Origin of the sequence: Yinghuangia sp. YIM S10712 (assembly GCF_051388935.1) — a bacterium.
GTDB lineage: Bacteria > Actinomycetota > Actinomycetes > Streptomycetales > Streptomycetaceae > Yinghuangia.
Genome location: NZ_JBPKBI010000002.1, coordinates 75,185 through 120,192, shown reverse-complemented (window position 1 = coordinate 120,192; position 45,008 = coordinate 75,185). Strand labels below are relative to the sequence as shown.

Below are 45,008 nucleotides of genomic sequence, written 5' to 3'. Positions count from 1 at the left end.
CCCCCCCCCCCCCCCCCCCCCCCCCCCCCCCCCCCCCCCCACCTCTCCGTTTTGCCGCATGAACCTGCGGGCGCGCGGTCTCGGCGCGGCTGACGTGCTCCGGGCCGCTGCCGGCCCGTGCGGCACGGTCGGGTGCTGTACGAGCGGTGCGGTGTGCTTCATGCTGTGTGGTCCGACCGACCCGTTCCGCGCGATCTGTTTCCCCGTGAACTGCTCTGCCCGACCTGCTCGGCGTGATCCGTGCCTGGTGGTGTGTGCACGACAGGAGGCCCCCGTCATGGAGTTCCTGCGCCCCGCGACGTGGGACGAGGCGCTTGCCGCGAAGGCCGCGTACCCGGACGCGGTGGCGATCGCCGGCGGCACCGACGTCATGGTCGAACTGAACTTCGACCGGCGCCGCCCCGACGCTCTCGTCGACCTCGACCGCATCGCCGAACTGCACGCCTGGGAAGTCGGCGCCGACGTCGTACGCCTGGGCGCGTCCGTGCCGTACGCCCGCATCATCGAGAACCTCGCCGACCGCCTGCCCGGGCTGGCGCTGGCCGCGCGCACGATCGGGTCGCCGCAGATCCGCAATCGCGGCAGTGTCGGCGGCAATCTCGGCGCCGCCTCACCCGCGGGGGACGCACACCCCGCGCTGCTGGCCTCCGGCGGTCGCGTCGAGGTCGAGTCGGCGGCACGCGGGGTGCGCATGATCCCGATCGACGACTTCTACCTCGGCGTCAAACGCAACGCGCTGGCGTCCGACGAGCTGATCCGGGCGGTGCACATCCCGTCGGCGACCGGACCACAGCAGTTTTCGAAAATCGGCACACGCAACGCGATGGTGATCGCGGTGTGCTCGTTCGGGATCGCCCTGCACCCGCACACCGGGACCGTGCGCACCGGCCTCGGCTCGGCCGCGCCGACCCCGCTGCGCGCACTCGACGCCGAGGAGTTCATCGAAGCCGAATTGGCCGACGCGTGGGCGTCGCGCGGGGAGCTGCGTCCGACGGCCGTCGCGCGGTTCGGCGAACTGGTCGCCGCGGCGGCGTCGCCGATCGACGACGTTCGCGGGTCGGCGGCGTACCGGCGCCACGCCCTGGCGGTGATGGCGCGACGCACACTCAGCTGGACGTGGGACGCCTACCGCAACGACGACCGGAGGACCGCCGCATGAGGGTCACGTTCACGGTGAACGGCCGCCGAACCGAGGCCGACGACGTCTGGGAGGGCGAGAGCCTGCTGTACGTGCTGCGCGAACGCGTCGGCCTGCCGGGCTCGAAGAACGCCTGCGAGCAGGGCGAATGCGGCAGTTGCACGATCTACCTCGACGGCGAGGCGGTGTGCGCGTGCCTGGTCGCCGCCGGACAGGCGGAGGGCCGCGAGATCCGTACCGTCGAAGGACTCGCGGACGGGGCACGACTCGATCCGGTGCAGCAGGCTTTCCTCGACGCGGGTGCGGTGCAGTGCGGTTTCTGCACGCCGGGCCTGATCGTGCAGGCGCACGCGCTCCTCGCGCGGCAGTCTCGGCCGAGTGACGCGGAGATCCGCGAGGCGCTGTCCGGCAACCTGTGCCGGTGCACCGGCTACGAGAAGATCATGGACGCGGTGCGTCTGGCGGCCGAGCGCCGGGCCGGCGGTGCGTCCGACGAGGGGCGGGTGGGCTGACAGTGGCGGAGGACACGACGCGCGGGACCCCGGTGGGCCTCCCGCACACCACGGCGCCGGAACGCGACGGTGTCGGCGCGTCGGCGCCGCGCCCGGACGGCGTGCTCAAGGTCCGGGGCGACTTCGCGTTCAGCTCGGACCTGTGGCACGAGGACATGCTGTGGGGGACGACCCTGCGCAGCCCGCACCCCCGCGCCCGCATCCTCGCGGTCGACATCACCGAGGCGGTCGCGCTGCCGGGTGTGCACGCGGTGCTGACCCACGAGGACATCCCGGGCGAGAAGTTCTACGGCCTGGAGATCGCGGACCAGCCGGTGCTGGCGATCGACCAGGTCCGCTACCACGGCGAGCCGATCGCGATCGTCGCGGCCGATCACCCCGAGACGGCGCGGCGCGCGGCGGCGAGGATCGCGGTGACGTACGACGTGCTCCCCCCGATCACGAGCCCTGAGGAAGCCGCCGACACCGCGTCGCACGGCCATGTGCACGCGCCCGCCGAGTACAAGGCGCGCGCCGACGGCAACGTCGTGCACCGCCAGCGCATCGTCTCGGGCGCCGGGGTGACCGACGAGGTCCGCGCGGCGGCCGATGTGGTCGTGCGGGGCGACTACGAGGTGGGCATGCAGGACCAGGCGTTCCTCGGCCCCGAGTCCGGCCTCGCGGTGCCGGCCGAGGACGGCGGTGTCGACCTCTACATCGCCACTCAGTGGATGCACGCCGACCAGCGGCAGATGTGCCCAGTGCTGGGCCTGCCGCCGGACAAGGTGCGGCTCACACTCGCGGGCGTCGGCGGCGCGTTCGGCGGGCGCGAGGACATCTCGATGCAGGTGCACGCGTGCCTGCTGGCGCTGCACACCGGCCGCCCGGTCAAGATCGTCTACTCGCGCGAGGAGTCGTTTTTCGGCCACGTGCACCGTCACCCGGCGTGGCTGACGTACGAGCACGGCGCGACACGCGACGGCAAGCTGGTCTACGTCGAGGCGCGGATGAGCCTGGACGGCGGCGCGTACGCGTCGACCTCGGCCGCGGTGGTGGGCAACGCGGCGTCGCTGGCGATCGGCCCGTACGCGGTGCCGAACGTCGCGGTGGACGCCGCCGCGTACTACACCAACAACCCGCCCTGCGGCGCGATGCGCGGCTTCGGTGCGGTGCAGGCGTGTTTCGCGTACGAGTCTCAGATGGACCGGCTCGCCGAGGAACTGGCCATGGACCCGGTGGAGTTGCGCTGCCGCAACGCAGTCGAGGAGGGTTCGGCGATGCCGACCGGGCAGACCGTCGACGCGCCCGCCCCGGTGGCCGAATTGCTGCGGCGCGTGCGAGACATGCCGCTGCCGCCGACCGGCACGGATTCCCCGGACCTGCGCGAGCTGCCGGGCGGCGTGTCGAACACCACCCACGGCGAGGGCGTGGTGCGCGGGATCGGCTACGCGGTCGGCATCAAGAACGCCGGGTTCTCGGAGGGCTTCGACGACTACTCGACCGCGCGCGTGCGCCTGGAGGTCATCGCCGGCGAGCCGGTCGCCGTGGTCCACACTGCCGCCGCCGAGGTGGGGCAGGGCGGCGTCACGGTCCAAGGACAGATCGCACGCACCGAGCTCGGCGTCGGGCGCGTGACGGTCCAGCCGGCGGACACCCGCGTGGGCTCGGCCGGGTCGACGTCCGCGTCGCGGCAGACGTACGTCACCGGCGGCGCGGTGAAGACGGCGTGCGAGGCGGTGCGGGCGGCGGTCTTCGAGATCGGCATGCGCAGGTACGGCTGGTCCGGCGAGATGGTCGCGGGCCTCGCGCTCGCGGCCGGCAAGGTCGTCGCGCCCGACGGGGCGGTCGTCGCCGACCTGGCCGAACTCCTCGGCGGCGAGGCGGTCGAGGAGACCCGCGTCTACCGGCACCGGCCCACACAGGCGTTCGACAAGGTGACCGGGCAGGGCTTCGGCCACGTGCAGTACACGTTCTGCGCGCACCGCGCGGTCGTCGATGTCGACACCGAGTTGGGCCTGGTCAAGGTGGTCGAGTTGGCGGCGGCCCAGGACGTGGGCCTGATGGTGAACCCGGCCGCGGTGCTCGGCCAGGTCCACGGCGGCTCGGCCCAGGGGCTCGGCCTCGCGGTCATGGAGGAGATCGTCGTCGCGGACGCGAAGGTGCGGAACCCGTCGTTCACCGACTACCTGATCCCGACCATCCTCGACACGCCGCCGATGCGGGTCGACGTGCTCGAACACCCCGACCCGCACGCCCCTTACGGTCTGCGTGGCGCGGGCGAGGCCTCCGCCTTGTCCTCGACCCCGGCCGTCGTCTCCGCGATCCGCGCGGCGACCGGCCTCCCGCTCAACCGCGTCCCGGTGCGCCCGGAACACCTCACCGGGACCTGACCGCGGCCGTCAGGCGTCCAGCGGCACGTCGAGCAGTTGGCGCAGCTCCGCACAGAACGCCCGCGTGTGCTCCGCGTCCAGGCCGCCGAGCGGTTCCACCAACCGGTCGAGGAGACCGTGGACGACCGCCACCGCCTCACCCGTGGCCTCGGCCCCGCGCTCGGTCAGCGACAACCGGATCGCCCGGCTGTCGTCGGGGTCGCGCAGACGGCGGATGAGGCCTTCGGCCTCCAGCGTGCGGGCGAGCTTGGACACGTACAGCGCCTCCAGGCCGGAGTGGTCCGCAAGCTCGCGCTGACTCGGCCTGACCCCCGCCTTCGCCATGCCCCGCAGCGACGCCAGCAGCGAGTACTGCGCGTGGGTCAGCCCCAGCGGCGCGAGCGCCCGGTCGACGGCGACGCGCCACTTCATCGACAGCCGCCACACCAGGAACCCGGGCGTGGGACCTTCGGGCTTCTCCTCGCTCATGCCGAATAATGTACATGGACAGTAAATCCGCGGCGTCGCACGGACTACGGCGCCGTCCCCCAGGTGAAGACCGCCGCGCGACGCTCGGTGAAGGCGGTGAGGCCCTCGCGGACGTCGGTCGAGCTGCGGGACTCCTGCTCCCAGGCGCGCACCCGCTCGGGGTCGAGGGTGTCGGACGCGAGCAGGTCCTTCGCGGCGCGGACGGTGAGCTGGGAGCGCGAGGCGATCATGCGGGCGAAGGCGTACACGCGGTCTGCGGCGGCGTCGGGCGTGAAGACGTCGGCGACGAGGCCGACGCGCAGGGCCTGGGCGCTGTCGATCAGCTCGGCGGAGAACAGGAGGTACTTGGCGGTCGGGGTGCCGACGAGGCGGGCGAGGCGGGCGGTGGAGCCGGCGTCGTACACGATGCCGAGCTTGGCCGGCGTCACGCCGAACCGGGCGGTCTCGTCGGCGAAGCGCAGGTCGCAGGCCACCGCCAGTTGGCAACCCCCGCCGACGCACGCGCCCTGGACGAACGCGATGGTCGGCTTGGGGAACGCCGCGAGCGCCTGCTCGGCCGCCGCGTTGAGGGCGTGGTAGGCGTCGGCGGATTCGGCGGTCGCGTAGTGGCCGCGCAGTTCGCGGATGTCGGCGCCGGCGGAGAAGACGCCGTTCGAGCCGGTCAGGACGAGCACGCGCACTTCGGGATCGGCTTCGAGCCCCGCGAGGATCCCCGGTATCGCCGCCCACATCGCCGCGGTCATCGCACCCTTGGCCTCGGGCCGGTCGATGCGCAGCGTCGCGATCGCCTCGTCGACCTCCAGCATCAGCCCGTCCGCCCCGGTGTCCACCTGTCGCGCGCCCATGTCCCGGTCGCCTTCCCTTCCTGTGCCGGCCGTGCGTCGTGCGGTCCGGCCCGTGGCTCCTGCGGCGACCACGGTACGGGGCGGGTCGCCGCGTACCGCGTCAGGGTCGGGGGCCGTCGTGCTCGTGGGATCCGGCCCGCGGGGGGTCGACCGGCTCCAGCGGCGGTGCGTTGACCGGGCAGGAGGTCCGGCAGCGGGGCTGGGCGTGCGGGGGCTCGTCGGGCTGCTCCTCCAGGGCGTCGGAGCGCACGGTCCACCACGCGAGCGCCGCGCCCGCGACGAGCAGGCCGGCGCAGATCCACATCGCGGTGGCGAACCCCGAGTCGACGGTGGACGGAACCCGGTAGCCGTCGCCGGTCAGGCCGACGATCGCCGGCAGCCCGGCCACCGCCAGCAGGCCCGCGGCCCGGGCCGCGGCGTTGTTGACCCCGCTCGCGATGCCCGCCCGCGCCACGTCGACCGAGGCCAGCACGGTCGCGGTCAGCGGTGCGACGGTCACCGACAGGCCGAGTCCGAGCAGTGCCACGCCCGGGAGGACTTCGGCGATGTACGGCGCGTCCGGTCCGATGCGCAGCATCAACAGCAGCCCGCCCGCGCACAGCAGCGGTCCCACCGTCATGGGCAGCCGGGGGCCGATGCGTTTGGCGAGCGCTCCGGCACGCGCCGACAGCAGCAGCATCAGGACGGTGATCGGGAGCGTCGCCAGTCCGGAGTTCTGCGGCGAGTAGCCCGAGACCGTCTGGAGCTGGATGACCAGGAAGAACAGCACGGCGCTGAGCGCGGCGTACACGCACAGCGTCACGAGGTTGACCGCGGTGAACTGCCGCGACGCGAAGATGCCGAGCGGCAGCATCGGCTCGCGCACCCGCCTCTCGACCACCACGAAGGCCACCCCCGCCACGATCCCCGCAAGGCCCGCGGCCACCGCGATGGGCACCGAGTCCGACGCCGCGATGAGCGCCCACGTGACGCCGGCGAGGGCGAGCGCCGCGAGGGCGGCCCCGGTGATGTCGAAGCGCCCGGTGGCCCGGGGATCGAACGTCTCGGGGACGTGTCGTACGGCGACCGCGATCGTCACCGCGGCGAGGGGCAGGTTGATCAGGAAGATCCACCGCCAGCTCACCGCGTCGACCAGCCACCCGCCCAGGAACGGTCCGATCGCCGTCGCCACGCCGCCCAGGCCCGACCACGCGCCCACCGCCCGCGCGCGGTCGTCCTTGGCGAACGTCGCCTGGATGATGGCCAGCGAGCCGGGCGTCAGCAGCGCTCCCCCGATGCCCTGGAGGGCGCGCGCGACGATCAGCAGTTCGACATTGGGCGCGATCCCGCACAGCAGTGACGCCAGCGCGAACCACACGACGCCGATGATGAAGATCTTCCGGCGGCCGTAGCGGTCCCCCAGCGCGCCGCCCAGCAGGATGAGACCGGCGAGGGTGAGGGTGTACGCGTTGACGATCCACTGCAGCGCGGCCACCGACGCGTCGAGGTCGCGCCCGATCGTCGGCAGCGCCACGTTGACCACGGTGCCGTCGAGCAGGACGATGCCGGACCCCAGCACCGTCGCCAGCAGCACCCAGCGCGCGGCTGCCGAGCCGTAGCCGACGGCCTGTGTCCGCCCGGTCTCCGCCATAGGTCGATCATCGGCCTTGCGTACCGCAGGCGCGCGGCCGAACCCGGGGCGACGCCACCGACGCCGCGGTCAGTAGCGCGCGGGTACGCGGGGCCGGGGCACTATCCGGATGAGTTTCGCGTGGGGCGAGCGGTCGGGGAACGGCACGATGACCATCGCCACGGCCAGCAGCAGCGTCGCGACGAACGCGTCGAGCCAGTAGTGGTTCGCGGTGACGACCACGACCAGCAGCGTTATGGCCGGGTGCAGCCAGATCAGCTTGCTGCCGACCCGGCGGACCTGGTCGCGGCTGCACCAGACGGCCATCACGCCGAGGGCCACGACAAGGGCCCAGCCGAAGTGCAGCGACGGCATCGCCGCGTACTGGTTGGCGATCTTCTCGCCGACGCCGGAGTACGGGGACGTGCCGTCCTCAAGACCGGTGTCGGTGAAGCCGGGCATCATCCGCGGCGGCGCCAGGGGCACCAGGATGTGGATGACCAGCGCGACGCCGGTCATGATCGCCAGGAGATTCCGTATCCACTTGTAGTGGTCGCGGTGGCGGACCCACAGCCACAGCAGGAACGCCACGGTGATCGGGAAGTGGACGTACGCGTAGTACTGGTTCGCGGCGGACACCAGCCAGTCGGACTGGATGTACCACTTCTGGATGACCAACTCATCCGGCAGGCCGAGTGTCTTCTGAAGCGTGAGGACTTCCTTGGCGTTGTCGAACGCCTTGCCCGTCTCGCCGGACGCGAGGCCTCGGCCGAACTTGTAGATCAGGAACAGCGCCGCGACGAGCAGCAGTTCGCGGACGGCGTCACGCAGCGTGCGCAGGCGCTTGGCCTTCTTCGCCGCCGCGAGCGCGACGGGGTCGAGGGTCTCGGGCGGCTTCGGGGCGAAGTCCTCCGACGCCGTACCCGTGAGGGAGTCGGCGCCCGGGGGGACGGGCGCGGCGGTGAGAACCGGTGCCCCGGTGCTCCTCGCCTTGAATTTGCTGATCACCGCTCCCCCAACTCCATCCTGTCCAAATGCTGCTTCGGACCGCAGGCCAGCCTAAGCCGTCCGTCAACCCGCGACACAACCAGCGGCCTTCGCGCCGCAACCTCACAGACACCAAGCGGCGCCGTTCGGTTGCGGGCGCGGTACGGCGCCCCGCCGGGGCTGGTAGAAGGCTACGAACCCGGCGGCGCGCCGCGCATCGGTCTTGGGGCGGAGAGCACCCTTAGGTGGTCAACCCCCATACGGCGACGTGTGTTCCCTCCGTACGCTGCCGTACATGACCGACGAAGCGTCCCTGTCCCCGCCGTCCCTGCCGTCGCAGCGCGGTTCCGGCACCGGCGAGCAGCGGCTCGTCCTGGTGGTGGAGGACGAGCCGACCATCGCCGAAGCGGTCGCCGCGCGGCTGCGCAACGAGGGGTTCGGCACCGTCATCGCGACGGACGGCCCCGCCGCCGTCGCGGTCGCCGAGGAGACCCGGCCCGACGTCGTCGTGCTCGACGTCATGCTGCCGGGCCTGGACGGGCTGGAGGTGTGCCGCCGGATCCACGCGGCGCATCCTGCGGTCCCGGTGCTGATGCTGACCGCACGCGACGACGAGACCGACCTGCTGGTGGGCCTGGCCGTCGGCGCGGACGACTACATGACCAAGCCGTTTTCGATGCGCGAGCTGGTCGCGCGGGTCCACGTGCTGCTGCGGCGCATGGAGCGGGCCGAGGCCGCGGCGCGGCAGGCGGAGCCTGAGGCGGTGCGGCTCGGCCCACTCCGCATCGACCGCACGCAGCGGCGGGTGCATCTCGACAGCGCCGAGGTGCACCTGACACCGACCGAGTTCGACCTGCTGGTGTGTCTCGCGTCACGTCCGCGCGCGGTGTTGTCGCGGGAGCAATTGCTCGCCGAGGTGTGGGATTGGGTGGACGCGTCGGGCACGCGCACCGTCGACTCCCACATCAAGGCGCTGCGGCGGAAGCTGGGCGCGGAGTGGATCCGTACCGTCCACGGTGTCGGGTACGCCCTGGAGACGCCCGGGGCGCCCGACCGCGCCGGACGGCCCGGGGGGTGACCGGTGCCCCGCCCCGACTGGCTGAACCTCCGGCCTCTCGACCCGCTGCGGTCGATCAAGATCAAGCTCGGTGTGCTGGTCGTCGCCTCGGTGTTCGTCTCGACGCTGTTCTTCATCCTGGGGCTGCGCGCGGAGGTGCAGTTCCGGTACACGTTCGTGGCGACGTCGCTGGCCTCGCTCGCGGTGACGCTGCTGCTCGCGCACGGCATGACCTCACCGCTGCGGGAGATGACCGCCGCCGCGCGCGCGATGGCCCGCGGCGACTACTCGCGGCGGGTGCGCGACACCTCCCGTGACGAGGTCGGCCAGTTGGCGAGTGCTTTCAACCGCATGGCCTCGGACCTGGAGCAGGTCGACCGGCACCGGCGCGAGCTGGTCGCGAACGTCTCGCACGAGCTGCGCACGCCCATCGCGGGCCTGAGGGCGCTGCTGGAGAACATGGTCGACGGCGTCCAGGAGCCCGACAAGGAGCACTTGGCGCAGGCGCTCACCCAGACCGAGCGCCTCGGCCGCCTGGTCGCGGACCTGCTGGACCTGTCGCGCATCGACGCGGGCGTGGTGCCGCTGCGGGTGCGCGAGTTCGCCGTACGGCCGTTTCTGGAGGCGGTGCTGCGCGAGGCCGAGGCGCTGGGCCACGACGTGGTGTTCGTCGTGGACGTCGAACCGGCGTCGCTGACCGCCGTCGCGGACCCGGAGCGGCTTCACCAGGTGGTCACCAATCTGCTGGCGAACGCCTGCCGGCATTCGCCTCCCGGCGGCCGGGTCAGCCTGCACGCGCACCAGGACGAGGGGGCCGGCAGCCTGCGGCTGGAGGTGCAGGACCAGGGCCCGGGGATCCCGCGCGAGGAGCGCACGCGCGTGTTCGAGCGGTTCATCCGCGGCGGCGAGGGTGCCGCGGTGCCGTACCAGGGCGGCGGCGGTCGGCGCGAGGGCGGCGGTACGGGTCTCGGCCTGGCGATCGCGCGGTGGGCGGTGTCGCTGCACGGCGGCGACATCGTGGTGGCCGAGTCGTTGTACGGCTGCCGGATCCGGGTGGTGCTCCCGGCCGCCTCGCGCGAGCCGTCGTGAGCGGCTGCCCGGGCATTCCCCGCGGGCGCGCCGCAGTCTTCCGGCCTAGGTCGCGCCCGCGGATCCGGATGTGTGATCGATGACAATCCGTGAGGACGACAAACCTCACGAGACGACCTCTCGCACAGTTGTACGGCCGCACCCACAGGCAGGGGTGGGCAGGCCGACAAGAGCGGGCGCTTAGTGGATAGCGACCGACCCTCCGGTTCTCACATTCCGTCACAAAAAATGTGGGTGAAAAGGGCAATTCTTCTTTCATGGGTCATCTATCTGTGATCTACGCGACGCGAAAGACGATGAGCCTGCGCGGCATGGCCGAAAGGGCGTAGCCTTGTTTCCCGCTGTCCACCACCCAAGGAAGCGGAAGAGGGCGGTTGCCGCCGTGTCGTCACAGTCCCCTAGCAACCCGATGGCCAGCTTCGGCCCCAACGAGTGGCTTGTCGACGAGATCTACCAGCAGTACCTACAGGACCCGAATTCTGTGGATCGTGCCTGGTGGGATTTCTTCGCCGACTACAAGCCCAGCGGAGACGCGGTAACCGCACCCGCCGCCGACTCGTCCAACCGGAGCGGTCCCATCACAACGAGCACTCCGAGTGCGCCCGGCGCCGCCGGCCCCGCGCCCGCACCGAGCCCAGCAGCGGCGCCCTCGGCGCCCGCAGCCCCCGCCGCCCCGGCGCCCGCCGCCGGGACCACGGCGACGACACCGGCACCGGCGTCCAGCCACCCGATGGTCAGCAGCGGCGTGTCGAACAGCGCCGCCGCGACCACGGCCCCCGCCAAGCCGACCCCCGCCGACCCGCCGTCGACGATCACCAAGCCGACCGCCCCGGCGGCACCGGCACCCGCGAGCGCGGGCCCGGAGACCGTCGCCCTCAAGGGCCCCGCGGCCCGCGTGGTGTCCAACATGGACGCCAGCCTCACGATCCCCACCGCGACCAGTGTGCGCGCCGTGCCGGCGAAGCTGCTGATCGACAACCGCATCGTGGTCAACAACCACCTCAAGCGGGCCCGCGGCGGAAAGGTTTCCTTCACCCACTTCATCGGCTACGCGCTGGTCCAGGCGCTCAAGTCGATGCCGCAGATGAACCACGGCTACCAGGAGAAGGACGGCAAGCCGTTCCTGGTCAAGCCCGAGCACATCAACCTCGGCCTCGCGATCGACCTGACCAAGGCCAACGGCGACCGCCAGCTCGTCGTCGCGGCGATCAAGAAGGCCGAAGAGATGGACTTCTTCGCCTTCTGGCAGGCGTACGAGGACATCGTCCGCCGCGCCCGCGCCAACAAGCTGACCGTCGACGACTTCTCCGGCGTCACCGTCTCGCTGACCAACCCGGGCGGCATCGGCACCGTGCACTCCGTGCCGCGCCTGATGCCCGGCCAGGGCACCATCGTCGGCGTCGGCGCGATGGAGTACCCCGCGGAGTTCCAGGGCGCGTCCTCGGACACCATGGCCCGCCTCGCGGTGAGCAAGATCCTGACGCTGACCAGCACCTACGACCACCGGATCATCCAGGGTGCGCAGTCGGGCGAGTTCCTGCGTCGCATGCACCAGCTCCTCCTGGGCGAGGGCGGGTTCTACGACGACATCTTCGCCTCCCTGCGCATCCCGTACGAGCCGGTGCGCTGGGTGCAGGACATCTCGGCGAGCCACGAGGACGACGTCAACAAGACGGCGCGCGTACAGGAGCTCATCCACTCGTACCGCGTGCGCGGCCACCTCATGGCCGACACCGACCCCCTGGAGTACAAGCAGCGCCGCCACCCGGACCTCGACGTCGTCGAGCACGGGCTGACGCTGTGGGACCTGGAGCGCGAGTTCGCGGTCGGCGGGTTCGCCGGGCAGTCGATGATGACGCTGCGCGAGGTGCTCGGCGTCCTGCGCGACTCCTACTGCCGCACGGTCGGCGTCGAGTACATGCACATCCAGGACCCGCAGCAGCGCCGCTGGATCCAGGAGCGCATCGAGGTCCCGCACACCAAGCCGGACCGCGAGGACCAGCTCCGGGTGCTGCGCAAGCTCAACGCCGCCGAGGCGTTCGAGACGTTCCTCGCCACCAAGTACGTCGGCCAGAAGCGTTTCTCGCTGGAGGGCGGCGAGTCGACGATCCCGCTGCTCGACGCGGTCCTGTCGGCCGCCGCCGAGGCCGGGCTCGACGAGGTCGCGATCGGCATGGCGCACCGCGGCCGGCTCAACGTCCTGACGAACATCGTCGGCAAGAGCTACGCGCAGGTCTTCCGCGAGTTCGAGGGCAACATCGACCCCAAGTCGATGCACGGCTCGGGTGACGTGAAGTACCACCTCGGCGCCGAGGGCACGTTCACCTCCGAGGACGGCGCCCAGGTCAAGGTGAGCCTCGTTGCGAACCCGTCGCACCTGGAGGCTGTCAACCCGGTCCTGGAAGGCGTCGTCCGCGCGAAGCAGGACATCATCGACATGGCGGGCGCCGGGTTCACCGTGCTGCCGCTGCTGCTGCACGGCGACGCGGCCTTCGCGGGCCAGGGCGTGGTGGCCGAGACGCTCAACATGTCGCAGCTCCGCGGCTACCGCACCGGCGGCACCGTGCACGTGGTCATCAACAACCAGGTCGGCTTCACCGCCGCGCCCACGGCGTCGCGCTCGTCGATGTACGCGACCGACGTCGCCCGCATGGTCGAGGCGCCGATCTTCCACGTCAACGGCGACGACCCCGAGGCGTGCGTCCGTGTCGCGCAACTGGCGTTCGAGTACCGGCAGGCGTTCCACAAGGACGTCGTGATCGACCTGATCTGCTACCGGCGCCGGGGCCACAACGAGGCCGACAACCCGTCGTTCACGCAGCCGCTGATGTACGACCTGATCGACAAGAAGCGCTCGGTCCGCAAGCTCTACACCGAGGCGCTCATCGGCCGGGGCGACATCACCGTCGAAGAGGCCGAGCAGGCGCTCAAGGACTACCAGGACCAGCTGGAGAAGGTGTTCGCCGAGGTCCGCGAGGCGACCACCGCGGAGGTCCCGGCCCACACCGAGCCTGCGCAGCTCCCGGACTTCCCGGCGCCGGCGCAAACGCCGATCGCGTCCGAGACGGTCAAGCGCATCGTCGAGTCGCAGATCTCGCTGCCCGAGGGCTTCACGGTCCACCCGCGCCTCCAGCCGCAGTTGCAGCGCCGCGCGGCGATGGTCGAGGACGGCACGATCGACTGGGCGATGGGCGAGACGCTCGCGTTCGGCTCGCTGCTCATGGAGGGCCACCCGGTCCGCCTGGTCGGCCAGGACTCGCGGCGCGGGACCTTCGGCCAGCGCCACGCGGTGCTGGTCGACCGCGACTCGGGCGGCGAGTGGACGCCGCTGGCGAACCTCACCCCCGAGCAGGCGAAGTACACCGTGTACGACTCGCTGCTGAGCGAGTTCGCCGCGATGGGCTTCGAGTACGGCTACTCCCTGGCCCGGCCGAACGCGCTGGTGCTGTGGGAGGCGCAGTTCGGCGACTTCGCCAACGGCGCGCAGACCATCATGGACGAGTTCATCTCGTCGGCCGAGCAGAAGTGGGGGCAGCACTCCGGCGTCGTCCTGCTGCTGCCGCACGGCTACGAGGGCCAGGGCCCGGACCACAGTTCGGCGCGCATCGAGCGCTACCTGCAACTGTGCGCCCAGAACAACATGACGGTCGCGTCGCCGACGCTGCCCAGCAACTACTTCCACCTGCTGCGCTGGCAGGTCCACAACCCGCACCACAAGCCGCTGGTGGTGTTCACCCCGAAGTCGATGCTGCGCCTCAAGGCCGCCGCGTCGAAGATCGAGGAGTTCACCTCGGGCGAGTTCCGCCCGGTCATCGGGGACACCACGGTGGATCCGACGCGGGTGCGCCGCGTGGTCATGACGTCCGGCAAGTTCTACTACGACCTTGAGGCGCAGCGCCGCAAGTCGGGCACGGACGACGTGGCGATCGTGCGGGTCGAGCGGCTCTACCCGCTGCCCGTCGAGGAAATGCGGGCCGAGCTGACGCGGTACGGCATGGATCGGTACGGCAACGGCCTGGAGCTCGTGTGGGCCCAGGAGGAGCCGGCGAACCAGGGCCCGTGGCCGTTCATCGCGCTGAACCTCGTCGAGGCGGGTCTCCCGACGCCGCGCCGCATCGCCCGCCCGGCGGCGTCGTCGCCGGCGGTCGGCTCGGCCAAGCGGCACGAGGCGGAGCAGGGCGAGCTTGTCGCCGAGGCGCTCGGCTGAGCCTGAGGGCCGGACAGAGGCTGTGTGGGGTCCGCCCCGGCGCGTGCGTTGCGCCGGGGCGGGCTCGTTTCGTGTGGCGGTCGTGGGGATCGGCGGTGGCGGATCCCGACGGCAAGACGTAGGAGTGACCGTGTACTTCACCGACCGGGGCATCGAGGAGCTGGAGAGCCGCCGCGGCGACGAGGAGGTCAGCCTCGCGTGGCTGGCCGAGCAACTGCGGACGTTCGTCGACCTGAACCCCGAGTTCGAGACGCCGGTCGAGCGGCTGGCGACGTGGCTGGCCCGGCTCGACGACGAGGACGAGTGACCGCGTGCGCGGCGGCGAACGCGGCCGTGTTCAGCTTTGCCGCGCGCGGTTTGCGTGGCCGCGCGCGGTCGGCCACAGCAGCCAGACTGCGGCGTACATGACGACCGCGGCCGCCGCCCAGCGGCCGAAACCGGTCGCGATGTAGAAGCCGACGACGTCGAAGGGCTGTCCGACGTACTGGCGCGTGGTGCGGACCGCGCCGAAGACGCCGGCGAGGGTGAGCGCCGCGAGGATCGCCACGCGCCACGGGACCGGGAGCCGGGGCGCGGTGGGCGGGTGGGCCGGGAGCGCGGCACAGCGGCGTGCCCCCCACCAGGCGATGGCGATCAGGCCGACGAAGGTGCTCGTGTACTGGAGCACGCTGAACCACGGGCGGCCGTCGGGCAGGAAACTGGGCTCGCGCAGCCACGGTGCGACGTGGGCGACGCCCGGGTCGTGGTGGTGGGTCCAGGCGTCCCAGCCGACGTGGGTGAGTGCGCCGAGCCATGCGGAGACGGTGAACCAGCCTGCGGCGCCGAGGAGTTCGGGGCGTACGGGGCGTCCCTCTCGGCGTGCGGCGCGCAGTTCGGCGGGGAGGCGTGGCAGCAGCGGCTGCTCGATGCGCGCGCGAAGGGCGTCGGGGAGCAGCGCCAGCAGGGGGCGGAGCAGAAGCAGATGCCATACGGCGACGGCTATCGCGGTCAGGGCGAGGTCGTACAGGAGTACGCCGGGCACGACCCCGTGTGTCTGGGGGCGGTCGACGGCGAAGGGCAGGAAGCCGAAGTCGACGAAAAGCACGACGTCGGGTGCCATCGCGCCGAACACGAGCGCTGATGCGACCAGCGGGCCGCGCCGCTCTCCGACGCCGGTGCGGGTACCGCCCTGCATGGGCAGCACGGCGGCGATGTGGCTGACGGTGAACGGCATGGGGGTCCCGGGGTGTTCGGGGCAGACGGACCGGAGTGCGGCGAACTCGCGGGGGCGCACGGCGTCCGCCATCTCCACGGTTGTAGGACTCGTGGGCGCGGTCCGTGGTTCCCGGCCTCTTGACGCGGCGGCGACGCGATATATCGTGGAACGGAGCGGCACACGATATATCGCGTGTCGCGCAGTCGCCCGTCCGTACCCCCGCCTCCGTCGCCGCCACCGCCGGGCACGGGTTGGCCGGAGAGTGCGGCCGAAAGGACCGGAAGGGCCCGAAGTGGGAGGGGTATTCATGTCCCGATGGACCGTCGCCGCACCACAGGTGCTGGACTTCGAGCCGGTGCGGGTCGTGCGTGTGCGCACGGTCGCCGGAATCGTCGACGTCGTCGGCACGGACGGGCCGGCCCGGATGGAGGTCACCTCGATCGAAGGTCCGCCGCTGGACGTCCGGCACAAGCAGTCCGCCGCGGAACTCTCGGTCGGCTACGACGACTTGACGACGAGGCACCCGAAGGCCCGGTTCGGCCGCCGGACCCGCGAACGCAGTTGCGCGGTGTCGCTGGCGGTGCCGTGGGACTGCACGATCGACCTCGGCGTGGTGTCCGCGCACACGACGGTGTCGGGGGTGCACGGCGGGGTCACGGTCCGCAGCGTCGCGGGCGGGGTGACCCTCGTCGGACTGACCGGCGCGGTCGACGTGGGCACGGTCGCGGGGAACGTCGAGGCGGAAGCACTCGCCGGGGACGTCCAGGTGGGCACGGTCACCGGCGACCTCACGCTTGTCGAGGGCACCGGCGGGCGCGTGCGCGCCCACTCGGTGTCGGGCGCGATGGTCATGGATCTGGACGCGTTCGGCCGCAATGACGTACAACTGTCGACGGTCTCGGGCGCGTTGACGGTGCGTCTGCCGCACGACGGCGATGTGGACGTCGACGTGCGCTCGTCAGGGGGAACGGTGGGCTCCGCGTTCGCGGGACTGAACGTGCGCTCAGGTTTCGGAACTTCACGGTTGGTCGGCACGTTGGGTGAGGGAACCGGCCGACTGAGGATCAATTCGGCTTCCGGGGACGTCGCCCTGCTGCGACGCCCCGCGCCGGAAGGAAAGGTGCGCGCATGACCCCGGTCTTCGGCCACGGCCGCCTTCGGCTGTACCTGCTCAAGCTGTTGGACGAGAGCCCGCGGCACGGCTACGAGATCATCCGCCTGCTGCAGGACCGTTTCCTCGGGCTGTACGCGCCGTCGGCCGGCACCGTCTACCCGCGCCTGGCCAAGCTCGAACAAGAGGGCCTGGTCACGCACTCCGTCGAAGGCGGCCGCAAGGTCTACCGCATCACCGACGCGGGCCGCGCCGAGCTCGCCGACCGCCGGGCCGAGCTCGACGCGCTGGAGTCGGAGATCCGCGCGTCCGTCTACGAGCGAGCCCGCGAGATACGCGACGAGGTCCGCACGTCCGCCCGCAACCTGCGCGACGAACTCCGGCAGGCGGCACGGGACATCCAGGACGACGCCCGGCGCACCGACGAGTCGTCCGGGCACCAGGCGTGGCAGCGTGCCGGCAAGCAGGACCCGGTCTCCGCGTGGGCGAGGAACCTCGGCCCGACGCTGTCGCAGAAAATGGTCGATCTCGCGGAGGGGCTGGCCCAGGGACTCGCGGGGATCACCGAGCAGCACACCCGGCACCTTGAGGACGAGCTGCGCAGGCACTTCGGCCCGGACCCGGCGGCCGACAAGAAGGCGGCCGGCAGGCAGGCCACGGATCCGTGGTGCGACGAGGCGGACGGAGTCGGGGGCGCGGCCGGGCCGGTCGACGGCGGGAAGGCCTCGTCCGGCACCTCCGGCGCACGGGGGCGCGATTCCGGGGCCGGCGGCGGCGAACCGGGGAAGACCGGGGCGGGCGCCTCGTCCGAGGGCTCGTCCGGCGACGCCTCGGGCGCCTCGTCGAAGTCCGAGTCCCGGCGCGCCGGGGCCGAGCAGAGCGACTTCGAACAGCTCTTCGACTGCTTCCGGTCCGAAATCCACAGGGCGGCGGGACACGCGGGCCTCACCGCGCAGCAGGTCGACCGCGCCCGCGACGTGCTCGTACGCGCCTGCGCCGATCTGAAGGCCATCTTCAACGAGCGGTAGGAGCCGCGCCCGGCCGGGCATCCAAATCACGGACCCGGGCGCGGAGTTCCGCAAGTCCTGCGGTGGTCAGGCGGCCGAGGACGCGGAGCCGGGCGATGCCGCCGTCCGGGTACGCCTCGACACGCACGTGCCGCGCGGGGCGGTCGGGCGCGACGCGCCACCGGTGCCGGGTGTCGGGCTGGACGCGGGTCGGCGGCAGGAGGTCCCACCAGCCGTCGTCCTCGGCCGGATCGCCGTCGGTCTTGGCGCGAAGCCGGATCCAGCCGGGGGCGTTGCCCTTGTAGTGGTCGGTGTCGATCTCGACCGCCGCGACCAGGGACGGTCCCGCGAGCCGGACACGGACCCAGTCGTGGCCGTCGTCGCGGCGCCGACGCGTCTCCCAGCCCTCGCCCATGACCCGGGAGCGGCCGGGAGCGTTCACGTGGTGCGGCGGGGAGAAGAAGCGGTCGCTGGCGGCCTCCGCGACGCCGCCGTGTTCGGCGGCGGCCACATCGACCATGAGGCCGTCGAGGTAGTCGGGGTCCGGCACGGCCTCGCCGTGCACCCGCAGCCGCGCCACACCGCCGTCGGGGAAGATGTTGAGGCGCACATGGGTGAACCGACGCTCGACCGCGACCGGGAACCGGTGTGCGGTGTCCCCGTGCAGCGCGCCGCGCGGCACGATCGTGGTCCACGCGACGCCGGCCGACAACACTTCGTCGAGCGACGGGTGTTCGGGCACGTACGCGGCCTCGACCGACGCGGACTGCGGGTGGTTGCCGCGGAAATGCGCGGTGTCGACGACCACGCCCCGGATGACCCCCGCGGCCCCCAGGCGGATGATCGCCCAATCGTGGTCGCCGGGGTCCGGGTGCGGCCGATCCGCGCTCGCACCCCGGCGGCGGCGGGTCTCCCAGCCGTCCATGACCTGGCCTTTCGGCCCGAAGGTATGCGGGTGGAAGACCGGTTCGGTGTCGAGGAGGAGGTTCTCCTTGTCGGCGAACCACTCGTCGTTGGCGGCGACGACACCGGCGCCCAGCGCCCGGCCGGCCAGATCGACCATCCCGGTGAAGTCGTCGGCGGCGGGCGAAGTCACGGGCGGGCTCCGGTGGATCTCGGGTCGGGGCTGCCTGGTGGCTTCCCGCTGCGGTGGCCGCGTACGCCGCCGCGGCGATCGGGCGTCACACCGTCTCCCGGGGCAGGAGCTCGCCGCGCGGTGTCCCCGCGATGTCGACCGGTTCGCCGCGCAGCCACGTGGTGCGGACGACTCCGCGCAGGCGCCGGCCCGCGTACGGCGTGATCGGGTTGCGGTGGTGCAGTGCGCCGGGGTCGACGACGAACTCCGCGTCGGGGTCGAAGGCCACCAGGTCCGCGTCCCGGCCGGCGGCCACCGCGCCCTTGCGGTGCAGTCCGGCGAGGCGGGCGGGACCGGCGGCGGTCCACGCGGCGACGTCGCCGAGGCTGTGGCCGCGGCGGCGGGCCTCGGTCCACAGCGCGGACAGGCCGAGTTGCAGCGCGGCGATGCCGCCCCATGCCCGCGCGAAGTCGCCGTCGTCGAGGCACTTGAGGTCGGCGGTGCACGGCGAGTGGTCCGAGACGACGGCGGTGAACGCGCCGTCGGCGAGGCCTTTCCACAGCAGGTCGCGGTTGGCTTCGGAACGGATCGGCGGGCAGCACTTGAACGCGGTGTCACCGGGCCGTACGTCCTCGGCGGCGAGTGTGAGGTAGTGCGGGCACGTCTCGGCGGTCACCCGTATCCCGTCGGCGCGGGCGGCGGCCAACAGCGGCAGGACGTCCGCTGACGACACGTGAAGAACGTGGACGCGGGCTCCCGTTCGCCGCGCGGCCGCCAACAGCCCGGTCACGGCGACTGTTTCGGCGGCGTCGGGGCGGGATGCGAGGAAGTCGGCGTAGCTTGCTCCGTCGAAACTCGGTGCCGTGTCGAGGACTTCGGGAGACTCGGCGTGGATGACGGCCGGTGCGTCCAGGCGCGCGAGTTCGGCCAGGACCGCATCGAGCTGATCTTGGGGCAGGTGCGGGAACTCCTCGACGCCGGACGGTGACAGGAAGCTCTTGAAACCGAACACCCCCGCTCGGTACAGGGGTTCGAGGTCACCGTGATTCCCCGGCACGGCTCCGCCCCAGAAGCCGACGTCGACGTGCACGCGCCCGCGCGCGGCGTCCTGCTTGGCCCGCAGCGCGTCGACCGTCACCGTCGGCGGAACGCAGTTGAGCGGCATGTCGATCAGCGTCGTCACCCCGCCGGCGGCGGCTGCCCGGGTCGCGCTGGCGAAGCCCTCCCACGCGGTCCGGCCCGGCTCGTTGACGTGTACGTGGGTGTCGACCAGGCCGGGCATCAGCGCGAGGTCGCCCAGATCGTCGATCCGTCCCACACCGGGCGCACCGGCCCGGACGTGCCCGTACGGGGCCACGCGCGTGATCCTGCCGTCGGCGATCACCACATCGGCGGGCACCTCGCCGGTCGGGGTGACCACCCGGCGCGAACGCAGGACACGCCCGGATTCGGCGCTCACCGGGCGACCTCCATCGCGTCGACGGCGGCGAGGTCGTGCGCCAGCCGTACGCCCGCCTCGCGCAGGTACGAGCCCGCGTCCACCCGGGGATCGGCGTCGCCGGCGAGGTCTTCGAGGGAGTAGGCACGCACGAACCCGGCGGCGTGAAGCTGTTCATCGGTCAGTTCCACGCGTCCGCACACCGCCACCGCCGGCACTCCCGCGCGGCGGGCCGCCGCGGCGACGCCGACGGGGGCCTTGCCGTTGAGGGTCTGCCGGTCGAGCCGGCCCTCGCCGGTGACGACGAGCTCGGCTCCGGGCAGGTGCGCGTCGAATCCCAGCAGGTCGAGCAGCAGGTCGATGCCGGGCCGCACCGAGGCGCCCAGGAAGGCCAGCGCACCGAACCCGACCCCGCCCGCGGCGCCCGCGCCCGGCAGGTCCGCGATCCGCTGCGGTGTTCCCGCGCGCGGCCCGAGCAGACTCCTACCCGGCGGCACGGCCGGCGCGTCGCGGGCGACCACGTCGGCCCAGCGGGCCAGCCCGGACTCCAGCACGCGGACGTCCTCGGGACTCGCGCCCTTCTGCGGGCCGTAGACGGCACTGGCTCCCTCCGGCCCCAGGAGCGGGTTGTCCACGTCCGAGGCGATGATCACCTCGACACCCGCGTAGCGCCGCAGCACGTTGCCCGCGTCCACCCGGTGCAGGAGGCGCAACGCGGCTCCGCCGGGCGGAAGTTCGATGCCGTCCACGTCGAGCAGCCGGCCTCCGAGGGCCTGGACCATGCCCGCGCCGCCGTCGGTGCACGCGCTGCCGCCGAGACCGAGCACGACCCGGCGGGCCCCGGCGCGGACCGCCTCGGCGACGAGCTGGCCGACGCCGTAACTGCTCGCGGTGAGCGGCGCAGCGACGTTGCCGGGAAGCCGGACGAGACCGGACGCCTCGGCGAGTTCGACCACGGCGGTGGTGCCGCGCACCGCGAAGGACGCGTCCACGGCGAGCCCGGTCGGACCGGCCACACGAGTGCGCACGCGCCGGAATCCGGCGGCCACGGCGGCGTCGACCGTGCCGTCGCCTCCGTCGGCCACCGGGACGCGGCGCACATCCGCGCCCGGCAGCACCGTGAGGATGCCGTCCGCGATGCACCCGGCGGCCTCGGTCGCGGTGAGTGTGCCCTTGAACTTGTCGGGGGCGACGACGATGGTCGGGAGGGTCACGAGGAGCTCCTTTTCGTATGCCAAAACGGTATTCGTTCCGGTCGCCGGGCGGAATCACGTGACCGACCGGCCTGGTTGGCGCCGATGTATTCGAGGGCGTGCCCGGCGCACCGGCCGCGCACGGTGCGGCACGCCGTCCGGCGGGTTCGATGCGGGTGGTCGGAAGGGGGGTCGGTCCTCATCGCAGGGCGTTGGTGGCCGATCTCCTTCCTGTACGGGCGGTCCGCTGTCCGGTGCCACGGCCGCGAGGGTTCGCCGGTCTTCGCCGCACGCCGATGGTGCGGTCACTGCACCGGCCCCGAGACCTCGGCGAAACCAGGGTCGTGTGAAAGTGCTCGTCCTCGCGCGACCCTCCTCGCGGACGCGCGGCAGATTCGGCCACCCGGCGGAGCCGGTTCGGCCCATGGTTGACCGGCTTTCGAACGCCGACCTAACGTTCGACAGAACAAGGCGCCGATCTTCCCGGCGGCGACTCCCTTCTGTGCCAGCCCTGGCTCCCCCGCCCGTTTCAGGAGGTCCCGCGTGGCCGATCCAGCGGACCCCGTCCCTCCCGTGCCGACCGGCGCCCCGCCCGCCGACGCGGCCCCCGGCCTCGCCCGCCTCAACACGGCCGCCCCGCACGACGCCCGCAGGCTCCTCCGCGAGGTCTGCGCCGCCCGCGCGTGGATCGACGCCGTCGCGGCCCGACTGCCCTGCCGCGACGCGGACGAGCTGTACGCCGCCTCCGACCGCGCGACGACCGCTCTGGTCCCGGCGGACCTCGCCGAGGCGTTGTCCGGTCATGCGGCAATCGGCAGCCCCTCCGAGCGTGACGAGGCGTCGCAGCGCGAACAGGCGGGCGTACGCGGCGCCGACGACTCCCTGCTCGCCGAACTCGCGGACGCCAACCGGGAGTACCGCGACCGCTTCGGCCACGTCTTCCTGATCTGCGCCACCGGACGCAGCGCTGAGGATATGCTCGCGGCCCTCCGCAAACGGCTCGGCAACGACGCGGCCACCGAACGCGGAACAACCCGCGAAGAGCTCCGCAGAATCAACCGCATCCGTCTCGAAAGGCTGGTGCAGGCGTGACCGCCGTCTCCACCCACGTGCTCGACACCGGTGCCGGCGAGCCGGCCGCGGATGTCCCCGTCGAGCTCTCCCGCCGAGAACCGGACGGGCGTTGGCACATCCTCGGCACGGTACGCACCGACGCCGACGGCCGTTGCCGCGACCTGCCCGCGGTGGGCGACGCAACGGCGGTGGTCCGGCTGCGGTTCGACGTCGCCGCGTACCGTGCCGCCCGCGGCGAGACCGCGTTCTTCCCCGAGGTGCAGGTGGTCTTCACCACCGACCCGGCGCGCCCGCACCACCATGTCCCGCTGCTTCTGAGCCCGTTCGGTTACTCCGTCTACCGAGGGAGCTAGGCCATGGTGACGGTGCTCGGCCAGAACCAGTACGGCAAGGCGGAGGTCCGGATCGTCCGGGTGAGCCGCGACACGGTCCCCCACCGCGTCAAGGACCTCACGGTCGGCATCGCGCTGTCCGGCGACCTCGCCGCCACCCACCTGACCGGCGACAACTCCGCCGTGCTGCCGACCGACACCGCCAAGAACACGGTGTACGCGCTCGCACGGCAGCACGGCATCGCCTGCATCGAGGAGTACGGCGGCCTGCTCGCCCGGCACTTCGTCGACACCCAGCCGGCCATCCACCGCGCCCGCGTGCGCATCGAGGAGTACGGCTGGTCCCCCATCGCCTCCCCGGCCTTCCCGCACTCCTTCGTCCGCGACGGCGGCGAGGTGCGGACCACCGAAGTCGTCCGCGACGGCTCCGGGTTGCGGATCGTCTCGGGAGTCACCGGGCTGATCGTGATGAACACCACCGCCTCGGAGTTCCGCGGCTACGTCAAGGACCGGTACACGACTCTGCGGGAGACGAGCGACCGCGTCCTCGCCACCGAGGTCAACGCCCGCTGGCACCTCGTGGCAGGCGGCGACGGGATGTCAGCGGACGACTTCGACACGTCGTACACCCGGACCAGGCGACACCTGCTGGACGCCTTCGCGCAGACCTACTCCCTCTCCCTGCAACAGACGTTGTACGCGATGGGCCACCACGTGCTCGAAAACCACCCCGAGACAGACGAGATCCGCCTGTCGATGCCCAACAAGCACCACTTCCTGGTCGACCTCGAACCTTTCGGGCAGAAGAACGACAACGAGGTCTACTTCGCGGCAGACCGGCCCTACGGGCTCATCGAAGGCACCGTGCACCGCGAGGGAGTCACCCCGGTCATCCCGGTCGACTGAAAGGCGGCACCAGCATGGCCACCGACCGCACCCCGGCCCCCGCCGGCCGCATCGTGATCGAGAACGCCCACATCGCCACCGTCGACCCCCACGACACCGAGCACCCGTCCGGCCACGTCGTCGTCGCGGGCCACCGCATCGAAGCGGTCGGCCCCGGCCCCGCCCCCGAAGTGCCGGACGCCGTACGCCGCATCGACGCCTCGGGACACCTGCTCACCCCGGGCCTGGTCAACACGCACCACCACTTCTACCAGTGGCTCACCCGAGGACTCGCGCAGAACGCGATCCTCTTCGACTGGCTCGTCGAGCTGTACCCGACGTGGGCGAAGATCGACGACGAACTGTGCCACGCCGCAGCACAGGGCGCCGCCGCCGCGCTGCTGAAGTCCGGGTGCACGACGGCCGCCGACCACGCGTACGTCTTCCCGCGCGGAGCGGGCGACATCCTCGGCGCCGAGATCGCGGCCGTCGCCGAACTCGGCATGCGCTTCCACCCGACGCGCGGCTCGATGGACCGCAGCCGCAAGGACGGCGGCCTGCCGCCGGACAACGCCGTCGAGACCACCGAGGCCGCGCTCGCCGCGACCGAGGAGGCGATCGACCGCTGGCACGACCCGTCGTTCGACTCGATGCTGCGCATCGCCGCGGCGCCGTGCTCGCCTTTCTCTGTCTCCACCGAACTCATGCGCGAATGCGCGGCGTTGGCGCGCCGCAAAGGCGTACGCCTGCACACCCACGGGTCGGAAACCCTCGAAGAGGAGAAGTACTGCCACGAGTTGTTCAAGATGGGCCCCACCGACTACTTCGAGTCGGTGGGCTGGCTCGGCGACGACGTGTGGATGGCGCACTCCGTGCACATGAGCGACGCCGACATCGACAAGTTCGCGGTCACCGGAACAGGCGTGGCCACCTGCCCGTCCTCGAACGCCCGCCTCGCGGCCGGAGTCGCGCGCGTACCCGACCTGCTGCGCGCCGGCGTTCCCGTGGGCCTCGGCGTGGACGGCGCCGCCTCCAACGAGTCCGGCGAACTCGCCACCGAGCTGCGCAACTTGCTCCTCTTCAACCGCGTGAAGTGGGGCGCGGACGCCCTCACCCCCCGCCAGGCCCTGCGCGTCGCCACCATCGGCGGCGCCCAAGTCCTCGGCCGCGAAGGGGAGATCGGCAGTATCGAACCGGGCAAACTCGCCGACCTCGCCCTGTGGCACACGGACGGCATCCTCCACGCCGGCATCACCGACAAGACCGCCGCCCTGGTCCTCGGCGCCGTCCCCCCACTCACCCTCCTCCTCGTCAACGGCACCGCCGTCGTGGAGAACGGCCGGCTGACCCGCGCCGACGAGGAAACCATCGCCCGCAACACCGCCGCCGCCTCCACCACCCTGGCCCGACGCGCCGGCCTCACCTGAGCGCCGCCACGGCAGTCGGCGACGGCGGCGAACGCGTCGCGCCGGGTGGCGGGTTCGCCGAATACCTAGGTACAAACACTCATGTACTCACGCCGTGGCCCCGCGAGCATGGGGCGCGCGCTGACGTTCGTCGACGGGCGCTGCAAGAGGGTTCTCCCTCCAATCGGACCGGCGGGGGCGGAACCGGGCGTGCCGCCGACGGTCGCGCGGGTTGCGCACTTCCCATGACGTGAGAGGAATGTGCCGAAGAGATGGTGCCATCCGAGTCCCCGCCACGGTTCCGCGACGACCTGTCGACCATCTACGACTTCATGGACGAGATCCTCATCCGCTGCCCCAGGTGCGAGGCGTTGGCGCGGGTGGTCGTGCATCCGCGCCGGGGCGTGCTGTCGCCGTTCCAGGCACGCCGACTGGTGTGTGCCGAGTGCGGGCACACGCGGGACAAGGACTCGGGCATCTACGCGATGCCGAGTGCGGACGCCGCGCACATGTACGACCCGTACTTCTCGCTGCCGCTGTGGCTCCAGGCGTCGACGCGGCACGGGCTGCTGTGGGCGTACAACCTCAGCCACCTCGCGCTCATCCGCCGTTTCGTCGCGGCTGAGCTGCGCGAGGACGCGTGGACCGAGGAGGGAATCCGCATGACGCTGGTCTCGCGGCTGCCCGCGTGGATCACCACGGCGGGGAACCGCGACGAGGTGCTGCGGATGATCGCGAGGCTGGAGTCGACCGTGGGCGGGGCCTGATCAAACGTCAGCCCTCCCGGCCCAGGGTCCGCAAGTAGGCACGCCAGCCGCCGTGTTCGGTGATCTCGCGGTGCCTCCCGCCGACGAGTTCGCAGGCGCGCAGCAGCATCGAGAAGCACGCCGACCCGTCCTCCAGTTTGATGATGCCGAACTCCAGCTCGGGCGGCTCCGAGGGCAGGAGTTCGTCGCGCAGCACCTCCTCGGAGACTTCGTAGACCTCGCCCTCGATCTGCGTGTCGGCGCCCGGATCCGGCCACAGGCCGGGACAGCGGTCCGCGATCGAGAAGAAGCGGTAGCCGGGCGCGGTACGGGTCTTCATCACCAGCGGCGCGCCTCCCAGGTGGTGGTGGAAGGGACCGCCTTGCATCGCCTGGCCGTTGAGGAACATGCGTGCCATGTACGGACTCCTCGGTTCGAGGTGAGCGGATCGATGTCGGGACTTCTCCCCGAACGACCTACCCGCCCAGCCGGCCCAGATCCTCAGGCGTGTCGATGTCGTGGTCCTCGGCGATGTCGCCGCACTCGACGAGTCGCAGCGCGTCCTGGTGCGCGGTGAGGAAGGCCCGCGCTCCCGCGTCGCCGCGCGCGCTCGTCGAGGCCTCGTACCACCAGCGCGCCGCGAAGAGCACCGGATGACCGCGACGGCCGTCGTACGCCGCCGCGGCCAGTTCGGCGCCGTCCTGGCGATGGGCGGCGATCAGCCGGGCGACGGCGGCAGCCCCGACGCCGGGCATGTCGACAAGCATGACCACGACCGCGGACGCGTCGTCCGGCAGCGCCGCGAGGCCGACCCGCAGCGAGGAGCCCATGCCGGTGGCCCAGTCGGCGTTCACGACCACCCGCGCCGCACGAAGGTCGGCCGCGGCCCGCACCTCGTCGGCTGCGGCGCCGAGCACCACGGTGACCGTGGCGCAGCCGCCGTCGCGCAGCACGCGGATCCCGTTCTCGACCAGTGGCCGCCCGCGGAACGGCAGCAGCGCCTTGGGCCGCCCCCCGAGCCGCCGGCCGCCGCCGGCAGCCAGCAGCAGACCCGCGACGAGCGCCCCCGCACGATCGCCCGGCGTCCGAGCGACGGGTTCCGCCGCCACGCGCATGTCCATTACGACTCCGTTCCGAGGCTCCGCGTGCGCTCGGCGGCCCGGCGGCCGTCGGCGCAGCACGCCCAACCCTCCCGCGATCTTGGCTGCGACGTCCCTCGGGGTTCCGCTGCGGGCAAAGCACCGTCCCTGCGCACCCCCTGCCGGAGAAATCCCCCGCTCTCGGGACCAACCAGAAAAACCAGATGACCCGCGGCGGTTCCATCCGTACGGTCGGGAAGCATGGCCGACCCCACGCCCGTGACGTCGCCTTGGTCCACAAGACCTGACCAGTCGACTGTCGCAACCCTTCTCCGGCTGCGACCGTTCGTCCGCCCGGCCCGCCGGCGGCTGATCGCCAGCGCACTCGCCGCCTTGGCGGCGACCTGCGTCGGCCTGACGATCCCCCTCGTCGTCGCGCGCGTCGTGGACGGTCCGGTGGCCGATCACGACACCGCCGCGCTGTGGCCGTGGGCGGCGCTGCTCGTCGCGCTCGGTGCGTCGGAGACGTTCTTCTTCTGGGCCCGCCGCGCGCTTGTCGCGCGTGCCCTGCCGCGCGTCGAGGAGTCGATGCGCAACACCTTGTACGAACACCTCCAGACGCGCCCGGTGGCCTTCCACGACACGTGGCAGTCGGGCCAATTGCTGTCGCGCGCGTCCCGCGACCTCGGCGAGCTGCGCTCGTTCCTGTCGTTCATCGCGGTGTTCCTGTTCGTCAACGCGGCGACGTTCCTGGTGGGTTCGGTCATGCTGATCGTCCTGCACCCGCTGCTCGGCCTGGTGGTGACCGCGGTCGCCGTGCCCATCATCGCCTTCAGCATCGTCTTCGAGCGGCGTTACCGCGTCGTCACCCGCCGCGCACAGGACCAGGCGGGCGATGTGGCCACCGTCATGGAGGAGTCGGTCCTCGGCATCCGCGTCCTGAAGGCTTTCGGCCGACACCGCGCGATGGACGACCGGTTCCGCGCCCTCGTCCGCGAGCTGCGGGCCACCGAGCTGCACAAGGCGCGCCTCGTCGGGATCATCTGGGCGTTCCTCATCGTGGTCCCCGAGGTCGCCGTGGCCGTCGCGATGCTGCTCGGCGTCGGCGAGGTCGCGGACGGCGCGATGACGACCGGCGAGCTCGTGGCGTTCTTCGCCATCGTGATGTATCTGCGCTGGCCGGTCGAGTCGTTCGGCTGGCTCCTGGCCGCGACGACGGACTCCGCCGCAGCCGCGGCCCGCTACTTCGAGGTCCTCGACGCCGACGGCGAACTCCCCGAGCGCGCCCGCCCGATCGACCCGGTGCGCGTCACCGGCGCGCTCGCCTTCGAGAGCGTCCGCTTCCGGTTCCCGGAGACGCCGCCCGACGCCCCCGACCTCTTGCGCGGGATCGACCTGGCGATCCGGCCTGGCGAGACGATCGCCCTCGTCGGCCCGACCGGATGCGGCAAGACCGCCATGACGTCGCTGGTGCCGCGCCTGTACGACGTGACCGGCGGCCGTATCACCCTCGACGGCGTCGACCTGCGGGACCTGCCGGTCGAGCGGCTGCGGCGCATCGTGGCGGTGGCGTTCGAGGAGCCGGTGCTGTTCTCGATGAGCGTGCGGGAGAACGTCCTGCTGGGCTTCCCCGAGGGCACCGACGCCGACGTGCGCCGCGCGCTCGCGGTCGCGCAGGCCGAGTTCGTCGACGACCTCCCCTGGGGCCTCGACACCCGAGTCGGCGAGGAAGGCCTCGACTTGTCCGGCGGCCAGCGGCAACGCCTGGCCCTGGCACGCGCGGTCGTCGCACGCCCGGCCGTCCTGGTCCTCGACGACCCGCTGTCCGCACTCGACGTGCACACCGAGTCCCAGGTCGAGCGGGCACTGCGCAACGTGCTGGCGACGACGACCGCGCTGGTCGTCGCGCACCGGCCGAGCACCGTGCAACTGGCCGACCGTGTCGCACTGTTGACCGACGGGCGCATCCAAGCCGTCGGCACCCACGAGCAGTTGCTGCAACGCAGCTCGGCGTACCGGCAGTTGATGGCGGCCGACAGCTCCCGGTTCCGCCATACGCCCGACATCGAACGGCAACCCGCCAAGGAGGCGGTGTGAGCGACGAACCCCAGACGCCGGGCACCGCGCCGCGCACCCCGGCGCGTCCCGACGACGGCCGCGGGGACACGGACCAGGTGTCGTGGCGCGGAATCAGCGCACGAACCGGAGACGGGCCCGCCCACGACGCCGCCGTGCGTGAGGCCGAGGCGGAGACGGCCGGAAACGACGACGACGGCCCCGACCCGGGGTTCGGCCGCGCACGGGCGGGCGACGCGCGCCGCCTGCTGCGTTCGATGCTGGCCCCGTACCGCGGCCTGCTCGCATTGACGGTGTGCCTCGCCGTCGTCGGGCAACTGGCATACCTGGCCGGTCCCTTGCTGATCGGCCTGGCGATCGACGAGGCCGTGCCGGACGCCATCGCGGGCGACAACTCGACGCTCGTCCTGGTCGCCGTGGCCTACGTCCTGTGCGGATTCCTCACCGCCGGAACGGAGTTCGCCTTCCAGGTCACCGCGGGCCGGGTCAGCCAGGGCTTCCTTCGGGACCTGCGCGGCCGAATCTTCACGCACGCGCAGCAGTTGAGCCTCGACTTCCACGAGCGCTACACCTCGGGCCGCATCGTGGCGCGCGCGACCGGCGACGTCGACGCGGTGCGCGAACTCCTCGACGACGGCATCGACGGCCTCGTCGGCGCGCTGCTGTCGTTCTGGTTCTCGCTGGCTTTCCTGTTCGTCCTGGACGTGCCGCTGGCCCTGCTGGTCGCCTCCGGCCTGCTGCCACTCGCACTCGCCACCTGGTGGTACGTCCGCCGCTCGACCGACGCGTTCCGCCGCACGCGCACCACCAGCGCGGCGATGACCACGCAGTACATCGAGACGTTCAACGGAATCCGCGCGGTCCAGGCGTATCGCCGCGAGCCGCGCAACGCCCGCATCTTCCGGACGCTGAACCGCCGTTACACCGAGGCGAACACCGAGACGATCGTGCTGTTCGCGCGTTTCGCCCCGCTGCTGCTGCTCGTGGGCAACCTCACCCTGGTCGCCACGATCGCGGTGGGCGCGTTCCGGGTGGCCGACAGCGGCCTCGAACTCGGCGTGCTGACCGCTTTCGCGCTCTACATCAGGCGCATGTACGACCCGCTGGACGAACTCGCGCTGTTCCTGGGCACCTACCAGTCCGCCGCCGCGGGCCTGGAGAAGATCGCGGGACTGCTCGCGCACGAACCGGCCGTCGCCGACCCCGTGCGGCCGACGCCACTGCCCGAACGCTCCGGCAAGGGACGCACGATCACCTTCGCCCGGGTCCGCTTCGGCTATCAGCACGGCCCGACGGTGCTGCCGTGCATCGACCTGGAGATTCCGCGCGGCCAGACGGTCGCCCTGGTGGGCGCGACCGGCGCGGGCAAGTCGACTGTCGCCAAGCTGCTCGCCCGGTTCTACGACCCGGTGGCCGGCGCGGTGCGCCTGGACGGCGTCGACATCCGCGAATTGACAGCCCATCAGCTACGTGGCGAGCTGACGATGATCACCCAGGAGTCGTTCCTGTTCTCCGGTTCGGTGGCCGACAACATCGCGATCGGGCGACCGGACGCCACGCGCGGGCAGATCGAGGAGGTCGCACGCGCGCTCGGCGCCTGGGACTTCATCGCGGCGCTGCCGGACGGCTTCGACACCGACGTCCGCAAACGCGGCGCGCGGCTGTCCGCAGGCCAGCGCCAACTCGTCGCGTTCGCCCGGGCGTTGCTCGCCGACCCGGCGGTGCTGATTCTCGACGAGGCCACATCCTCGCTCGACATCCCCGGCGAACGCGCCGTGCAGCGGGCGCTGGCAACGGTGTTGGAGGGCCGTACCGCCGTGGTGATCGCCCACCGGCTGTCGACGGTGGAGATCGCCGACCGTGTGCTGGTCGTCGACAACGGCCGCATCGTGGAGGACGGTTCACCCGCCGAGCTGGTCGCGAACGACGCCGACGGCAGGTTCGGCACGCTGCACCGCGCCTGGCGCGACTCGCTCGTGTGACCCCGAGAACCGGGACGGACTCAGCCTGCCCCCGGCAGCCCCCACTCACGCGCGATGATCTCGTACGACTTCAGCCGCGCCTCGTGGCCGTGCACATTGCTGATCACCATGAGCTCGTCGACCCGGGTCCGCTCGGCCAGCTCCCGCAGACCGCGGCGCACCGCCGCGGCGTCGCCTATGACGTGTTGGCGCTGGTACGCGGCGACGAAATCCTGCTCCGCCGGCGTAAACGGGTAGGCGTCGGCCTCCTCCGGACTCGGCTGGAGCCCCGGCCGTCCCTGACGCAGCCGCAGCATCGCAAGGGCCTGCGACCGGCCCAGCCGCGCGGCCTCGTCCGCGGTGTCGGCGGCGATGACACCGGCCGCGATCATCGCGTACGGCTCCTTCAGGTCCTCGGACGCCTGGAAGTGCTCGCGGTACAGCTCCAACGCGGGCAGCGTGTGCTCGCCGCTGAAATGGTGCGCGAACGCGAACGGCAGCCCGAGCATGCCGGCCAGTCGCGCGCTGTAGCCGCTGGACCCCAGCAGCCAGATCGGTGCCCTGGACGCATCGTGCTCGCCGCCGGGCGCGATGCCCGACGCGGGCCCGGGCACCGCCTGGATGCGCTGGTACGGGTGGCCGTCCCGGAAACCGCCGGTCAGGAACGCGATGAGCTCGCCGAGCTGCTGCGGGAAGTCGTCCGCCGACAACGCCTCGGCACTGCGGCGCAGCGCACGCGCGGTGGCCTGGTCGGTGCCCGGTGCGCGGCCCAGCCCGATGTCGATGCGCCCGGGGTGCAGCGCCTGGAGGGTCCCGAACTGCTCGGCGACGACAAGCGGCGCGTGGTTCGGCAGCATGACGCCGCCCGAGCCGAGCCGAAGCGTCGTGGTGTGCGCGGCCAGGTGCGCGAGCAGCACCGGCGGCGACGAACTGGCGATGCCGGGCATGTTGTGGTGTTCGGCCACCCAGAAGCGGTGGTAGCCCCAGCGCTCGGCGCGCCGGGCGAGTTCGGTCGTGGTCCGCAGCGCCTCGGTCGCGGTGTACCCGGTGCCGACGGGCGCGACGTCGAGCACGGACAACGGAATGGCCGGCATGGGCGCGTCGGGCGCCGTCGGGTCGGCCGGGTGCGGGAGGGGCGTTTCGGACGCGTCAGGAGAAGCCACGTCCAAGGCAAACATGACGGCGGTGCCGCTTTGTTCCGGCGCGAACCCCACCGCGACCCCAACCCCGACGCGCCGTACGGACAGCGCACCGCGACACGCTGCTACCCCACCGGCTGGAACGACCAGACGAGCCCCGACGCCGTCGGCACCAACTTCAGGCCCTGCTGGCCCTGTTCCTGGCCGCCGACGCCGAGCGCCTGCTTGCCGTCGCGGCTGACCAGCACATAGCCGCCGCCCTTCGCCTGCATCTTCCACCGCTGAGCGGGGTCGCCGCAGTTGTCCTGCACGGCCCGGCCGCTGCGGACGTCAAGGCACTTGTTGCTGTTCCGCGCGACCAGCGACACCATCCCGTCGCCGGCGTCACGCACGACCCACTGCTGGTTCTCCTGCGCCGGTTTCGGGGTGAACAAGATGATCGGCGTGTTCGGGTCCTTCTTCCCGCCGTACACGTCCATCGCCCGGCCACCCGCCGTGACGTGGTAGGTCTTGCCGGGCGTCAGCGAGGGCCCGGACGGAGACGCGGACGCAGACTTCGACGCGCTGGGGCTCGCGCTGGGACTCGAACTCGGGCTCGCACTCACGCTGGGAGAAGCAGACACCGAGGCATTCAGCGCCGAAGCCGGCGCACCGCTCGACACCGTCGGCGACGCCCCGCCCGAAGCCGACGAGGCGCCGTCACCATCCCCGCCCGACAACACCCCCGCGACCCCGCCGAACAGCAACCCCACCAGCGCGGTCGCCCCCAAAGCCACCAGGACGACCCGGCGCGACACCATCTTCCCGACTCCCCTCCGGGCCCCGTGCGGTCGCAGGCTGCCCCTTCAGGGCGGACATCCTGGCAGACGCGCCGAACCCGCGTCCCAACCCCCCGGCCGGGACCTTCCGTCGGCCGCGGCTCCCGCAGCGCGCTCAGTGGCCCGACCCGGTGGCCTTCAGACCGACGATCGCCACCACCATGAGCGCCAGGAAGAAGATCCGCGCCGCCGTCGCCGGCTCACCGAGGGCCACGATCCCCACGAGTCCGGACCCCACCGCGCCGATACCGACCCACACGCCGTACGCCGTGCCGATCGGCAGCGACCTCGCCGCGATCGAAAGCAACACCATGCTCCCCGCGATCCCGAGACCGGTCAGCACGCTCGGCACCAGCCGCGTGAAACCCTCGGTGTACTTCAGCCCGACCGCCCACGCCACTTCCAGCAGACCGGCGGCAACCAAAAGCAACCACGCCACGACAACGCACCTCACACGCGTCGTCGTCAGGGCCCGGTACGCCGCACTCGTCGGGGACGGGCCGCGGACCGGCCCGCCGCTCCCAGGCTCTCAAAACCACCGGCACCCGCCAAGCCGGAAGCCGGTGACACGAGTCACCGGCCAGGCCGCCACCGCCACAGGCTCAGGGACCCACCGGCGGCCCGCTCACGCAGGTCCCTTCGAGCCCGGCGACCACGCCAGTCACAGGTACAGACCGGTCGCCTCACCCGAGGCCTCGACCCGCTCCGCCGCCACCGCGTGCAAATCGCGCTCCCGCAGCAGCACGTACGCGACACCCTGCACCTCGACCTCGGCGCGCTCCTCCGGGTCGTACAGCACACGGTCGCCGGGCTCGACGGAACGGACGTTCTGCCCCACCGCGATCACCTCCGCCCACGCGAGCCTCTTGCCGACCTGCGCAGTGGCCGGGATCAGAATCCCGCCGCTCGACCGTCGGTCCCCCTCACCCGCGTCCTGGCGCACCAGAACACGGTCGTGCAGCATGCGGATGGGCAACTTCTCGCCGAACTCGGCGTGCCCGCCGTCACGGCGTTCGGATTTCTTGGACGCGTCGGAACTCACCCATGAAAAGTACCCGCCCCGACGCCGCAACGTGACACCAGGGCGACAACAGCAAGCCGCCCCCGGCGCCGACACGGCCCCAGGGGCGGACATAACTCCGCAAGACACACAGACGACAGACGCCGGCTACTTCTTCCGGCCGGTCTTCCGGGCAGGCTTGCCGCCGCGCCGCTTGACCAGCACCACCAGCACCACCAGGCCGACCACACCGCCCGCGATCGGCGCGATCCGCTCCATCCTCGGCGAACCGGTCTCGCTGTCGACGAACTGCGCCCGGACCTTCTCCGACGTCCGCCGCGCCACATTGGCCGGCTTGACCCGGTCCACCAGCTCATCCAACGTCACCGCCAGATTCGCCCGCGCGATCTCGATCTCCGCCTCGATCTGATCCGGGGTGCGCGACACGGCCTTCCCTTCGTCCCGCGTCGAGCCGGACGCCGGCTCCACCCGCGAGTGCTTCGCCTGAACCGTCACCGGACGCCCGAGCGCCGCCCGACCGGCCCGCTCCAACTCCGCCGCAGAACGCCCCGACCCGCCGTGCCCGTTCTCGCCCACAGCCCGTCCTCTCGCTTCCGCTGCCACCACCCGGAACCACACACCGGTTCCGCGTGTGCCCCCAAGTCAAGCAGGTATCCGCTCCGACGCGCGGCATCCGAGTGGTTGTCACCCGTGTTCCCGCCCGTGTTCGCACGAGCCCGCGGCACCCCCGCCGACACCCGGTGCACCGAAGGCCGCCGGCGCGCAGCGATCGCAATCCAGCCGCGCGAACCCGTACGGAAGCTCCAACCGGTGCGCCTGCATCAACGCCGCGTCACCCAGCAACTCACGCGTCGGACCATCGGCCGCGATCACCCCGCCGGACAGGACCAGCGCGCGCGGACACAGCTCCAGCGCGAACGGCAGATCATGCGTGACCATCAGCACCGTCACATCCAGGCCGCCCAGAATCTCCGCAAGCTCGCGGCGACTCGCCGGATCCAGATTCGACGACGGCTCGTCCAGCACCAAGATCTCCGGACGCATCGCCAACACCGTCGCGACCGCCACCCGTCGACGCTGACCGAAACTCAGGTGATGCGGCGGCCGGTCCGCGAACTCCCGCATCCCCACCGCGTCCAACGCCTCGCCGACCCGCTCGTCCAACTCCGGACCGCGCATCCCCAGATTCGCCGGCCCGAACGCGACATCCTCACGCACCGTCGGCATGAACAACTGGTCGTCCGGATCCTGGAACACAATGCCCACCCGGCGCCGGATCTCGCGCAGATTCGGCTTCGCGACCTCCAGACCCGCCACCCGAACCACACCCTGACCGGTGCCCGTGTCCGCCGACAGGATCCCGTTCAAATGCAGGACCAGCGTCGTCTTGCCGGCCCCGTTGGGCCCCAGCAGCGCCACCCGCTCACCCCGCGCGATACGCAGATCGACACCGAAAAGCGCCTGGTGGCCGTCGGGGTACGCGAACGCCAACCCGGCGACATCCAACGACGGCGCCAGGGCGTCCGCTTTCGCCTGCCCGGCGTCCGCAGCGGCGCCGGTGTTCAGATCGGCCATGCGCCCCATCATCGCGTGCCTCCCCCGCCGACCCGGCGGCCGGTCACCCCACCCACGCCACCGCACACGCCACCACGGCCAACGACGGCAACAACGCCGCCGCACACCACTGCGCCCGGTTCGCGCGGACGTCGACGATCACGGGCATCGTGCCGGTGTACCCCCGCGACAACATCGCGAGATGCACCCGCTCACCACGCTCGTAGGAACGAATGAACAACGCCCCCGCCGACTTCGCGACGACGGGCAACTGCCGTACGTCCTTCGCCTGGAAGCCCCGCGACTCACGCGCCACCCGCATGCGGCCCATCTCGCCCGCGATCACCTCGGAGTACCGCACCATGAACTGCATGATCTGCACCAGCAGTTGCGGCATGCGCAGACGCTCCATGCCGAGCAACAGGTCACGCACGTTCGTCGTCGCCGCCAGAAGGATCGACGCGACCACGCCCAACGTGCCCTTCGCGAGGATGTTCCACGCGCCCAGCAAACCGCTGTGACTGACCGTCAGCCCCAGGAACTCGGTCTTCGGCCCGGTCGCCAGAAACGGCAGAGCGACCGCGAACACCACGAACGGGATCTCCACCACGACCCGCCGCGCCACATACCCGACCGGAACCCGGCCGCCCCCCGCGGCAAGCGCCAGCAACAGCGCGTACACACCGAACGCCCAGTACGCCTCGCGCGGCGTCGAGACGACCACGAGGACGAAAACGACAACAGCCACCAACTTGCACTGCGGCGGCAGCCGGTGCAGCGGCGAATCACCGGGCCGGTAGAGATTGTGCGCATGGCCCGCGCCCATCAGCGCCTCCCCGGCCGCGAACCGCCCCCGGCCGCAGCCCGGCCCCGACGGGCCGTCACGAACCTTCCGCCGCCGAAGCGGACGCCTCCGAGCCGCCGGAACCCGAACCGCCGCGGCGCTTCAGCACCCAGAAGCCGCCCCCGGCCACCACCAGCGTCGCCCCCACACCCAGCACACCCGCGAGGCCACCGGAGACGCGCTCGTCGTCCACACCCTCCACGCCGTAGTCGGCAAGCGGACTGTCGGCGAGCCCGTGCTCCTCGACCTTCTCGTCCATGCCCTTGTCCGCGGCGACCTTCTCCAGACCGTCCGGGCTCTGACTGGCATAGAAGCTGACGACACCCGCGAGGATCAGCGCGACGACCGCGCCCGCGATCAGCAGGGTGCGCGTACGTACCTTCGCCATCATCCCGTTCCCTCTCTCGCCCTGCTGCCGGATCCGCTGTCAGACCCGCGCGGCGGGAGCCGACCCGGCACCGCCCGTACGCAGTTCCAGCGGCTGCGCGAAACCGCGCGCACCATGCACCAGGTCCGGACGCACCGCCAGGACACTCGACACCGTCGCCGCCGTGATCAGCGCCTCGCCGATACCGATCAACACGTGCACGCCGATCATGGCGCCCGCGACCTTGGACAGCGGCACATCCGTCGTCCCGCCGATCGCGTACACCCCCGTGAACACCGCGGCGCAGACCGGCACCGACACCAACGCCCCCACGAAGGACGCCCCGACCAGCGAACGCCGCGTGCGCGGAAGCACACCGGCGAGCACCCGGAACAGGCCGTAACCGACGACTGCGGTCACGATCCCCATGACCGTGATGTTCACGCCCAGGGCACTGAGCCCTCCGTCGGCGAAGAACACCGCCTGCATCAGCAACACGACCGACATACACAAGACGCCCGTATACGGCCCCACCAGGATCGCCGCGAGCGTCCCGCCCAACAGGTGCCCGCTGGTGCCGGACGCCACCGGGAAGTTCAGCATCTGCACCGCGAAGACGAACGCCGCCACCAGTCCCGCGAGCGGCGCGGTCCGCTCGTCCAGCTCGCGCCGCGCGCCACGCAGACTGACCGCGACACCGGCAGCCGCGACCACCCCCGCGGCAACCGACACGGGCGCGTTGATGAACCCATCGGGCACGTGCATGGGAACCTCCTTCGGGCAACACCGGACGGCACCGGACGACGTCGGACCACGTCGGACGACAGGGCGCAAAGCCGTCCGATTTTATGGCTATGGCTTGCACCTGCAAAAGAGATGCAAGTAGCGACGAAGCGCACACCGCGAGGAACGTTTGACGACCACGCGCCCGGCGCACGTTTGCTCTCCCTCGAACCCCGACCTAGCGTGTCCGGGTCACGACCCCCACCCGCGCACCCCGAGAAAAGTGAGGCCCCCGGTGAGCGAACGACTCCAACCCGGCGACACCGCCCCCGCCTTCGCCCTCAAGAACGCCGACGGCGAAGAGGTCACGCTCGCCGCCTACAAGGGCCGCAAGGTGATCGTGTACTTCTACCCCGCCGCCCTCACCCCCGGCTGCACCAAGCAGGCCTGCGACTTCACCGACAACCTCACCCTGCTCGCCGACGCGGGCTACGACGTCGTCGGCATCTCCCCCGACAAACCGGAAAAACTCGGCAAGTTCCGCGACAAGGAATCGCTGTCGGTCACCCTGCTCTCCGACCCCGACAAGTCCACGCTTGAGGCCTACGGCGCCTTCGGCGAGAAGACCATGTACGGCAAGAAGGTCACCGGCGTGATCCGCTCCACCTTCGTCGTCGACGAAAACGGCAAGATCGAACACGCCTGGTACAACGTGCGCGCCACCGGTCACGTCGCCAAGCTCATCAAGGACCTGAAGATCGCCGCCTGACAGGCGGTCATAAAACCGGTTGGTATTTCCCGTAACTCGCACGCACGTTCGTCGTTGACTCTCCCGAGGGGCCACAAGCCGCTCCTCGGGGGAGGTCGAAGGTGACGAAGAATTACAAGTACTCGCCGGAGCTCTTGGCACAGGTCGCTGCGGAATCGCGCAGCGTCAACGAGGTGTTGCGGAGGCTGGGCCTGCCGGTCGTCGGCGGACGCCACACGCACATCAGCCGCCGCCTGAAGCAATTGGGCATCGACACCAGCCACTTCGGCCAGGTCGTCAGATACACGCCCGAACGCCTCGCGCGTGCAGCCGCGCAGAGCACCAACATGCGCGAGATGCTCGCGAACCTCGACGTGAAGTCATACGCCAAAGCAGACAGGTATGTACGCAAGCGCTGCCACGACTTCGGTGTCGACATCAGCCACTTCACGCCCGTCTCATCCACGCGGACCTGGCAGTCGATGGATCCGGAGCGGTTTCGCTCCGCCGTTGCCGCCTCGCAGTCGATCGCAGGCGTCATTCGAACCCTCGGCGTCGCCCACACGTCATACCGGCAGGTGCACCGCTTCGCGCGCAAGCACGGCGTCGACCTCAGCCACCTGCCGGGCCAGGCACACAATCGGGGCACCCGCATGCCCCGCCTTACAGCCGCCGAGATTCTGCGCCACGAACCCGAACGCGACCGGCGCGTGCAAGCAAAGATGCTGCGCAGGGCACTGGTGGAAATCGGACGCCGCTACGAGTGCAGCGAGTGCAACATGGGTGACCTTTGGAACGGCCGGCCGATCACGCTCGACGTTGATCACATCAATGGCGACTGGCGTGACAATCGCCCGCAAAATCTGCGGTTCATGTGCCCCAACTGCCACAGTCAAACGGACACTTTCAGCGGCCGAAACCGAGGTAAGGCGTCTGTGCCGAAACCGAGGCAACCCGAACGCGCGACCTTGTCGCCCCGGTAGGATGGCCCTCCGTTCGATCGCCGCCTGCATCGCCGCCGTCGGCGATTTACGGAACGCGGCCGTGGCGGAATGGGATACGCGCAAGATTTAGGCTCTTGTGATGGAGACATCGTGTGGGTTCGAATCCCACCGGCCGCACAGCTGGCGAAGGCGCTCCCCCCGATCGGGGGGAGCGCCTTCGCCAGCTGTGCGGCCGGTGGGATTCGAACCCACACGATGTCTCCATCACAAGAGCCTAAATCTTGCGCGTATCCCATTCCGCCACGGCCGCGTTCCGTANCGCCAGCTCCGGCACACCGTCACGTAATCGTCATCGAGATCGTGTGCCAGCCCGTGGCGCCGTCCGGGGCGACGTCTTGTTCCTCGTCGGTCTGTACCGCTCCTGTCTTGTCCGTCGCGCGGACGCGGATGCGGTGGGGGCCCGGCCTTGCGTCCCAGTACCAGACGAACTGACGCCATGTGTCGGCGGTGTCCTCTTCGGCGAGTTGGGCCTGCTGCCAGGGTTCGTCGTCGATTTGGACCTCGACGTTGGCGATGCCCTTGTGCTGGGCCCAGGCGACACCCGCCACGGGAACGCGCCCGCGGGGGACCTTGGACATGTTCTTCGGGGTGTCGATGCGCGACTGGGTCTTGACCGGGCCCTGTGCGGCCCAGCCGCGTTCGACCCAGTAGGCGTCGTAGTCGGCGAAGCGGGTGGCCTCGATCTCGACGATCCATTTGCAGGCGGAGACGTAGCCGTACAGGCCCGGCACGACCATGCGGACGGGGAATCCGTGCCGTATCGGAAGTGGCTCGCCGTTCATGCCGATGGCGAGCATCGCGTCGCGGCCGTCCATGACGGTGGCGGTGGGGGTGCCGATGGTCATGCCGTCGAAGGAGCGGCTGACGAGTTGGTCGGCGTCCGGGTGGATGCCCGCCTCGCGCAGCAGGTCGGCCAGGGGGACGCCGAGCCACCGGGCGTTGCCGACGTATTCGCCGCCGACTTCGTTGGACACACAGCACAGGGTGATGTCGCGCTCGATGGTGGGGCGGGCGCTGAGGGTGGCGAAGTCGATCTCGATCTCCCGGTCGACCATGCCGTGGATACGCAACTTCCAGTCCTCGGCCCGGATTTCGGGCACGACGAGGGCGGTGTCGATGCGGTAGAAGTCCTTGTTCGGGGTGATGTACGGGCTCAGCCCCGGCAGGCGCAGGTCGGTTCCGGCGGCGGGCAGGGGTGCGGGCGCGGCGGGGGGCGGCAGGACAACGTTGGCGCGTGATTTGCCGACGTCGAAGCGGACGTTTTGGAGCCAGCGTCCGAGGCCGGCGAGGAGGGCTGCCCCGCCGACTGTGCCGAGGAGGAGGGTGCGGCGGTTCGGGGGCGGGGCCCCGGCAGGCGCGGTGTCCGCGTCTTCCAGCGGGGTCGGGCTGTCCGGGTCGATCGGAACGTCCGCCCCGGTGGGGTGTGCGGTCGCCGGCGCGCTCGCGGGTTCCGGTCCGGGCCGTGGCGCGGACCGGAGGAGGCGTACGAGGTCGGGCCGGGTCAGGGCGGTCAGTGCCGCGGCGCCGACGATCACTCCGACCAGGGCGGGGATGACGTCGGTGTTCCGGTCGGCGGGGCGGGAGACGGCCGCGGCGACGGTGAGGACGCCGAGGAGGCCGACGCCGACGAGGCCGGTCCAGAGCCATCGGCGGGCGAGTATGCCGATGACCGCGGCGAAGATCAGGAGGACCACGCCGACGCCGATGCGGAGGACAAGTTTGTCGTCGGTGCCGAACTCGCGTACGGCCCACTGCTTGACGTCCTGCGGGGTGCGGTCGATGACCGACTGCCCGACGGTGACGAGCGGCGCGGCCTCGCGGCGGACGAACGCGGCGGTGAACTCGGTCGCGGCGACCGCGAGGCCGGCGGCGAGGACGCCGTTGAGGGCGGCGGGCCCTTCCCTGCGCAGGACCCGCTTGGTGGCCGGAGAGAGGGGCACGCGTCTTCTCCTCACGAATGCGGTGGTCTCTCATCATGGCGCCGCGCGGTGCGGAAGGGATGAGGCGGGGGGTTACCGATTCGTGACAAGCGCACTCGGGTCGGCGCTGCGGGTCGGCGCCGCCCGTCGGTTCGGCTGTCCGACCGGACCTGTCACGGCGGGCCCGTCGGACTGGCCCGATCAGCTTTGCCCGCTCAACTGCGCCCGGTGACCAGTTCGGCGACGGCCGGGGCCAGTGTGCGGAAGGCCTCGCCGCGGTGGCTGATGGCGTTCTTTTCCTCGGCGGTCAGTTCGGCGGCGGTTCGGGTGTCGCCGTCGATCTGGAGGATGGGGTCGTAGCCGAAGCCGCCGGTTCCGCGTGGGGTGTTGGTGAGGGTGCCGGTGAGGCGGCCTTCGACGACGCGTTCGGTGCCGTCGGGGAGGGCGAGGGCGGCGGCGCAGGTGAAGTGTGCGGCGCGGTGTTCGGGTGCGATGTCGGACAGTTGCGCGAGGAGGAGTTCGAGGTTGGCCGTGTCGTCGCCGTGGCGTCCCGCCCAGCGTGCGGAGAAGATGCCCGGCATGCCGTTCAGGGCGTCGACGCAGAGTCCGGAGTCGTCGGCGATGGCGGGCAGGCCGGTGGCGCGGGCGACGGCGTGTGCCTTGAGCAGGGCGTTGGCGGCGAAGGTGAGGCCGGTTTCGGGGACGTCGGGGACGTCGGGGAACGCGTCGACGCCGACGATTTCCACGTCGATGCCGGTGTTCCCCAGGATCTTTCGGAGTTCGGTGATCTTGTGGGCGTTGCGGGTGGCGAGGACGAGGCGGCTCATGGCGCCCAAGCCTACGCATGGGTGCGTGCGTCGGGGACGGCTGCCGTGGGCCGGGCCCGGTGTCGGGCCCGGGTGGCGGCAACCGCCCCCGTGGTTCCGGCGGTTCGCGTCGTACGCGGGTGCGGGTGCGTCCGCAGGGGGCGCGCGCTGACGCGCCGTCAGCTCGTGCAGGCGTTGGTGATGGTCTCGGCGCCGGCCTGGAGCAGGCTGACGGTGTCGGCGGCGGGGAGTTCGCCGGCGGCGGCCTGGCGGCTCATCGATTCGACACGGGCGAGCAACTCGCTTGCGGCGTCGTTGACTTCCTGAGAGTCGATGTCCTCGGTCGCCTTCTTGAGGGTGTCGGCGATGTTGTCGAGCGATTCCGAGGCGGCCTGCGGGTCGTTGAGGACGCCTTGCAGGTTGGAGATGTCATTGGCCAGTTGCGTGCCGAGTTCGATGCAGTCGATGGCTTTTTGTGCCTCGGAGCACGAGGTGGCCGTGAACAGGGCGGCGGCGATGGCGGCGGCGGCGACGCTCGTGCGCACGACGCGGTGGGCACGGAACATGATGCTCCTCGGTATGCGGGACGACATGGCCGGCCGGGTTGACGGGGTCGGCGACGGGTGGCGCGCTGCGCACGTACGGCGCTGCCGACTTGTCTGACCGGTGTTCAGACCGTAGCGGAGTGCGGTGGTTGCGGCTGGTCTGGTGTCCGTTTCACGCCCTTGCGGTTGCAGCCTCGTGACACTGGCAACCGGGGCGTTATGCAAAGCGGCGCGTCGCGGTCGGTCAGACCTGTCCGGGGGGTTCTTCGAGGGCGATTTGCTGCAGGAGGGTGAGTTCCGCGCAGCCGGCCGCGCCGAGGTCGAGGAGGCGGTCGAGAAGTGCGCGGTCGAAGGGCTCGCTTTCGGCGGTTCCCTGGACCTCGACGAAGCGGCCGTCGCCGGTGCAGACGATGTTCATGTCGGTTTCGGCGCGGACGTCCTCCTCGTAGGGGAGGTCGAGCATGGGGGTGCCGTCGATGATGCCGACGCTGACGGCGGCGACGGAGCCGGTGAGTGGTTCGGTCTTGCCTTTGAGGAGTTTGCGGTCGCGGGCCCAGTGGACGGCGTCGGCGAGGGCGACGTAGGCGCCGGTGATGGCCGCGGTGCGGGTGCCGCCGTCGGCTTGAAGGACGTCGCAGTCGAGGTGGATGGTGTTCTCGCCGAGGGCTTTGTCGTCGATGACGGCGCGGAGCGAGCGGCCGATGAGGCGGGAGATCTCGTGTGTGCGTCCGCCGATGCGGCCTTTGACGGATTCGCGGTCGCCGCGGGTGTGGGTGGCGCGCGGCAGCATCGAGTATTCGGCGGTGACCCAGCCGAGTCCGCTGCCCTTGCGCCAGCGCGGCACGCCTTCGGTGAAGGACGCGGCGACCAGGACGCGGGTGCGGCCGAATTCGACGAGGACGGAGCCCTCGGCGTGGTCGAGCCATCCGCGGTGGAAGGCGATGGGGCGAAGTTGTTCGGGGGTGCGGCCGTCTGCTCGTGACATGGCGTCCACCGTAGTGGGCGTGCGGGGAGCGCTCGTTCAGAGCTCGTAGACGGCGCCGGAGCGAGCGAGTTCGGCGGTGCCGCCGTAGGCCTTGCGGGCGTCTGCGAGGTTGCGTTCGGCGTCGGTCCACGGCGGGATGTGGGTGAGCACGAGCCGTTCGGCGCCCGCGCGTTCGGCGTGTTCGCCGGCTTCGCGGCCGTTGAGGTGGACGCCGGGGTAGGTGTCGCGGCCGTCGAGGAAGGAGGCTTCGCACAGCAACAGGCGGGTGTCGCGGGCGAGTTCGACGAGTGTGTCGCTGACGGCGGTGTCCCCGGAGTACACGAGCGAGGTTCCGTCGGCTTCGATGCGGTACGCGAAGGACTCGACGGGGTGGTTCACGTGGCCGGCGGTGAAGCGGAAGGGGCCGATCTCGAAGACGCCGGGGGTGACGGTGTGGAAGGTGAAGGCGTCGGCCATTCCGCGTTCACCGGATTCGCCGGATATGTCGTAGGCGCGGTCGAGGCGGCTCCCGGTGCCGTCCGGTCCCCACACCGGCAGCCGCGGCAGGCGTCCTTCGGGGTGGTAGTTGCGGTAGACGTAGTAGCCGCACAGGTCGAGGCAGTGGTCGGCGTGCAGGTGGGAGAGCACGACGGCGTCGATCGCGCCGAGGTCGGCGTGGTGTTGGAGGGTGCCGAGTGCGCCGTTGCCGAGGTCGAGGAGCACGCGTACGCCGTCGGCTTCGACGAGGTAGCAGGAGCACGGCGAGTGTGGCCCGGGGTAGCTGCCGGCGCAGCCGATCACGGTGAGCTTCATACGGTCGCTCCCAGGGTGTCGACGTCGGTGAGTTCCGGGCCCAGGAACCGGCGGCCGATCTCGCGGAACTGGGCGGGGTTGCCGGTGGTGAGGAAGCGGTGCCGAGGCCGGTCCAGGGTGGTGTCGCGCATGAGTGCGTGGGCAGCGAGGACCTTGTAGACGTCCTTGGCGGTTTCCTCGCTGCTGGTGATGAGGGTGACGTTCTCCCCCATGACGTAGCTGATCACGCCGGTCAGGAGCGGGTAGTGCGTGCAGCCGAGGATGAGGGTGTCGATGTCCGCTTCGATGAGCGGGTCGAGGTATTCGTGGGCGGCTTTGAGGAGTTCGTCGCCGCCGGTGACGCCGGCCTCGACGAATTCGACGAAGCGCGGGCAGGCCTGTGAGGTGACGGTGATGTGCGGGGCGGCGGCGAAGGCGTCCTCGTAGGCCATGGACTGCTTGGTGGCGGCGGTGCTGATGACGCCGACCCGGCCGTTGCGGGTGGCAGCCGCGGCGCGGCGCGTGGCCGGGTGGATCACTTCGATCACGGGCACGTGGTAGCGCTCGCGGGCGTCGCGGAGCATGGCGGCGCTGGCGCTGTTGCAGGCGATGACGAGTGCCTTGACGCCCTGGTCGACGAGTTGGTCGAGGCATTCGAGGGCGTACGCGCGGACTTCGGCGATGGGGCGCGGGCCGTACGGCTGGCGGGCGGTGTCGCCGAGGTAGAGGATCGGCTCGTGCGGCAACTGGTCGAGGACCGCACGGGCGACGGTCAGGCCGCCGAAAGAGCTGTCGAAGATGCCGATGGGTGCGTCGCCGAGGTCTGCCACATAGAGGAGGGTACGTTCCGACCCCCTTGATCCTCGGTGGGCTCACCCCGGCTGTGTCGGGAATCACCCGGGCCG

41 protein-coding genes, 2 tRNA genes and 1 pseudogene are annotated in these 45,008 nt (G+C 71.3%); 19 read left to right on the top strand and 25 right to left on the bottom strand.

The annotated features are described in order from the left end of the window. Positions 1-277: 277 nt before the first annotated feature. From ACRX5W_RS05990 to pucD, 3 genes are read left to right on the top strand one after another with little or no spacing between them, the layout of a single operon-like run. Entirely contained in the window at positions 278-1,159 is an 882-nt protein-coding gene (locus ACRX5W_RS05990) for an FAD binding domain-containing protein (protein ID WP_436786882.1), read from the top strand. Further along, positions 1,156-1,650, top strand: a complete 495-nt coding sequence (locus tag ACRX5W_RS05985; RefSeq protein ID WP_436786881.1) for a (2Fe-2S)-binding protein — start codon at positions 1,156-1,158, stop codon at positions 1,648-1,650. The genes ACRX5W_RS05990 and ACRX5W_RS05985 overlap by 4 nt, the downstream gene beginning before the upstream one ends. 2 nt (positions 1,651-1,652) lie before the next feature. Then, the gene (gene pucD / locus ACRX5W_RS05980) at positions 1,653-4,019 is read left to right on the top strand and encodes a xanthine dehydrogenase subunit D (protein WP_436786880.1); all 2,367 of its coding nucleotides are present in this window, start codon (positions 1,653-1,655) and stop codon (positions 4,017-4,019) included. Positions 4,020-4,028: 9 nt separating this feature from the next. Here the strand turns inward: pucD and ACRX5W_RS05975 are convergent, their stop codons facing one another. The 4 genes from ACRX5W_RS05975 to ACRX5W_RS05960 form a co-directional block, all read right to left on the bottom strand. Then, positions 4,029-4,487 (bottom strand): MarR family winged helix-turn-helix transcriptional regulator, encoded by a 459-nt coding sequence (locus ACRX5W_RS05975; RefSeq protein ID WP_436786879.1) that lies wholly within the window; start codon positions 4,485-4,487, stop codon positions 4,029-4,031. A gap of 44 nt (positions 4,488-4,531) precedes the next feature. Continuing rightward, entirely contained in the window at positions 4,532-5,332 is an 801-nt protein-coding gene (locus ACRX5W_RS05970; protein WP_436786878.1) for an enoyl-CoA hydratase/isomerase family protein, read from the bottom strand. A 100-nt stretch (positions 5,333-5,432) separates the two neighbouring features. Beyond that, positions 5,433-6,962: an MFS transporter gene (locus ACRX5W_RS05965; protein ID WP_436786877.1), complete on the bottom strand. Its 1,530-nt coding sequence runs from the start codon at positions 6,960-6,962 to the stop codon at positions 5,433-5,435. A 69-nt stretch (positions 6,963-7,031) separates the two neighbouring features. Then, positions 7,032-7,949 carry a phosphatase PAP2 family protein gene (locus ACRX5W_RS05960; protein WP_436786876.1) on the bottom strand — a complete coding sequence of 306 codons (918 nt, stop codon included), beginning with the start codon at positions 7,947-7,949 and terminating at the stop codon, positions 7,032-7,034. Positions 7,950-8,223: 274 nt separating this feature from the next. On the opposite strand from ACRX5W_RS05960, the gene ACRX5W_RS05955 reads away from it, so the two are divergent. The 4 genes from ACRX5W_RS05955 to ACRX5W_RS05940 all read left to right on the top strand — a co-directional run bounded on the left by ACRX5W_RS05955 (position 8,224) and on the right by ACRX5W_RS05940 (position 14,588). Next, positions 8,224-9,006 carry a response regulator transcription factor gene (locus ACRX5W_RS05955; protein WP_436786875.1) on the top strand — a complete coding sequence of 261 codons (783 nt, stop codon included), beginning with the start codon at positions 8,224-8,226 and terminating at the stop codon, positions 9,004-9,006. A 3-nt stretch (positions 9,007-9,009) separates the two neighbouring features. Beyond that, positions 9,010-10,074: a HAMP domain-containing sensor histidine kinase gene (locus ACRX5W_RS05950; RefSeq protein WP_436786874.1), complete on the top strand. Its 1,065-nt coding sequence runs from the start codon at positions 9,010-9,012 to the stop codon at positions 10,072-10,074. A 409-nt stretch (positions 10,075-10,483) separates the two neighbouring features. Then, positions 10,484-14,281, top strand: coding sequence for a multifunctional oxoglutarate decarboxylase/oxoglutarate dehydrogenase thiamine pyrophosphate-binding subunit/dihydrolipoyllysine-residue succinyltransferase subunit (locus ACRX5W_RS05945; protein ID WP_436786873.1), 3,798 nt, complete (start codon positions 10,484-10,486; stop codon positions 14,279-14,281). Positions 14,282-14,411: 130 nt separating this feature from the next. Then, positions 14,412-14,588, top strand: a complete 177-nt coding sequence (locus ACRX5W_RS05940) for a DUF6104 family protein (protein WP_436786872.1) — start codon at positions 14,412-14,414, stop codon at positions 14,586-14,588. A 30-nt stretch (positions 14,589-14,618) separates the two neighbouring features. Here ACRX5W_RS05940 and ACRX5W_RS05935 read toward each other — a convergent pair whose 3' ends face one another. Further along, a complete protein-coding gene (locus tag ACRX5W_RS05935; protein WP_436786871.1) occupies positions 14,619-15,566 on the bottom strand; it encodes a DUF4184 family protein in 948 nt (315 codons plus the stop codon). Positions 15,567-15,783: 217 nt separating this feature from the next. Between ACRX5W_RS05935 and ACRX5W_RS05930 the strand changes: the two genes are divergently transcribed. Both ACRX5W_RS05930 and ACRX5W_RS05925 read left to right on the top strand, forming a co-directional pair. Then, a complete protein-coding gene (locus ACRX5W_RS05930) occupies positions 15,784-16,608 on the top strand; it encodes a DUF4097 family beta strand repeat-containing protein (RefSeq protein WP_436786870.1) in 825 nt (274 codons plus the stop codon). Then, positions 16,605-17,615, top strand: a complete 1,011-nt coding sequence (locus ACRX5W_RS05925; protein ID WP_436786869.1) for a PadR family transcriptional regulator — start codon at positions 16,605-16,607, stop codon at positions 17,613-17,615. Before ACRX5W_RS05930 ends, ACRX5W_RS05925 begins: the two co-directional genes overlap by 4 nt. Here ACRX5W_RS05925 and alc read toward each other — a convergent pair. The 3 genes from alc to ACRX5W_RS05910 all read right to left on the bottom strand — a co-directional run bounded on the left by alc (position 17,602) and on the right by ACRX5W_RS05910 (position 21,321). After that, positions 17,602-18,657 carry an allantoicase gene (gene alc, locus ACRX5W_RS05920; RefSeq protein WP_436787494.1) on the bottom strand — a complete coding sequence of 352 codons (1,056 nt, stop codon included), beginning with the start codon at positions 18,655-18,657 and terminating at the stop codon, positions 17,602-17,604. The genes ACRX5W_RS05925 and alc overlap by 14 nt on opposite strands. 118 nt (positions 18,658-18,775) lie before the next feature. Further along, entirely contained in the window at positions 18,776-20,128 is a 1,353-nt protein-coding gene (allB, locus tag ACRX5W_RS05915) for an allantoinase AllB (RefSeq protein ID WP_436786868.1), read from the bottom strand. Continuing rightward, positions 20,125-21,321, bottom strand: a complete 1,197-nt coding sequence (locus tag ACRX5W_RS05910) for a glycerate kinase (protein ID WP_436786867.1) — start codon at positions 21,319-21,321, stop codon at positions 20,125-20,127. The genes allB and ACRX5W_RS05910 overlap by 4 nt, the downstream gene beginning before the upstream one ends. A 522-nt stretch (positions 21,322-21,843) precedes the next feature. On the opposite strand from ACRX5W_RS05910, the gene uraD reads away from it, so the two are divergent. The 5 genes from uraD (at position 21,844) to ACRX5W_RS05885 (ending at position 25,764) form a co-directional block, all read left to right on the top strand. After that, the gene (uraD, locus tag ACRX5W_RS05905) at positions 21,844-22,392 is read left to right on the top strand and encodes a 2-oxo-4-hydroxy-4-carboxy-5-ureidoimidazoline decarboxylase (protein ID WP_436786866.1); all 549 of its coding nucleotides are present in this window, start codon (positions 21,844-21,846) and stop codon (positions 22,390-22,392) included. After that, positions 22,389-22,727 carry a hydroxyisourate hydrolase gene (gene uraH, locus ACRX5W_RS05900; RefSeq protein WP_436786865.1) on the top strand — a complete coding sequence of 113 codons (339 nt, stop codon included), beginning with the start codon at positions 22,389-22,391 and terminating at the stop codon, positions 22,725-22,727. The genes uraD and uraH overlap by 4 nt, the downstream gene beginning before the upstream one ends. 3 nt (positions 22,728-22,730) lie before the next feature. Beyond that, positions 22,731-23,612: a factor-independent urate hydroxylase gene (gene pucL, locus ACRX5W_RS05895; protein ID WP_436786864.1), complete on the top strand. Its 882-nt coding sequence runs from the start codon at positions 22,731-22,733 to the stop codon at positions 23,610-23,612. 14 nt (positions 23,613-23,626) lie between these two features. Next, the gene (locus ACRX5W_RS05890) at positions 23,627-25,018 is read left to right on the top strand and encodes an 8-oxoguanine deaminase (RefSeq protein WP_436786863.1); all 1,392 of its coding nucleotides are present in this window, start codon (positions 23,627-23,629) and stop codon (positions 25,016-25,018) included. A 251-nt stretch (positions 25,019-25,269) separates the two neighbouring features. Beyond that, on the top strand, positions 25,270-25,764 hold the full coding sequence (locus ACRX5W_RS05885; protein ID WP_436786862.1) for a hypothetical protein: 495 nt from the start codon (positions 25,270-25,272) through the stop codon (positions 25,762-25,764). Positions 25,765-25,771: 7 nt separating this feature from the next. Here the strand turns inward: ACRX5W_RS05885 and ACRX5W_RS05880 are convergent, their stop codons facing one another. After that, positions 25,772-26,161, bottom strand: a complete 390-nt coding sequence (locus tag ACRX5W_RS05880) for an allophanate hydrolase-related protein (RefSeq protein WP_436786861.1) — start codon at positions 26,159-26,161, stop codon at positions 25,772-25,774. Positions 26,162-26,219: 58 nt separating this feature from the next. Next, complete coding sequence (locus ACRX5W_RS05875) at positions 26,220-26,858, bottom strand: nucleotidyltransferase family protein (RefSeq protein ID WP_436787493.1); 639 nt, start codon at positions 26,856-26,858, stop codon at positions 26,220-26,222. A gap of 225 nt (positions 26,859-27,083) precedes the next feature. On the opposite strand from ACRX5W_RS05875, the gene ACRX5W_RS05870 reads away from it, so the two are divergent. Both ACRX5W_RS05870 and ACRX5W_RS05865 read left to right on the top strand, forming a co-directional pair. Further along, complete coding sequence (locus ACRX5W_RS05870) at positions 27,084-28,919, top strand: ABC transporter ATP-binding protein (RefSeq protein ID WP_436786860.1); 1,836 nt, start codon at positions 27,084-27,086, stop codon at positions 28,917-28,919. Positions 28,920-29,011: 92 nt separating this feature from the next. Beyond that, complete coding sequence (locus ACRX5W_RS05865; RefSeq protein WP_436787492.1) at positions 29,012-30,880, top strand: ABC transporter ATP-binding protein; 1,869 nt, start codon at positions 29,012-29,014, stop codon at positions 30,878-30,880. 20 nt (positions 30,881-30,900) lie between these two features. Here ACRX5W_RS05865 and ACRX5W_RS05860 read toward each other — a convergent pair whose 3' ends face one another. The 8 genes and pseudogenes from ACRX5W_RS05860 to ACRX5W_RS05825 form a co-directional block, all read right to left on the bottom strand. Then, entirely contained in the window at positions 30,901-32,037 is a 1,137-nt protein-coding gene (locus ACRX5W_RS05860; protein WP_436786859.1) for an LLM class flavin-dependent oxidoreductase, read from the bottom strand. Positions 32,038-32,123: 86 nt separating this feature from the next. Beyond that, entirely contained in the window at positions 32,124-32,798 is a 675-nt protein-coding gene (locus tag ACRX5W_RS05855; protein WP_436786858.1) for an RICIN domain-containing protein, read from the bottom strand. 133 nt (positions 32,799-32,931) lie between these two features. After that, positions 32,932-33,255 carry a DMT family transporter gene (locus tag ACRX5W_RS05850; protein ID WP_436786857.1) on the bottom strand — a complete coding sequence of 108 codons (324 nt, stop codon included), beginning with the start codon at positions 33,253-33,255 and terminating at the stop codon, positions 32,932-32,934. Positions 33,256-33,477: 222 nt separating this feature from the next. Then, positions 33,478-33,780 (bottom strand): GroES family chaperonin, encoded by a 303-nt coding sequence (locus ACRX5W_RS05845; RefSeq protein ID WP_436787491.1) that lies wholly within the window; start codon positions 33,778-33,780, stop codon positions 33,478-33,480. A gap of 204 nt (positions 33,781-33,984) precedes the next feature. Then, positions 33,985-34,263, bottom strand: a complete 279-nt coding sequence (locus ACRX5W_RS05840) for a DUF3618 domain-containing protein (RefSeq protein ID WP_436786856.1) — start codon at positions 34,261-34,263, stop codon at positions 33,985-33,987. Between the two features lie 258 nt (positions 34,264-34,521). Beyond that, the gene (locus ACRX5W_RS05835; protein ID WP_436786855.1) at positions 34,522-35,412 is read right to left on the bottom strand and encodes an energy-coupling factor ABC transporter ATP-binding protein; all 891 of its coding nucleotides are present in this window, start codon (positions 35,410-35,412) and stop codon (positions 34,522-34,524) included. Positions 35,413-35,455: 43 nt separating this feature from the next. Next, positions 35,456-36,217, bottom strand: a complete 762-nt coding sequence (gene cbiQ, locus ACRX5W_RS05830) for a cobalt ECF transporter T component CbiQ (RefSeq protein ID WP_436786854.1) — start codon at positions 36,215-36,217, stop codon at positions 35,456-35,458. A gap of 55 nt (positions 36,218-36,272) precedes the next feature. Then, positions 36,273-37,367: pseudogene (locus ACRX5W_RS05825) on the bottom strand (energy-coupling factor ABC transporter permease). A gap of 253 nt (positions 37,368-37,620) precedes the next feature. On the opposite strand from ACRX5W_RS05825, the gene bcp reads away from it, so the two are divergent. The 3 genes from bcp (at position 37,621) to ACRX5W_RS05810 (ending at position 39,194) form a co-directional block, all read left to right on the top strand. Then, entirely contained in the window at positions 37,621-38,094 is a 474-nt protein-coding gene (bcp, locus tag ACRX5W_RS05820) for a thioredoxin-dependent thiol peroxidase (RefSeq protein ID WP_436786853.1), read from the top strand. Between the two features lie 101 nt (positions 38,095-38,195). Next, a complete protein-coding gene (locus ACRX5W_RS05815; RefSeq protein ID WP_436786852.1) occupies positions 38,196-39,056 on the top strand; it encodes a hypothetical protein in 861 nt (286 codons plus the stop codon). 55 nt (positions 39,057-39,111) lie between these two features. Further along, positions 39,112-39,194: transfer RNA gene (locus ACRX5W_RS05810), tRNA-Leu, on the top strand. Between the two features lie 50 nt (positions 39,195-39,244). Here ACRX5W_RS05810 and ACRX5W_RS05805 read toward each other — a convergent pair. The 7 genes from ACRX5W_RS05805 to murI all read right to left on the bottom strand — a co-directional run bounded on the left by ACRX5W_RS05805 (position 39,245) and on the right by murI (position 44,933). Beyond that, a tRNA-Leu gene (locus ACRX5W_RS05805) sits at positions 39,245-39,327 on the bottom strand. A 28-nt stretch (positions 39,328-39,355) separates the two neighbouring features. Then, positions 39,356-41,017: a molybdopterin-dependent oxidoreductase gene (locus ACRX5W_RS05800; RefSeq protein WP_436786851.1), complete on the bottom strand. Its 1,662-nt coding sequence runs from the start codon at positions 41,015-41,017 to the stop codon at positions 39,356-39,358. Between the two features lie 194 nt (positions 41,018-41,211). Further along, the gene (locus tag ACRX5W_RS05795; protein WP_436786850.1) at positions 41,212-41,823 is read right to left on the bottom strand and encodes an XTP/dITP diphosphatase; all 612 of its coding nucleotides are present in this window, start codon (positions 41,821-41,823) and stop codon (positions 41,212-41,214) included. 158 nt (positions 41,824-41,981) lie between these two features. Continuing rightward, positions 41,982-42,368: a hypothetical protein gene (locus tag ACRX5W_RS05790; RefSeq protein WP_436786849.1), complete on the bottom strand. Its 387-nt coding sequence runs from the start codon at positions 42,366-42,368 to the stop codon at positions 41,982-41,984. Positions 42,369-42,591: 223 nt separating this feature from the next. Beyond that, positions 42,592-43,332, bottom strand: coding sequence for a ribonuclease PH (rph, locus tag ACRX5W_RS05785; RefSeq protein ID WP_436786848.1), 741 nt, complete (start codon positions 43,330-43,332; stop codon positions 42,592-42,594). A 36-nt stretch (positions 43,333-43,368) separates the two neighbouring features. After that, positions 43,369-44,124 carry an MBL fold metallo-hydrolase gene (locus ACRX5W_RS05780; RefSeq protein ID WP_436786847.1) on the bottom strand — a complete coding sequence of 252 codons (756 nt, stop codon included), beginning with the start codon at positions 44,122-44,124 and terminating at the stop codon, positions 43,369-43,371. After that, a complete protein-coding gene (gene murI / locus ACRX5W_RS05775; protein WP_436786846.1) occupies positions 44,121-44,933 on the bottom strand; it encodes a glutamate racemase in 813 nt (270 codons plus the stop codon). Before murI ends, ACRX5W_RS05780 begins: the two co-directional genes overlap by 4 nt. Positions 44,934-45,008: the final 75 nt, after the last annotated feature.

Coding starts and splice junctions, on each gene's coding strand:
- ACRX5W_RS05880 (WP_436786861.1), bottom strand. CDS start 26,161: ATGGCACGCATGTTCCTCAACGGCCAGGCGATGCAAGGCGGTCCCTTC.
- ACRX5W_RS05795 (WP_436786850.1), bottom strand. CDS start 41,823: ATGAGCCGCCTCGTCCTCGCCACCCGCAACGCCCACAAGATCACCGAA.
- ACRX5W_RS05985 (WP_436786881.1), top strand. CDS start 1,156: ATGAGGGTCACGTTCACGGTGAACGGCCGCCGAACCGAGGCCGACGAC.
- ACRX5W_RS05925 (WP_436786869.1), top strand. CDS start 16,605: ATGACCCCGGTCTTCGGCCACGGCCGCCTTCGGCTGTACCTGCTCAAG.
- ACRX5W_RS05930 (WP_436786870.1), top strand. CDS start 15,784: ATGTCCCGATGGACCGTCGCCGCACCACAGGTGCTGGACTTCGAGCCG.
- cbiQ (WP_436786854.1), bottom strand. CDS start 36,217: ATGGGCGCGGGCCATGCGCACAATCTCTACCGGCCCGGTGATTCGCCG.
- ACRX5W_RS05835 (WP_436786855.1), bottom strand. CDS start 35,412: ATGGCCGATCTGAACACCGGCGCCGCTGCGGACGCCGGGCAGGCGAAA.
- ACRX5W_RS05955 (WP_436786875.1), top strand. CDS start 8,224: ATGACCGACGAAGCGTCCCTGTCCCCGCCGTCCCTGCCGTCGCAGCGC.
- ACRX5W_RS05875 (WP_436787493.1), bottom strand. CDS start 26,858: ATGCGCGTGGCGGCGGAACCCGTCGCTCGGACGCCGGGCGATCGTGCG.
- ACRX5W_RS05935 (WP_436786871.1), bottom strand. CDS start 15,566: ATGGCGGACGCCGTGCGCCCCCGCGAGTTCGCCGCACTCCGGTCCGTC.
- ACRX5W_RS05790 (WP_436786849.1), bottom strand. CDS start 42,368: ATGTTCCGTGCCCACCGCGTCGTGCGCACGAGCGTCGCCGCCGCCGCC.
- ACRX5W_RS05990 (WP_436786882.1), top strand. CDS start 278: ATGGAGTTCCTGCGCCCCGCGACGTGGGACGAGGCGCTTGCCGCGAAG.
- ACRX5W_RS05855 (WP_436786858.1), bottom strand. CDS start 32,798: ATGGTGTCGCGCCGGGTCGTCCTGGTGGCTTTGGGGGCGACCGCGCTG.
- pucL (WP_436786864.1), top strand. CDS start 22,731: ATGGTGACGGTGCTCGGCCAGAACCAGTACGGCAAGGCGGAGGTCCGG.
- ACRX5W_RS05945 (WP_436786873.1), top strand. CDS start 10,484: ATGGCCAGCTTCGGCCCCAACGAGTGGCTTGTCGACGAGATCTACCAG.
- ACRX5W_RS05975 (WP_436786879.1), bottom strand. CDS start 4,487: ATGAGCGAGGAGAAGCCCGAAGGTCCCACGCCCGGGTTCCTGGTGTGG.
- ACRX5W_RS05845 (WP_436787491.1), bottom strand. CDS start 33,780: ATGCTGCACGACCGTGTTCTGGTGCGCCAGGACGCGGGTGAGGGGGAC.
- ACRX5W_RS05780 (WP_436786847.1), bottom strand. CDS start 44,124: ATGAAGCTCACCGTGATCGGCTGCGCCGGCAGCTACCCCGGGCCACAC.
- ACRX5W_RS05970 (WP_436786878.1), bottom strand. CDS start 5,332: ATGGGCGCGCGACAGGTGGACACCGGGGCGGACGGGCTGATGCTGGAG.
- ACRX5W_RS05860 (WP_436786859.1), bottom strand. CDS start 32,037: ATGTTTGCCTTGGACGTGGCTTCTCCTGACGCGTCCGAAACGCCCCTC.
- alc (WP_436787494.1), bottom strand. CDS start 18,657: ATGGTCGATCTGGCCGGCCGGGCGCTGGGCGCCGGTGTCGTCGCCGCC.
- ACRX5W_RS05890 (WP_436786863.1), top strand. CDS start 23,627: ATGGCCACCGACCGCACCCCGGCCCCCGCCGGCCGCATCGTGATCGAG.
- ACRX5W_RS05965 (WP_436786877.1), bottom strand. CDS start 6,962: ATGGCGGAGACCGGGCGGACACAGGCCGTCGGCTACGGCTCGGCAGCC.
- rph (WP_436786848.1), bottom strand. CDS start 43,332: ATGTCACGAGCAGACGGCCGCACCCCCGAACAACTTCGCCCCATCGCC.
- ACRX5W_RS05870 (WP_436786860.1), top strand. CDS start 27,084: ATGGCCGACCCCACGCCCGTGACGTCGCCTTGGTCCACAAGACCTGAC.
- ACRX5W_RS05885 (WP_436786862.1), top strand. CDS start 25,270: ATGGTGCCATCCGAGTCCCCGCCACGGTTCCGCGACGACCTGTCGACC.